Below are 57671 nucleotides of genomic sequence, written 5' to 3' on the forward strand. Positions count from 1 at the left end.
TATCTAAATCAGTTCTATTTGCTCCAACTCGCTATTTATTTGTCAAAGATCCTTTAGCCTTCCGGCAAGAGGAAACGTCTCTATCGACTCCCTCAACCACCGTCAAGCATTTTCTTCTTCTTTTTTCAATTCAACCCGCGAAATTTAATCCGCAAAAGCTGGTGACTTTCGTCTCGTGCGTTGCTGTTCCGCAGCGCAGAAAGAGGCTTCTATGTGGGAGGCACCCGGTTGTCAATCAAAATATGAAATTAATTTTATATTATTTGATTTCAGACAGTTGGAATGATCAGAACTCCAGGTGCCGAGGTGTTCTGGGGAACGGAATGACGTCGCGGATATTGGCGATGCCCGTAACCAGCATCAGCAACCGCTCAAAGCCCATTCCAAACCCGGCGTGCGGCACTGATCCGAACCGACGCAGATCCAGATACCACCAGTACTCTTCCTTGGGCAGCCCGAGTTCCTCGATGCGCCGCTCAAGCACGGACAATCTCTCTTCCCTGGCGCTGCCGCCAATGAGCTCTCCTATGCGCGGAACAAGCACGTCCATGGCTCCGACGGTTTTGCCGTCGTCATTGAGCCGCATATAGAAGGCCTTGATCTCTTTGGGGTAGTCAAAAACGATGACCGGCTGCTTGAAATGATCTTCGGTCAGATACCGCTCATGCTCGGTCTGCAGATCGGTTCCGAAATCCACCGGGAACTCGAAAGTGCGGGGAGCGTTCTTGAGGATTGTCACCGCCTCGGCGTAAGGCAGACGGATGAAGGGCTTCGCGAGAATGTTGTCGAGGGTCGCAAACAATCCCTTGTCCACGAAATTTCCAAAAAGCTCCAGGTCGTCGCGGCAGTTGTCCAACAAATGGGTGATCAGCCATTTGATGCAGTCCTCGCCCAGATCCATGTTGTCTTCGAGGTCGGCAAAGGCCATCTCCGGCTCGATCATCCAGAACTCGGCGGCATGCTTGGGCGTATTGGAGTTCTCGGCCCGAAAGGTCGGCCCGAATGTATAGACCCTCCCCAGGGCACACGCCAGGTTTTCAGCCGCCAACTGGCCCGACACGGTCAGCGAGGCTTCCTTACCGAAGAAGTCCTGCTCGAAATCCGCCTTGCCGTTCTTCTTGGGCACGTTGGCCAGATCAAGAGTAGTGATCTGGAACATTTCACCGGCGCCCTCACAGTCCGAGCCCGTAATGATGGGCGCGTGCACATGAAAGAAACCCTGCTCGCGGAAAAACTGATGCACGCCAAAGGACAGCTCGGCCCGAATCCGGTTCAGGGCGCCGTACTTGTTCGTGCGGGGCCTCAGATGTGCGATGGTGCGCAAATATTCATCCGTGTGCCGCTTCTTCTGTAACGGATAGGTGGCGTCCGCTTCACCCAGGAGCTCAAGCTCCCGGACCTTCAGCTCCCATTTTTGCCCCTGCCCCGGCGATTCCACAAGAGCGCCCTTCAGGCTGACCGCGGCGCCCGTGCCCACGCGGTCCATGAGCTCGAAGCCGGATGCGTCAGCGGCGACGATGGCCTGAAGGTTCTTCAGGCAGGAGCCGTCGTTGATCTCCAAGAATACGAACTCCTTGCTCTCGCGTTTGGTTCGCACCCACCCCTTGACCACAAGGGATTCAACTTCCGCCTCGGACAACAGGATATCGGACACTCTGATATTCTTCATTTTTCCTCTCAGATATTCGTCGGCTAGAGCATGTCCATGGGATCAAGGTCCACGGAAATGCGCACGTTTTTTTCCCCAGACAGCATTTTTCTCATCTCGGCGCAAACACCCCGGATCGCCGGCCAGGAGTCGGCCTTGAGCAAACATTGAAATCTTTTTCGCCCGCGCAGCACGGCCAGCGGTGCCGGGGCGGGCCCCAGGACCCGGACTCCGGCCGCAGGGCACACGGCCCGAATGCGACCGGCAAAGGCGTTCATGAGTTCCGCATCCGGCTGATCAAAGGGAAGCGAGACCCGCACCAGGGCAAGCTTGACAAAGGGCGGATACCCCATGACTTGCCTGAGGGCGATCTCCCGCGTGAAAAAACCCTCGTAATCGTTCTCGCGCACGAACTGCCAACAATAGTGCCCCGGATTACGGGTTTGGATGAGCACCCGGCCGTTTTTTTCTCCGCGGCCTGCACGCCCCGCGACCTGCACCAGCATCTGGAACGATCGTTCCGTAGCCCTGTAATCCGGAAGATTCAAGCCCAGATCACCGTCCACGACCACCACCAGTGTCACGCCCGGAAAATGGTGCCCCTTGCTGAGCATCTGGGTACCGACCAGAATCTGGGCCTCCTGCCGGGCAAATGCCGCCAGGGTATCCTGCATCGAACCGGCGCGGCGCGAAGTGTCCCGGTCCAGACGCAGGATTTTGGTGTCCCGGGGCAGATCGTCGCGCAGAAATTCTTCGAGCCGTTCCGTACCCGAACCCAGCGGCAGAAATTCGTTGCCCTTGCACCCGGGGCAGGACAGCGGGAAAAGCAAGGAATGCCCGCAATAGTGGCACAGCAACAGCTCGCGCCGTTTGTGCAGGGTCATGGACACCTGGCAATGCGGGCATTTGACGGGCTCGGAGCAGGTTTCACAATACAGCACGGGTGCGTAACCACGCCGATTGTGCAGAATGATGACCTGCTCCCCGGCATTGACGGCCGCAATCAGGGCGTCGCGCACCGATGTTGCGAAGGGACCGTGTTCCGGCGGTTCCACGCGCAGATCAACCAGCGTGACCTCCGGCAGCCTGGCCTCTCCCACCCGGTTTGGCAGGCGCTTCAGGGCGATGCCTCCATTTCTGGCCGCATGAAAGACTTTCACGTCCGGCGTAGCCGAGCCCATGAGCAGCAGCCCCGCGCTGCGGGTGATCCGGCCGTATGCAAGTTCACGGGCCTGGTAAATGAGCCCTTCGTCCTGCTTGAAGGACGCGTCGTGTTCTTCGTCCAGAATGACAAGCCCGGGTTCGATCGGCAAAAAAAGACTGGAGCGTGTGCCAACTACAATGCCCGGAGCAGGCTGATCAGCCAATTCCATGAAGGTTCTTTGCCGGTCGCTCGGGCTCAGGTAGCCGTGAAACAGCCGCACATTCGCCTCGGGCAGCGCCTCGCGCACATCCCGGTGGAGCTTGAGGGCGATGCCCACCTCCGGCGACAGGAGCATTACATGCTTGCCAAGACAGAGGCAGCGCCTGGCCAACTCCAGATAGACCGCTGTCTTTCCACTTCCGGTCACCCCGAAAAGCAGCGCCGAACGAGGAGTCCGGTCTGTCAACAATTCCCAGAAACCTTCCACGGCCTGCTGCTGCTCGTCCGTCAGACTGAACGTTGCTGCGGCTGGAGCACAGACCTCGTCAGGCTCAAAGTGGGACTCAACCTCCCGGATAAGTTCCTTCCGAAGAAGGACGCTCAGGGGCTGGGACACATTCTTTCCGAAATGCGCGTTCAGGGACTTGGCAGATGAGACGCCATGCACGTCCAGATAACGCAGCACGTCAAGCTGGGCGGTCGCCTGGGGACGCACCGGCCACGGCGGCTCCGTGGTCAGGGAAAAAAGCCGCTCCGGCCTGCGCGTGCAGACATGAGGCGCGAACCGCCCCGCCATCCAGTCCCGGGCCAGCCCTGCACGCGCATCTCCCTCCGCCAAATCACCAAGCCGTACGGCCAGACCCTCACGGGTCTTGAACAAGGGCAGATCGCGGAGGGCCGCGGGCAGCACGCGCGCCAGAATCTTGCCTGCGGCATCCATCTGACGGATGGAAAGGTCACGAATGAAATCAAGATATCCTGCGCTGAAAAAAGGGACCCTGTCCACGGGCCAGAGCACGTCCTTGCAGACGCAGCCTTCAGGCTCGGCCACTTTGGCATCGGTCAGTATGCCAACCCGGAACGACTTGCCCAAGGGCACGACGACACGGCCTCCGACATGCCACATCTGCCGGGGCAGATCTTCGGGCATGGAGTAGGTCAGCACGCTGTAGGGCGAGGAAAGAAGAAGGACGGAACAGAATTCGCGCATAGGCTCCTGAAAAAAAGGGAACGGGTTGCCCCGTCCCCTTGGTAAAGACAGACAGGACCCTAGCGGGAAGGCGGAATGAGATCACGCAGGCGGGCAATGAGATCGTAGCGCAGATCCTCGTCCTGCAACGCGAAATAGATGTTGGCGGTCAGGTAGTCGACCCAGTCGCCGACATCGAAGCGCTGTCCGCGCAGTTTCACGGCCAAAAGCCGGTTGTCGCGTGCCATGGACTGCAAGGCGTCGGTGAGCTGGATTTCACCGGTGCCGTCCGGCTTCACCCCTTCCAGATGATCGAATATTTCCGGGGTCAGCACATACCGGCCGACCAGCGCCAACCTTGACGGCGCGCTTTCGATGTCGGGCTTTTCCTTGACGCCGCGAATCCTGTAAAGCCCCGGCGCAAACTCCTCTGCGTCGATGATGCCGTATTTGCTGACCTTGTCGCGGGGGACTTCCATCACTCCGACCACGGGCATGCGCTCGTTCTTCCAGACCTCAAGCAGCTGGTTGATGCCGGGATCGCGATTGAACATGAGATCGTCGCCGACCATGACCGCGAAGGGCTCGTCCTTGATGACCTCGCGGGCGCACAGCACCGCATGACCAAGACCCAGCTGCTCCTTCTGGCGCACGACTATGATGTTGGCCATCATGGCGACCTTGCGCACTTCGGCGAGCAGGTCCAGCTGTCCCTTGCGCTCCAGCAGTTGCTCAAGGGCCAGGTTGTAGTCGAAGTGATCCTCGATAATGCGCTTGTTCTGGTTGTTGACGAAAACCACATCCGACAGGCCGGAAGCGATTGCTTCTTCCACTATATATTGAATGGAAGGCTTTCGGAACACCGGAAGAATTTCCTTGGGCACATTTTTGGTCGCCGGAAGTGATCTGGTTCCCCATCCTGCCACCGGAATGACAACTTTACGTACCTGCATGCATCGCTCCTTTTTTTATCCCACAAAGAAGAAGGGCGTCCCTTGCTTCTAAAAAATCTCTTGTCTTCAGGCCAGGCCGGATTCAACGGCCTCGGTCAGGCTCGCGCAGAGTTCGTCCACAAGGGCCTGATCCTGCGCCTCGACCATGATCCGGGCCAGGGTTTCCGTGCCGGAATAACGCAGCAGCACGCGCCCTGTGCGTCCCAGTCTGTCTTCGGCATGTCGGACCGCATCCTTGATGATCGGGACCGTATCAAAGGGGACTTTTTTCTTCACCTTCAGGTTCACGAGCTTTTGCGGATACGGGGTCAACAGTCCGGCGATCTCGGAGATGGGCTTCTGCCTGCCGACCATGATGCTCAAAAGCTGAAGGGCCGCCAAAGTGCCGTCGCCGGTGGTCGAGTGCTTCATGAAAACCAGATGCCCGGATTGTTCTCCGCCCAGAACATAACCGCCCTTGCGCATTTCCTCAACGACGTATCTGTCCCCGACCTTGGTTCTGAGCAGCCGTCCGCCGCGCTCCTGCATGAAAATTTCAAGGGCCATGTTACTCATGACCGTGGATACAAGGGTGTTCCCGGCAAGAGCGCCCTGCGCCATCATTTCGTCCGCGCACACGGCCATGATCTGATCTCCGTCCAGAATGGTGCCGTATTCGTCGACAACGATGAGCCTATCCGCGTCCCCGTCCAGTGCCAGGCCGATGTCCGCCCTGTGTTCCCGGACCTTGGCGGCGAGCACCTCGGGGTGCAGGGAGCCGCAGCCCTTGTTGATATTGAGTCCGTCCGGCTCGATGCCAAGGGTGATGACCCTGGCTCCAAGCTCTTCGAAAATCAGCGGCGCCACGCGGTAGGCCGCGCCATGTGCGCAATCAAGGACAATCGTGAGGCCGTCGAGGGTCATGCCCGCCGGAAAGCTGTGCTTGAGTTCGACGATATAGCGCCCGGGGCTGTCCTGGATTTTTCTGGCTCGCCCGACCTGATCGTGATCCGGGGATTTCCAGACAAAATCCGGATTGGTCACCATGGCGGCTATTTCGTCCTCCACGCTGTCGGCCAGCTTGAAACCGTCCTTGTCGAAAAATTTGATGCCGTTGTCCATGTACGGATTGTGCGAGGCCGAAATGACCACGCCCAGATCGGCGCGCATGTTGCGGGTCAGAAAGCTGATGGCCGGCGTGGGCAGGGGCCCGACCAGGAAAACATCCATTCCGGCCGCGCAGAAGCCCGAGGTCAGCGCCGATTCGAAGACATACCCCGAGAGCCTGGTGTCCTTGCCGATGACGACCCGGTGGCGCTTGTTCCCGTTTCTGAAATACTGTCCGGCGGCAAGCCCGAGACGCAGAACCAGCTCCGGTTGCATGGGATGGCTGTTGACCCGCCCGCGAATTCCATCAGTTCCAAAAAGTCTGCCCATCCATCCTCCAATTACGGAACAAATTCTTCATTGCGCTGCACCACTATCTCGATTTCCTCGGGCTTGGCCTCCAGAATACTCACCCCTTCGGGAAAACGGGACGCAGGAGCGATCACGCTCTGCCCGATGGCCGGGTTCGAGCCGGGGTCGATCATCAGGTGCAGGTTTTCGCGCCAATCCTTGTCCTTCAAAAGCCGCACCGGGATCTCAAGCTTGATGCGCACGAACTTGGGTTCGAAAGTATAGCTGAAAGTTTCATAGCGCACTGGCTCCAGGTTCATCTTGACCCAAAGCTCCTGGGTCGTGAGACCGAACTGCAGTTCGTAGCTCACCGAAGACACCGGGGTGCGCACATCCTTGGGCATGAGCAGGCGTGCCCGGCCCGAGGCGGTAAGACTCTCGTCGGGCGGGACCTGAACCAGAGCCGTCGAGATGCTGTTCACCGACTCGAGCGCGCTCGCAAAGCCCGTGACCGTCACCGAATCGGGAAAAACGGTGGCATTCCTGAACTGTACATCATCCCCGGGGAGCCCCGTCCAGTCGAGCTTCACGGGCACAGTCTTGGAGACCACGACATCGGCCACGAGTTCAAGTCGCGTAGGGCTGATCTCCACGACCTCCACAGCCGAGGTGATGGTCATGCTTTCGGGCACCAGCGGGATGACGTTGGTTCCGACATTGATCTTGCCCAAGTCCAGCTTGTAGGCCAAACGACCGACGTTCAGGGAGCGGACCTGGTTGCTTGTGCCCCGGATTCGCACCTGAAGCTTGCTGACCAAACCGGAGGTGATCTCCATGCGTGGGGGCAGATTCACGAACTCAAGGGGCACCTCAAGCCACGTTTCGACCTTTTCCTGGCCGGAGACCACATACCAGCATGCCAGGGCCAGCAGGATGGCCAGAACTCTGTATTGCCAATTATTCCACATTATTTCCTCAACGCAGCGGCAAGGACTTTTTTCAATCGAACTTCATTCAAGCTGCTGGTGATCCGACCTCCCACAGCCAGGGAAATGCTGCCCCTCTCCTCGGATACGATCAGCGCCACGGCGTCCGTTTCCTCGGTCACGCCGATGGCGGCGCGATGCCGGGTACCCAGGGACGACTCATGCTTGAGACCGACGGCCAAAGGCAGAATGCACGCCGCCGCCTCTATCCGGTTGTCGCGGATGATGACCGCCCCGTCATGCAGCGGCGTATCGGGATGAAAAATCGTCAGCAGCAAATCCTTGCTGAACGCGGCATGCAGCTCGATGCCCCCCGAAACCACGTCCCCAATGGGAATGTTGCGCTCAATGACGATAAGCGCGCCGGTCTTGTTCTTGGCCATGTGCACCAGGGCCAGGATCAGCTCGTCCAGAACGGCGGTCTGCACCGAATCCTTCTTGAAGATGGTGGTCGCGCCCATGACCGCCAGCGCCTTGCGGATATCACGCCTGAAAAGGATGATGACCACAAGGAAGATGGATCCCAGAAAATTTCCCAGCAGCCAGTTCAGGGTGTACAATCCAAACTGGCCGGCGGCAAAATACGTCACGATTATGAGCAGAAGCCCATAGATTACCGAGACTGCCCGGGTGCCCTTGATCAGCAGAATGATCCGGAAAAAAATATAGCCCACGAGCAGGATATCAAGAATATCCCGCCAGTTGATCTGCAGATTGCCAACGGTGAAACTCAGCACCCCTGTTCTCCCGAAGTTCCCTTCCCCAGCATGTGGGCGACGGCCAGACCGTCACGAATTTCGCGCACCTCGTGCACCCGGTGGATGCGCACCCCCTTCTCGTGGAGCGCGACGGTCGCGGCCAGTGTGGCCGCGTTGCGCTCCCGCCCCTGTCGGCCAAGCAGCTCTCCCCACAGGGATTTATTGGAAAGCGCCATGTACACAGGTCGGCCGAATTCAAATAATTTACAGATATTTTTCAATATTTCAAGATTATGTTCAACAGTCTTGCCAAATCCGATACCAGGATCAAGGACAATTCGGGATTCGGGAACCCCCGAACGCACGAGAAGCTCAAGCTTCGCGGCAAAAAAACTCATGATCTCTGCCACCACGTCATCATACCGGGGCGCGATCTGCATGGTGCTGGGACGACCGAGACTGTGCATGAGTACGTAGCCCGGATGAAAATCACGCACGACCTGCAAAAGCTCCGGGTCCGCTTCCATGGCCGAGACATCATTGAGGATCAGGGCCCCGGCTTCCAGGCACGCCCGGGCCACGGAGGCCTTGGTGGTGTCCACGGAAAGGACGGCGTCCGGCCTGGCCGCGAGGATTCCCTGCACGACCGGCAATACTCGGGCCAGCTCCATGTCCCCTGAGACCGGTTCGGAAAAAGGGCGGGTGCTCTCTCCACCTATGTCCAGGATGTCCGCACCCTCATCGAGAAGGGCAAGGCCCTTGGCCACTGCGGCGGCCGGATCGGCGGCCTGGCCGCCATCATAAAAGGAATCGGGCGTCACGTTCAGGATGCCCACAACAAAAAAGGGGGCAGGACCCAAGGTCCTCCCCCTGCACAAATCCCAGGAGACCGTGTCCAATCTCTCCGGGGTCATGATTTATTCTCCCGCCTTGTCGCCGCTGTTCTCCTCATCCAGGGTGAACCCTTCTTCCGGGGCGTCCCCTTCTGCGGCCGGAGCCTCCGGCGCGACCGACGGCTTTACTCCGTTCTGAACCGGCGCCAGGGTCTCTCCATTGATGATCCTGCCAACTTCCTCGCCGGTCAGAGTCTCGCGGTCGATGAGCGCCAGGGACAGGGAGTGCAGCAATTCAACGTTATCCTGCAGGATGGTCTTGGCGCGGCCGTATGCGTCGCCCAGAATCCGCTTGACTTCCAGATCGATAAGCTTGGCCGTCTCATCGCTGTAGTCCTTGATGTGGGCCATGTCGCGACCCAAAAAGACCTCGTCGTCCTTCTTGCCCAGCGCCATGGGACCGAACTCCTCGCTCATGCCCCACTCGCAGACCATGCGTCTGGCCATGGCCGTGGCACGTTCGATATCGTTGCCTGCGCCGGTGGTGATGGAATTGAAGACCAGCTCCTCCGCGGCTCGCCCGCCGAACAGCACGGCCAGGTTGTTCTGCAGGTACGTTTTGGAGTACGTGTGCCGATCGTCCACGGGCAACTGCATGGTGACACCCAGCGCCCGGCCGCGAGGAATGATGGACACCTTGTGAATGGGATCCGTTCCGGGCAGGAACTGTGCAACCAGAGTGTGACCGGCCTCGTGATAGGCAGTGGTCTTCTTCTCTTCGTCGCTCAAAATCATGGAGCGCCGTTCCTTGCCCATCATGACCTTGTCCTTGGCTTCCTCGAAGTCGATCATGGTGACCAGATCCTGACTCAGCTTGGCGGCATGCAGGGCCGCCTCATTGACCAGGTTTTCGAGATCAGCGCCGGAAAAGCCGGGTGTTCCGCGAGCCAACACTTCCAGATCAACTTCCTTGGACAGGGGGGTCTTGCGGGTGTGAACTTCAAGGATGCGCTTGCGGCCCCGCAAATCCGGATTGGGCACCACGACCTGACGGTCGAAACGACCGGGACGCAGCAGGGCCGGATCAAGCACGTCGGGGCGGTTGGTGGCCGCGATCAGAATGACGCCCTCGTTTGATTCGAAACCGTCCATCTCCACGAGCATGGCGTTGAGGGTCTGCTCGCGCTCGTCATGTCCGCCGCCAAGACCTGCGCCGCGCTGACGGCCCACCGCATCTATTTCGTCGATGAAGATGAGGCACGGGGCGTTCTTCTTGCCCTGGATGAACAGATCGCGCACCCGGGCGGCGCCGACACCGACGAACATCTCCACGAAGTCAGAACCCGAGATGGAGAAAAAGGGTACTCCGGCCTCGCCGGCCACGGCCCTGGCCAGCAGGGTCTTGCCCGTTCCGGGACCTCCGACCAGCAGCACACCCTTGGGGATGCGTCCGCCGAGCCGTGTAAATTTCTTGGGATTGCTCAGGAAGTCGACAATCTCCTGCAACTCTTCCTTGGCTTCATCCACGCCGGCCACATCCGCGAAAGTCACCTTGGTCTCTTCCTGGCTGATCATCTTGGCCCGCGATCTGCCAAAGGACATTGCCTTGCCGCCGCCACCCTGCATCTGCCGCATGAAAAAAATCCACACGCCGATCAGAAGCAGCATCGGGAACCAGGAGATGAGCACGGTCATGTACCAGGGGGCCTCTTCCTGTGGTTCGGCCTTGACCTGCACGTTGTTCTTGACCAGCGTGTCGACCAGAGTCGGATCATCAGGGGTGTAGGACGTGAACCGCTGGTCATTGGCCAGGACACCGGAGATGCGGGAGCCCTGAATCTTGACGCTGACTACCTCGCCCTGGCGGACCTTGGCTAGAAATTGCGTGTAATTGAGGTCATTGGGCGATACCGGCGGCTGATTGAACAAATTGAACAGAACAATCATCACCATGCAGATCCCGGCCCAAAGAACCAGATTCTTGGAAAAACTATTCAAGTGAAAAAACCTCCATAAGCCGAGTTGGGAAGCGTTCCTCCCACCGGCCATTTTGCTTCACATAACGAACGAACCCGAAGCTGAACAAGGAATCATTGTTAAGGTCAGTTTGCAGAATGACAAGAAAATTTTCATCAAAAAAAAGCTTTTTTAAAAGGTTCCTGGAAAAACTTGATCATTGCCGAGGGCATTGATAGATACGTTCCTCCTTGAGGGGGAAGCGTATCGTCACCGGTGTGGCGCCCGGTCTTCAAAACCGGTGGAAGGTCGAGAGGTCTTCGGTAGGTTCGACTCCTATACGCTTCCGCCAAGAATCCCATCCCCCCTTGCCTTTCTGTTCCCCGCTTTCATTTTTTTGTGGATCAACTCCAGAATCGTTGCCATCCGTCAGCTCATGTCTTCCGGCAGAACCGCCCAGGCTGCGCGTTTCCCGACTTCCAGACTTCCGAGGTCAGCGTCAATTCCAAGCAACCGGGCCGGATTGCGGGTCGCCAGTGCCAGGAGATCGGACAGAGACACCGACGCAGGCAGAAGCGCCCGCACTGCACGCAGTTCCTGCCACAGGTCAAGATCAGGGACCGACGCCAGGGAATCGGTGCCCAGGCACAAAGGGACTTTCGCTGCATGCAGCGCGGCCACCGGCGCGTCTCCTACCCCTATCCATCTGTTGCTGCGCGGACACAGACAGACGCCGGCCCCGCTTGCAGACAGGATCTGAACATCGCTTTCGTCCAACTGAACGCAATGCACGGCCAAGGTGCGCTCATCCAGCAGGTCCAGGGCGCGTGCAAACCCGACGGAGCTCAGGCCAGGGGCGGCAAAACCCCGGGGCAGGATGCGGCGGGCACGCAGGAAATCGGCAAGCTCGCCGCTGCCGCTTCTGAAAAGTTCGTTCTCGCCAGGCGCTTCGGCCAGATGCAGGCAGAAAGGAAGAGCGCGAGACACGCACCACTGCTTGATGCTCCGGGCCAGCCCCTGGTCCGTGGAATACAGCGAATGCACTCCCGGACTCCAGGCCCCTGGCAGGGCCTTGGGGCTGAACTCCCGATCGCGGCCCGAAAATTCTTTGAACAGAAAGCCGCCGAGGCTCTGCCTGTCCAGAACGCGCCGTACCATATCGAACTCGCGGCCGACCACATCGGCCACATGGCAGGTCCCGCTGGCCCGTGCCTCGTCCACGGCCCTCTTTAAGGCAGACTCCGTCACCCTGCTTTCGCGCATGGCGGCAAAAAGAGCGTCCGCCCAACCCGCAAAGCCCAGACCGGCAGGCACACGCCCTGCCAGATGCGACAATTCCAGATGAGCATGGGCATTGATGAGCCCGGGCACCAGCGTCACAGCCCCCAAATCGCGGGGAACGCCATCCCCTGCCACCTCGCGCCAAGCTCCCACCGCCAGGATGCGCCCTCCCCGGACCAGGATCCCTCCATCCGAAATCTCGGGACAGTCCGGATTCATGGTCAGGATGCGCGCAGCCCGGAAAGCTTCGTTCATGCCCGGTCACCTGCCGGATCAAACGATGCATAAAAAAAGAGGCGGCAAGGCCGCCTCTTTTCAAAACTGCGCAAAGCGGCACTATTCATAAATCTTGTCAGCGGTCTCTTTGACTTCTTTGGGCACGGCCACACCGATCTTCTTCGCGGCCCCGAGATTGAGGTGCAGTATCAGCTCCTGCTGGGTTTCAACGGGAGTTTCCGAAGGAAACGAGCCATCGACCAGAATGCGTTTGGCCATGAGCCCTGTCTGATATCCATGCTGGTAGTAATCGAACGCCAGCGCGGCCACGGTGCCGCGTTTCACCGAATCCACATCGGCGGAAAACAGGGGCAGCTTTTCCTGCTCGCAAACCTTGATCACGGATTCCAGAGAGGAGATGACCGTATTGTCCGTGGGCAGATAGACTGCGTCAACCTTGCCCACGAGTGCCTTGGCCGCCTGGTAGACGTCGCTGGTCTTGGCCACGGTCGCCTCCACCACTTCAAAACCTGCCTTGACCCCTTCGGCCTTGACCATGGCCACGGTGGTTTTGGAATTGGCCTCGCCCGCGTTGTAGATCATGCCCAGCGTCTTGAGGTTCGGATAGAAGCGGCGCAGCATGGCCATATGCTGATTCACGGGCAGCATGTCGGAAACGCCGGTGATGTTCTTGCCGGGTTTTTCCAGATCATCGACCAGCCCCGCGCCCACGGGATCCGTGATGGCCGTGAACAGAAGCGGACTCCCGGCCAGGATCGGCGACTTCTTGGTGGCCAGGGCACAAGCCTGAGCCGACGGCGTGGCAATGGCCAACACCAGGTCGGGCTTTTCACCGGCTATCTGGGCCGCGATCTGGTTGGCCGTGGCCATGTTGGCCTGGGCATTGTGCACGGAGTAGGTCGCGTCCACTCCCTGCGCCTTGAGGCTGTCCTGAAAACCCTTCAGCACCGCATCCAGCGACGGATGCTCGACAAACTGGCTCACGGAAACGTTGTAGGTCTTGGCAAAACCGGGACAGGCCATGGCCAGGATAAGCGCCCCAGTCAAAAAAAACTTCTTCATATGTGCGTCCTCGTTTGATTGAAAGTCTAGTTGATGCGAAACATCTGCACGAGCCCTTTAAGCTGTTCCGAGAGGGCGCGCAACTCCTCCGCATGCTGCCGAACCGTTTCGCCGTTGCGGCTCATGTTTGACGCCGAATTGCTGACTTCCGCGATCTGCACCGTGATCTCCCCGGCAACACCCGAGGTCTGGGTCACGTTGTGATTGACTTCGTCCAGACCTTGCGAGGCCTGGCCGATATTCTGTGCTATGTCGCGAGTGGTCGTGGACTGTTCTTCCACGGCGGCGGCGATGGTGGCAACGATGGAATCGATATCCGTGATTACCCGGGTGATCTCGCCTATGCGTTGGATGGTTTGGTCCGTGGCGCCCTGGATTCCACTGATCTTGTTGCGGATTTCATCCGTGGCTTCGGCCGTCTGGTTGGCAAGCTCCTTGATCTCATTGGCCACGACCGCGAAACCCCGCCCGGCCTCGCCGGCTCTGGCGGCCTCGATGGTGGCATTGAGCGCCAGCAGGTTGGTCTGCGAAGAGATGGCCGTGATGGTCTGCGTCACGGAACTGATTTCACTGGCCACGGCTCCAAGACGATCCACATCGGTGGATGTGGCCTGCGCCGCGCTCACGGCCTGGGCGGTAATTTCCCTGGCCCGCCCCGTACTTCTGGATATCTCTTCGATAGTCGCGCTCATTTCCTCGGAAGCGGCGGCCACGGTCGAGATGTTGACTGTCGCCTGCTCCGTGGCGGCCGCCACAGAACGCATGTTCTGGCTCATCTCCTCGGCCGCGGCGGCCACGCTGTTGGACCGGGACTGATTGTCCCTGGCCACTTCGGCCACGGTTTCCGACACCGAGGTAAGCTGTCCGGAGGCATCGGCCAAGGTGCCGACTCCGGTGATGATCTCCTGCATCATGACGCCCATGTTTTCCGTCATGGTGTTCACGCTCTGCGCCAGCTGACCGATCTGATCCCGGCTGCTGGTCTCCACCCGGACAGTCAGGTCGCCTTTGCTGATCCTCTCCGTGGCCAGCGCCACCGCATGAACTGGCTTGAAAATCGCGAGCCGCATGAAAAACGCCAGACAGCCCATCAGCACGATCATGCCCGTGGCCATTATCGCCCCGGCCTTGATCTGACCGTCCATGAGCGTGTCCATCTGCCTGGAAATATCCTGCCGCATGACCAGCACTCCGAGCACCGGCTGATTTCCGCCATGACAATGATGGCAGGCAGGCTCGTTCGGGATGGTCTTCACCTCCAAGTAGGAGGATACACCGTCGATTTCCGTGATGACCTGACTCATTCCGTCGGTTTCCATACGTTCTTTAAGTATCTCGGGCAGTTCCGAAGCCTTTACGACGTCGGCAATTTCGCCGCGCAGAAACTGGTCCGAAGTGGAGTAGGTGATGTTGCCCTTAAAATTGGTCAGATGAATGTCGATGTCGTCGTAACGCTCGCCCACTTCATCGAATTTTTGCGTCGTCGCGGCATTGTCACCCAGCGCCATTGGCTCGCGGATGGCCAGGGAGAGCATTTCAGCGGTGCGTTCAGCGTTGATCTTGACCTCGTGGAGAGTGCTCGACCGCTGCATGAAAAAAGTCGTCCAGAAAAGGACCCCAAAAAATACCAGCAACACCAAAGCGGTGATCCCAAGCATCTTGGCGGCAAGAGATCTTCGGAAAATGTCCATCACGACCTCCTAGTGCGCCCCGCCGTAGAGCAGCGGCTTGAAGTTGAATGACTTGACCCGTTCCTCGTTGTGGCAGCCAACGCAGTCGTCCATGGTCAGTTTGCCCTTGATCAGCTCCGCATCCCCACCGCTTTCGGCATGGTCACTTCCCGGACCATGGCAGACTTCGCATCCGGCATCAGCCAGGTGCGGCGTCTTTTCGTAGCTGACGAACCCGCCAGGTTTGCCGAACCCCGTGGTATGGCATCCGTAGCAGGTTGCAAGCTCGGCTTCGCTAAGGTCCGAAGCCATGATCTTCACGGATTTGTCCGAATGAGCTTTCTTGGCGTACTTGGTGAAATTTTCATACTGTTCTTCATGACAGTCCTTGCATGCGGCAGTGCCCACATACGAGTTTTCCGCCATCGCGGAAAACGGCCACAGTAGGCACACCAGCAAAAAAGCATGCCATACATTGAGCACGACTCGTCCTTCCATTCCCCCTCCTTGAACGGATACAATCAGAGCGACCACGGTCTTGCATAGCGAATCACCATGCCGATTTTTCTTACATATCTTCACAATGTTACATGAAAAAACAAATAACGTCAACAGCTTGCCTGCGAATTCGCAATCGCGCCTCCGTTTTGTCATAGAACTTCAGCGTCTTTTGCTTCTATGGAAAAAACAGGAATTTTACCAGTAACATACAATTACGCATAATAAATTCCCCAGGCTTCCGCACTTGAACATACGTATGACAGGCCAAAGGAATCACGGATTCAAAAGAACGACTCGCAGGGACCCGTCCGAGTCCATGCCTTTTCATCCGGATTTGCCTCACCTGAAAAATAAATCATGGTTCAAAACTGAATGCGATTCAAAGCCAAAACCCCCCGCCGCAAGCGCAACGAGGGGTTTTGATCATGAAAGCGGCCCAGTCGGAATTACAACGGCCGGACTCTGGCGTGACCGGAGTCACGTCCTGGAGGCCGAATCCAGCCAGGACGACAAGTTGTCGATCTGGTTTCTCACGGACCCAGGACCCGTCCCGCCGGGAACATGCCTTCTGGCCACGGCATTCCCGTAATCAAGGACCGCGAAGACATCTTCATCGATATCCGAGGAAAAGCGCTGCAACTGGGCAATATCCAGATCCTCAAGCCCTATCCCCTGCTCCTCCGCAAAGGCCACGGCCGCGCCCGTGATATGGTGCGCCTGCCGAAAAGGCACGCCCTTGGCCGCCAGATAATCGGCAAGCTCCGTGGCGTTCAGAAATCCGGCCTTCAGGGCCCGCTGCATGCGTTCGCGGTTGAAACCAAGCTCCGAGAGCATCCCGGCCATGATGGCAAGGGACGGCGCGACCGTGTCGTGCGTGTCCAGAAAAGGCTCCTTGTCTTCCTGCATGTCCCGGTTGTAGGCCATGGGCAGGCCCTTCATGAGGGTCAAGAGCGCCATGAGATCACCATAGACCCGGCCAGTCTTGCCGCGCATGAGCTCGGCCACATCAGGATTCTTCTTCTGGGGCATGATGGACGAACCCGTGGAATAGGCGTCCGGCAGGCGCACAAATCCGAACTGGGGGTTGGCCCAGATGATGATCTCCTCGCACAGACGCGAGAGGTGCATCATGATCAGGCTGCCGCAGAACGTGGCTTCGAGCACGAAGTCGCGGTCCGAGACGGCGTCCATACTGTTGGCGAACGTCCCGGCAAGACCCAGGGTCGAGGCGACCTGCCCCGGATCAAGGGGATGGGTCGTTCCGGCCAGGGCCGCGGCGCCCAGAGGAGAAATCCTGGTCCGGGCCAGGGCATCGCGAACCCGGTCGTGATCGCGGCGAAACATCTGGGCGTAGGCCAGAAGATGCTGGGCCAGACTGACGGGCTGGGCGGGCTGGAAATGGGTGCACCCCGGCAGAAGCGCATCCTGATGCTCCCCGGCCCGCTCGGTCAGCACCCCGATCAGATCGCGCAGGTTCGCGGCCCATTCGTCAAGACACGCGGCGACAAAAAGCCGGAAATCAAGAGCCACCTGATCGTTGCGCGAACGCCCCGTGTGCAGCTTCTGGCCCGGAGTACCGACGATCTCTGTCAGGCGCTGCTCGATGTTCATGTGCACATCTTCGAGGTCCTGCCGCCAGACAAAGGTCCCGTCCGCTATCTCGCCCCGGATCTGCTCCAGCCCCTGGTGGATGGCGTCGCATTCGGCCTGGCTGATGATGCCCTGCTGGGCCAGCATGGAAGAATGCGCCTTGGAGCCGTCGATATCCTGGGCATGCAGGCGTGAATCAAAATCCACGGAACAGGTGTAACGCTCGACCAGGGGGGCGGTGTCGCCGGAAAAGCGGCCGCCCCACAATTTCTTTTCCTTCTGCGTCGAAGTCATGGCCTAGCCCTTGATCTTGTTCAGAAAAGGCTGGCGGGCCTGCAGGCGAAGGCCGTGCAGCTTGATGAATCCGGCTGCGTCGGCCTGATTGTATACCTCATCCTTCTCGAAAGTGGCCAGCTCCGGATTGTAAAGAGAATACGGAGACTTGCGCCCAAGCGGATAGACCCCGCCCTTGTAGAGCTTCAGGCGCACGGTCCCGGTCACGGTCTCCTGGGCCTTGTCCATGAAGGCCTGAAGCGCCTCGCGTTCGGGCGCGAACCAGTAGCCGTTGTAGACCATCTCGGCGTAGCGCGGAATGAGCGTGTCCCGCAGATGCAAAAGCTCACGATCCATGCACACCCCTTCAAGATCACGGTGGGCGCGCTGCAGGATGGCTCCGCCAGGAGTCTCGTAAACGCCGCGCGACTTCATGCCCACGAAGCGGTTCTCGACCATGTCCAGACGGCCGATGCCGTGGCGCCCACCCAGCTCGTTCAAGGCCGCGAGCATTTTCGCGGGGGTCAGGGCCTGACCGTCCAAGGCCACGGGATTGCCCTGCTCGAAGTCCAGTGTGATGACTTCCGGCGTATCCGGGGCATCCTCGGGGTTGACGCTCATCTGGTAGGTGCCGGGGCCGGGCTCGGACCACGGATCTTCCAATTCTCCGCCCTCGAAGCTCAGATGCAGCAGGTTGCGGTCGCAGGAGTAGGGTTTTTCCCGGGTCACGGGCACGGAGATGCCGTTCTCCTCGCAGAAGGCGAGCAGGTCGGTGCGCGAGTTGAGGTCCCATTCACGCCAGGGCGCGATGGTTTTGAGCTGCGGGGCCAAGGCCAGGGTCGAAAGTTCAAAGCGGACCTGGTCGTTGCCCTTGCCCGTGGCGCCATGGGCCACGGCCTGGGCGCCTTCGGCCAGGGCGATCTCGACCATGCGCTTGGCGATGAGCGGACGGGCAATGGATGTGCCGAGCAGGTATCCGCCCTCATAGACCGCGTTGGCCCGAAACATGGGGAAAACATAATCGGCCACGAACTCTTCCTGCAGATCCACGACATAGGCCTTGGTCGCGCCGGTGGAAAGTGCCTTGTCCTCCAGGCCGTCCAGCTCCTCGCCCTGACCCAGGTCCGCGGTCATGGTGATGACTTCGCATTCGTAGGTTTTCTTGATCCATTTCAGGATGGCCGAGGTATCGAGGCCGCCCGAGTACGCCAATACGACTTTTTCTATCTTGCTCATGAAAGTGCTCCGTTATGCGAGGCGGCAATGCCGCATTAGCTGTATATCCATTCAAGGATGGCCTTCTGCATGTGCAGACGGTTTTCGGCCTGATCAAAAACGATGGACTGAGGCCCTTCGAAGACCGACTCGCTGATCTCCTCGCCACGGTGGGCGGGCAGGCAGTGCAGCACCTTGGCATCCGGATCCGCCAGGGCGAGCAGTTCTTCGTCGAGCTGGTATCCGGCAAAGGCTTTTTCGCGCTTCTTCTGCTCCGCTTCCTGCCCCATGGAGGCCCACACGTCGGTATTGACGAAATGGGATCCGGCGATGGCCGCCTTCGGATCATCGGTGACGTAGACCTTGGCGCCCATTTTCAGTGCTCGTTCCAGCACCGCCGTGTTCGGGGTGTATCCCTCGGGACAGGCGATATTGAGCTGGAATCCGAAATATACGCTGGCGTTGATCCAGGAATTGGCCATGTTGTTTCCGTCGCCGATCCAGGAGATGACCAGGTCCTTGAGGTTCGTGGTCCGCTCGTAAATAGTGAGCATGTCGCTCATGATCTGACAGGGATGAAACATGTCCGTCAAAGCGTTGACCACGGGGATGCTACCATGGCGGGCCAGCTCCTCGACGTTTTTCTGGGCAAAGGTGCGCACGACCATGCCCTGCACGTAGCGGGAGAGCACGCGGGCCGTGTCGTTCAAGGGTTCGCTGCGGCCCAGCTGGGAATCGGCGGGGGTCATGAAGATCGTATCGCCGCCCAGATGACGGATGCCAACCTCGAAAGATACGCGCGTACGGGTGGAGGCCTTCTCGAAAATCATGGCCAGAGTCTTTCCCGCGAGCAGGTCGGAACGGTAATCCCCGTCCTTCATTTCCTTGGCCCGCAGCACCAGATCCATGGCCTCGGTGGCCATCAGACTATTAATCGATAAAAAATGCTTCATGATATCACCCGATCATCCGGTGGGCCGGTTTATGTGTTACGCCATGTTCGCAAAAAAGATGATTTCTACAGACCTTCTCCCCGGTTTGTAAAGAGCATGGTAACAACCCGGAATAAAGCAAAAAAGCCAGCGCGCGGGCACTGGCTTTCGTAACGGGCGGGAGGATGGGCTTATTCTTGCGCGGCGTGGCGTGCAAACCCCGCGGCCATGCTCCGGGACAAGGTCCGCATGACCGCATAGGTCGGGTCTTCGGGCAAGCGACGCGAGCTTCGGAACAGGGCGAAGTCCTTGTCCGGCGTACTCTCCATGGTGGCGGCCTGGGCCGCGGACCAGATCAGCCCGCCGTCCGGCACCCAGTGAATCTCGACCGTCGCGCCGATGGAGGTCCGTCCAGTGCGCGAGCCCTCGAAAAACTGGGACACGTTGCCGCTGACCAAAATATTGGCGCCCCTGGCTCTGGCCTGCGCCATGGCCTCCTCAATACCCGGCCATGGCCTGGAAGAATCGTATTCCATGACCTCGAAGACCCCGCGAGCAAGCCACGCGAGCCGGAAGATGTCCGCCATCTCCCTGCCCACGTCCTTGCGCACGGCAATGTCCTGACGCAGGGCAAAAGGCAGAATCAGGGCCCGCAGGCCCGTTTCGGGCAGGGACTGGGGCGTCACCGCCTCGACCAGCTCGCTCAACACAACCGGGGCGTCGTCGTGATAGCGGATTTCGCTCAGACTCACATCGACCGGTGAATACGCGCACCCGCAACACAAGAGCACGAACAGCATGCAAAATTTCATGACAGCATCTCCTTGGCAGGCGTTTTCAAGCAAGATAGATACCAAGCGCAACATAAACCGCTGCAGGAGAACACCGTGACCACCCCCCGCGAATCCGCCCCCTTGCGCTATCGCCTGACCCACCAGGAAAGCCTGCTCGGCGTGGCCTACTTCAGCCCCGCTCCCGCCCAATCCCTGACTCTGGAAGAATGCCTGGAGCATGTCCGCCGCGCGCCCAACGACGAGTTCATGCGCGCCCACGTCCGCCAACTCCTGGCCGCCCTCGACGCGCACAGTCTGCGCGCCCTGCACGCGGATGCCGATCCCGTCGTCAAGAGCCTTGTCCTGGAAACCGTCCTTCTGACTCCGACCCACGCGGATCTTTGGACGCAGTTGCGTGCGCAGGCAAAGGCAGCGGCGGAACTGACACCCCAGATATTTCTAAGGAGCGTGTCCCTGCCGGACCATGATCTCCATGCCCGCGCAAGCCGGCTGCTGGCCGCGAACATTTTCGAGCACCAGCCCCTGCCCGGCGACATGGCCACCCTGCCGCTCACGGCGGCTCCGGATTCTGACGCGGCCGACCCGGCCATGCTCAACTCCGCCCTTGATCCCCTGCCCCACTGTCCCAGACGCCCGGCCCGGCAGACATACGCGCTGGCCATGGAACGACTCTACGGACTGGGCATCCTCGACGGGCCGGAGATGCGCCACCACGCATCCCTGGCCCCATGGGGGCTGCTGCGCCGCTGGAAGCTGGACCGCGCGACTTGCAGCGGCCGTTTCAACCACCGCCTGGACGGACTCATGACCAGCTACGGCCGGGGGCTTTGCCTTGAAGACGCGCAGGCCTCCCTGGCCATGGAGATCGTGGAACGCTACAGCTCCTTCGCCGACATCCGGGGGCTGCGCATCTCGGGCAGCGGGGATGAAGGCGAAATTCGCGTGGGCACCTGCCGCGAACTTGGCGACAGGGCGCTTGACCCGAACAGCATGCATCTTGAAGTGCCCTACGCGGGCCAGACCCTGCACTGGATGACCGCCCGGGACAGAAACGGACAAGCCCGGTTCGTTCCGGTCCAATCCGTATATCTGTTCACCAACCTGGACGAGATCCGCCTCTTCAGCGGGCTGGGTTCCACGGGCCTGGCCTCGGGAAACACCCCGGAAGAGGCCAAGGTCAGCGGATTGCTTGAGGTCGTGGAGCGCGATGCCGAGGCGGTCGGCGTGTTCGACCCGGCGCGGTGCTTCCGGGTGCAAAGCGGGGATGAAGGGATAAACCGAGTGCTGGAGCAGTATCGTGCGCAGGGCATCGACCCCGTTTTTCAGGATCTGACCACGGACCTTGGCGTGCCCTGCTATAAATGTTTCGTGCAGATGCGCGAAGGCGGGCTGGTCAAGGCCACGGGAGCATCCCTTTCGGGCATGCGGGCGGCGCTCTCGGCCCTGACCGAGACCCCGTTCCCCTTTCCCGGCAGGGAGGCGTCGGCGCAGGGGCCGGACGGCCTGCCCGTGCGCACGCTCGAAGACCTGCCGGATCATTCGACGGGTTCAGCAGCGGGCGACCTGGCCCTGCTCGAAGCGATCCTGGAAGCCCGGGGCCATTCGCCGCTCTATGCCGATCTGACCAAGCGGGAACTGCGCCTGCCGGTCTTTCGCGCCATCGTGCCGGGCCTTGAAATCGTCTCGGATTTCGACCGCTTCACGCGCATAAGCCCAAGGCTGTGGCGGGATGTGCTCAGACTGAAGGGAAGAGGCGCCTGAAGGACTCTTCGGCATCGAGACGGACCGAGGCCACGGCGAGCTCCGTCAGCGCGTCCATTTCCTGGCCGTGGTCATGGCCCATGAGATGCAGCAGGCCGTGGGCCAAAAGACGCACGGTGTATTCGTGGGTGTCTTGGTTGTAGAACCAGGATTCCCGGGCCAGGGTCTCGGCGGACAGCACCAGATCCCCCAACCAGTCTTCCTCGCCTCCGGGAAAGCTGAGCACATTGGTCGGCCCCAGGCAGCCCATGAACCGCTCGTTCAATTCGGCCATTTCCCGGTCATCGACAATGCGCAGGGAGAGCTGCCACTCATCGAGCCCAAAAGTCGCGGCCAATCCCTCGAAAATCTCCATGAGCTCCGGCCCCGACAGGGGGAAGCGGGGATCAACCGGCACGGCCTGATCCAGATGCAGCATCAGCCCTCCCGCACCGGCGTGACCCGGCGGCCCTTGCCGCGCCCGGCCTGTCCGGACGCATCGCCTTCGCGCGTCTGCGTGGCCTGCATGGTTTGTCGATGCCGGTCATAGGCGCGGACAATGCGGCCCACCAGCGGATGGCGGATGACGTCCGCCTCGGTGAAATGAACCATGGCGATGCCCTGCACATCCTTCAGCACATCCATGGCCTGCACCAGGCCCGACCCGATATGGCCGGGCAGGTCGATCTGGGTGATGTCGCCGGTGACCACGGCCCGCGATCCGTAGCCCAGGCGGGTCAGAAACATCTTCATCTGCTCCGGGGACGTGTTCTGGGCCTCGTCGAGAATGACGAAGGCGTTGTTCAGCGTACGGCCGCGCATGAAGGCCAGGGGCGCGATCTCGATGGCCCCGGTGCCGATCATCTCCTGCACCTTGGCGTAGTCGAGCATGTCGTGCAGCGCGTCATAGAGCGGGCGCAGATACGGGTTTATCTTCTCCGCCAGGTCGCCGGGCAGGAATCCGAGCTTTTCGCCCGCCTCCACGGCCGGTCGGGTCAGGATCAGGCGCTTGACCTTTTTCTGCAGAAACAGGGACACGCCCACGGCCACGGCCAGATAGGTCTTGCCGGTCCCGGCCGGGCCGATGCCCAGGGTCAGATCCAGTTCACGCATGGCGTGCAGGTACTCGCGCTGGGTCACGGTCTTGGGGCTGACCGACTTGCGGGATGAAACCGCGAAAAGCGCTTCCTGGTAATAGCTCTTGAGCGGGGTGGACGGATCGCGCAGCATGATGCGCAGACTCTGCTCTATGTCGCGCTCGAAAAGCTGGTGGCCGCCGCGCACCAGATCATAAATCTGGGCGAAATACCGGCAGACCAGACCGACCATGAGCGGATCTTCGCCAAAGATCGAAAGCGCGTTGCCCCGGCTCTCGACGCGCACGCCCGTCATTGTGGCCACGGTATCCAGATAGGCATTCCCGGGGCCAAAGACTTCGCGGGCAAAGTCCGCGTTTTCAAAGGATATTTCCTGAATTTCCATATGATTCCATGCTCTGGGTGAATTGTTCAAAAATCCGTACCCGCCTGCGGCTCCATTTGCAAATCTCTCCGGAGTCCCGTAGAAGCTGACACTTGAACATCGAGGATTTCCAGCAACACCAAGCATCAGTTCCAGGCCCGTCTGCGGCCGTAAAAATATGAGTACAAAGAATAGAGAAGAAACCAGCCAACTGCCGGCCGTCAGGCAGGAAACGCAACTTGCTTTTCAAGAAGCAAAAAGCATGGTGAGGAAAGCTTTCGTGACCGCAATCAAGACCAATCTCGCATTTTTGGCCTGTTCGGGCATGTATGCCTACCGCTCCGGGCAGCGCTTCTGGGAACAAAAGGGCAGCTCCTGGTGGGCCAAATCCCGGGCCTTTTCCAAGACCGCATACCTGGCCCTGCAGGAAGACGCCTTCGGGTCCGACATCGTCATCGAGACCCTGGATATCGACCGCGTCCTGGAAGAGGGCAAACCCACACTCTCCATACCGTCCACTCCCGAAGCCGTGGACGACCTGGTCCACAGAAAAAAATCCTAGCCGCCCATTGAAAGGCTTCAAACGGCCAGGCTGCCGAAAAAACCGGGAGACGCGCGGAACAAGGAAAATCCAGGACCGAAGCGTACGTGCGCCCGCATGGGCAGCGCTGCATACGTGAGGGCCTGGATTTTCCGTGACGGCGAAGCAGATTGCCGTTTTTTTGTCGCAGCCTGCTAGCCGCCGATGGCCGTCATGGTCCTGTCGCAGACCTGATTGTGCTCGCGCTCCTGCAGCAGGCGGTAGCCCAGAGGCTTTTCCGCGTTGGCCCGGGCAAAGAGGTCGAGCATGTCCTGCATGGTATGCCCCGGATCGCGCAGGATGGACCGCACGTCATATTCCTGGTCTGAAAAAAGGCAGGTGCGCAGCTTGCCGTCGGAAGTGACCCGAAAGCGGTTGCAGCTCTCGCAGAAATGATTGCTGACCGCCGAGATGACCCCGATTCGCCCGGACCCGCCGGAAATACCGTACATCCGCGCAGGGCCGCTGTTGCGGGATGCTACGAGCACCTCCTCAAGCGGCACCAGCTTCTCCACTTCGGCGATGATCTCCTCGGCGGGCCAGTAATTGTCACGGCTCCAGCGCGACTGGTAGCCGATGGGCATGAACTCGATGAAGCGCACGTCCACCCCGTTGTCGCGGGCGAAATCCACGAATCCGGGCAGCTCATCATCGTTGATCCCCTTCAGGGCCACGACATTGACCTTGACCCGCAGGCCACCCTTTAGACAGGCGTCGATGCCCGCCCGGACCTGATCGTAGGCGTCGATCTTGGTGATTTCCTCGAATTTTTTGCGCTGCAGGGTATCAAGAGAAACATTCAGGCAGGAGATACCGGCCTCACGCAATTCGTCCACGCGATCCGCGAGCAGGGTCCCGTTGGTGGTGATGCGCAGATCCAGGTCGGGATACTTGGCATGCAGACGCCCAACGAAAGGAATGAAATCCTTGCGTGCGAAAGGTTCACCACCGGTCAGGCGGACCTTCTCCACCCCGGCCTGCCTGGCCACGTCCACCAGCTCGGCCATCTCCTCGAAAGACAGAATCTGTTCGTGCGGTATGAAAGTCCATTCATCCTGGGGCCTGCAATACAGACAACGCAGATTGCAACGGTCCGTGATGCTCAGCCTCAGGTAACTGACTTTTCTGCCGTGGGAATCGATCAACATGGGTATACCTCGCGCAAATGTTGTGGCCGTAAGTAGTATGTCCGGCAAGGCAGTATGTAAAGTCAGCGTTGCCCTTCGAGGCGAAGGTTTTCTTCCAGGGCGGGATCGATGGCCGGACGCACCGTGCGCAAAACCTTGTCCACCCCGACCATTCCAAGGGCCGCGCCCTTTATGGGCCGCACATCCTTGACCAGGCACAGGAGCACCTCGCCCCGATCGGCCATTTTCAGATGACTGGCCAGGGCCGCCAGGGCCGCCGCTTCCTGGACGGTCCGCTCGGGCACTTCCTGGGCCGGGAAGTCGCGCTTGACGATGACGTGCGCGCCGGGGCCGTCCTGGGCGTGCAGCCAGTAATCAAAAGGACTGGCGGCCTGGGTCAGAAGCTGATGATTGGCCTGGGCGCTGCGGCCGCGCACAATGAGGAACCCGTCGGAGGAGCGGTAAGCCTGGACCTTGATCTTACGGTACTTGGCGGGGAGCACGACAGGCACGGGAGCTTTTGCGCCGCGCCCCGGCTCGGATTCGGCCGGCAGCACACCCTGACGGGCAGCATCCAGTTCCCGCTGGAGGGCCAGCACACGGGCGGCGACAATGCCGAGCCCCCGCTCGCCCTTGGCGGCGCGCATAAAAAAACGTTCCATGTTTTCCCGCACCGTCTGGCCAGGATCGAGACGCACTTCCACCTCCCCGCCCTCTTCATCCTCAAGGCGCAACACGGCCAGGCGGACATTCCTGTCCAGACGGTGCAGCTGAGCCTGCAGCAGCAGTCCTTCGCGACGCTTTTCGACCATGACCTGCAAGCGCTTGTGGTCATCCTGCACCCGCTCAAGGGCGCGCCTGATGCGGCGAATGTTGCGGGCCACGGCGCTGTCGGCACCGGCATGAACCCGCTCCAGCCCGGCCAACGTCTGGCCGTGGGCTATCTGCGCGGCCTCCAGAACGCTGGAACAGGCCCCTCCGTCACGCAGGGGCCAGAGACGGACCTGGGGGCGATCCTGATGATCAAGGCCGTGATAAAAAGTGGACACGGTGCCGGCCTTCAGGTTCATCAGCAAGGTCTCGGCTTCGGCCGACGGAACCGAACGCAGATGATGGCGCAATGGAGGGGTCAAATGAGGAAGCGCCCTCCACAGCCCCTCCTCGCTTTTGATTCGCTCAAGTTCCGGCCAGACCGGCTCGCTTCCGAATCCGGGCGGCAACGCTTCCGTCAACAGCGGATTCGCGGCCAAATCAAGGACGAGCCACTTGCCTTCGCCCGGCGACAACTCAAGGGCCAGCCGCCGAAGCGGCCAGTCCGAAACGAGCCCGAGGACGCGACGTCCTTTGAGCCGTTTGCGCAACCACATGGCGCGGCCTGCCGGGTTATGGGGGTTTTCGGGCTTGTGGCGGCTCAGGTAGAGAAACGGCGTGGGTTTTGCCGTACACAGCACAAGATACCCGGCCCGACCAAGATCCAGGGTCCAGGTTTCGGGAAGAGGCGCAAAAACCTTCTCCACGCGCATGCCGACGATGCGCTCGGCTAATTCCCTGGCCACAAAACAGAAAACACTGGCGTCCATGGATTCACCCTAAAAAAAAGCGCGTCCCGCAAACGGCACGCGCTTCAATGAACATTAAACCGGTCGCAGCCCTAGTCACCGCGCAAACGCTCTTCCTCTTCCCTGCGGCTCTTGCATTCGATGCACAAGGTGGTCATCGGACGGGCTTTCAGGCGGGGAATCCCAATTTCCTCGTCGCAATCCTCGCAAACGCCGAAAGTGCCATCTTCGATACGGTCCAGGGCTTCGTTGATTTTCTTGATCAGCTTGCGGTCCCGGTCACGCAAACGCAGAGTGAACGTCCTGTCGGACTCGGCGGAAGCTCTGTCGGCAGGATCGGAATAGTATTCCACGTTGTCCGACATTTCTTCGATGGTCGCCTCACCCTGCCGCTGGATATCGTCAATCATCTGAGTCAAATATTCTTTGAAGAACTCAAGGTCTTTGGCTTCCATGATAATTCCTCCTGCACGCCTGTTAACTTAGGGAGAGTGTTTCTATTCACTGAAAAGCAAAAAGTAAAGCCCTTGACCGCCGGCAAGCCTCCCCCAAGGCACTTCCGCATGACCCGTTGCTGTTGACTGCTGTTTATCGCATAAAATCGAAAGATTATCGAGACCCGAAATCCGTACTTCCTTGAAAATATTTTTTCGGAGGGTCTTCGGGGCGGATCTGGGAGCGCGACATCGGAAAAAATGCCCTGACTCCAAATCCCAATTATGTCGCGACCGTACATGTACCACATCGCCATCCTGCCGTTTTGATCCTGATTTCCGCCTCTTCACCCCCCGGGCCTGCACACATTCCCAGCCATTTTTACCGGTGTGTCCGGAGCAAAGGAAAAAAAATCTGTTTTTTTAATTGACAGCCAGCACCGCCCTTTATAAACACGTTTCCTCGTTGAGCGGGAGTAACTCAGTGGTAGAGTGCAACCTTGCCAAGGTTGAAGTCGCGAGTTCAAATCTCGTTTCCCGCTCCACAACGAAGGCGGCATAGCCAAGTGGTAAGGCAGAGGTCTGCAAAACCTCCATTCTCCAGTTCAAATCTGGATGCCGCCTCCAAGCACCCGCGGGAGTAACTCAGTGGTAGAGTGCAACCTTGCCAAGGTTGAAGTCGCGAGTTCAAATCTCGTTTCCCGCTCCAGATTTTTCGGCCGGTCCCTGACCGGCCTTTCCTTTCAGCCTGACCGCCACGCAAAAAATGCTTGCCTCATGCCGGTCTTCTGATTAGGACAGCCTCACTTCGAGCGCGGGAGTAACTCAGTGGTAGAGTGCAACCTTGCCAAGGTTGAAGTCGCGAGTTCAAATCTCGTTTCCCGCTCCACAAAAATCAAAAGACCGGTTTATCCGGTCTTTTTTTTTTCGCCACGACAGATCATGCCCCGCAAGCCCTAAACTATGCCGCTCCATCAGCTTCTCCGGGCAAGCGGCGATCCTGACGCCCTCAGCGCTTTCCACCAAAGAGCGAACCCAATACTCCGCGCAGTATCTCACGACCAAGCTGGGTCCCGATGGTCCGCACCGTGCTCTTGACCAGAGCCTCGGCCACGCCCTGCCTGCGACCCGAACCCGATAACCAGCCCCCATCCTTTCCTTCGGCCTTGGCCCGAGTCTTGGCCTGCCGGGCCTCTTCTGCCCGGGCCATGGATTCTCGCGCCCTGGCCTGTAAAAGCTCGAAAGCCGACTCCCGGTCCACGGCCGCATCGTAACGCCCTTTCAGCGGAGAACGGGACAGTATGGTGCTTCGCTCCTGTTCCGTCAGCGGGCCGATGCGCGAATAGGGCGGACGGATCAGAATCCGCTCGACCATGCGCGGCCTGCCCTTTTCATCCAGGGCGGAGACAAGGGCCTCTCCAGTGCCAAGACTGACGATGGTCTCGGCGGTGTCAAAGGCGGGATTGGCCCGAAAGCTCTCGGCCACGGCCCGCACGGCCTTTTGCTCCCTTGGCGTGTAGGCTCGCAGGGCATGCTGGATCTTGAGCCCAAGCTGCCCCAGGATCTGATCCGGGACATCCGTCGGGCTCTGGGTGATGAAATAAATGCCCACGCCCTTGGAGCGGATCAGGCGGACAACCTGTTCGATCTTGTCCACCAGGGCCTTTGGCGCATTGTCGAAAAGCAGATGAGCCTCATCAAAGAAAAAGACCATGACGGGCCTCTCCGGATTGCCCACCTCCGGCAACTGTTCGAAAAGCTCGGCCAGAAGCCAGAGCAGAAACGTGGCGTAGATCTTCGGCGAGCGGGACATGAGGCTTGAGGCGTCCAGAATGGAAATGACGCCGTTGCCCGAAAAATCGACATGCATGAGGTCACCAAGGTTCACTCCCGGCTCGCCGAAAAAGATGTCCCCGCCTTGCTCCTCCAGCACCAGCAACTGCCGCTGCAACGCGCCCACGCTGGCGGCGCTGATGTTGCCGTAAGTGCCGCGCAGCTCCGCCGCGTTTTGGGCCATGAATTCCAGCATGGCCCGCAGGTCCTTTAAATCAAGGAGCAAAAGACCCTGCTCATCGGCAATGCGAAAACAGGCGTACAGAATCCCGCCTTGCGTCTCGTTCACTCCCAGCAGCGAGGAGAGAAGCAGCGGCCCCATCTCGGAAATGGTGCTGCGCAGGGGATGCCCGCTTTGACCAAAGACATCCCAGAAAACAACGGGACAGCCCTGAAAGGAAAAATCTTGCGCGGGCATGACGGCCAGGCGCTCGTCAATCTTGGGATGAGGCGTGCCCGGCGTCGCGATACCCGACAGATCGCCCTTGATGTCGGCCGCAAAGACCGGAACCCCCATCCGCGCATAACTCTCCGCCAGCACCTGCAGCGTGACGGTCTTGCCCGTGCCGGTGGCCCCCGTCACCAGACCGTGACGGTTGCCCATGACTCCAAGCTGATACAAACCCTGCCCGCCCGCACCGCCAAGCAAAAAATCGTCTGCGCTCATGGACCCTCCTTGAAGAGTGCACCGCCGTGTGTTGACTCTCCACACACATATCAAGACAGGTTCAAAAAACAAAGGCCATTGACTTGCTCCAAAAGCCTCGTCACAACAACCCTCGAAACGTTGTTCATCCCGCGCAGGCAACGCTTCGCGCGCGATGACCCTTGAAACCAACCCCAACCCGTCGCAATTCGGACCAATATGATCAAGATACATCCCTGCCCCAAGGGCTACGTCACGGACCTGGACAAGACCTGCACACCCGAAGAAACCGTCACTCGGGCACGGGCAGCCCTGGCGAACTCCGGTAAACGCATCCTGGCCCAGACCCGGCGCATCGACACCGGCCGTCTCGGCATCCCGGTCTACATGTCCATCTGCGGCGAGGACGCCCGGGGCATCATGCCCACCCGCAAACAGATGGGCAAAGGCGCTTCCGCCCCCCAGGCCGAAGCCTCGGCGCTGATGGAGCTGGTGGAGAGGTTCAGCTATTTTTCCTACTGGGACAATCCCGAAAACTTTCAGTCCATGACCTGGTCGCAGGCACGAGAAACTTTTGGCGACAGGCTCCTGCCCATCTCCTACATGCTCCAGTCCGTGACGGACGGAGTCTGCGAAGACGATGCGGCGCGCATCCTGGACCTTTTGCCCTGGCGTTTCGCGCCGGTCACGGACATCGGCGGAGGACAGGAGTTCATGGCCCCGCTGGACTGGTTCAAGAAACTCAACGAATTCAATGGCTCCTCCGCAGGCAACACCCTGGAGGAGTCCATGCTGCAGGGCGGATGCGAACTGGTCGAGCGCCATGTCTGCGCCGTCGTCGACCGCACCCGGCAGGAAACGCCAAGCATCGATCCTGCCTCCTTCACCGACCCGGTCCTGATCGAATTGCACGAAAAATTCATCGCCAACGGCCTGAAAGTCTTTCTCAAGGATTTCAGCCTGGGCCTGCCCGTGCCCACGGTGGCGGCCCTGGTCATGGACCCCGCCACCTTCCCGCACAAAAGCGAGATCGTCTTCACGGCAGGCACGGCCTCATCTCCCGAAAAGGCGGCCATCCGCGCCCTGACGGAAATCGCCCAGCTCGGCGGGGATTTCGAGACCTGCAGCAATTACGAAGCCTCGGGCCTGCCCAAGTTCATTCATCCGGATCAGTGCGCGTGGCTGACTTCCGGCGCGGTGGTCTCCATCCACTCCCTGCCTTCAAACACCAACGCCGATATCGCAACGGAGCTCGAAATCTTCTGTGCGCGGCTCAAGGACCAGGACTTCACCTTTTTCTCCGTGGACACCACGGTCAAAGAGCTTGGCATCCCCGCCAACTACAACTTCGTGCCCGGATTTCTGTTCCGGGAGCGCACGCCCATGGCCTCCCTGGGCCTTTTCGTGGGCCGCGTGCTGGCCGAGGACATGGACCCCGAGCAGGCCGAAGCCGGGCTTGACGTGCTGGAAGAAATCCACCCCGAGGCCCATTACCTACCGTTTTTCAGGGGCCTCGTGGCCCTGCGCCAGGGCGATATCGACCAGGCCGCGTCCTGGTTCGCCCGGGCCGAGCACCTCCAGCCTGAAGCCGACGACCGGGGCCTGGCCGCGTTCTATCAGGCCTACGCGCTTTCCCAGCAGGGACAGTGGTCCGGCACGATCCCCCATCTGGACCGTGCCGTGGAGTACTGCCCCGAGGTCAAGGAGTACTTCAACCTGCGCGGGGTGGCCTATTTCAAGCAGCAGGAATTCGCCGGAGCGGCGGCCAACTTCGAGCTAGCCCTCGCTCTTGACAGCGGATCAGCCATGGACCTGGCCAATCTGGGTCTGTGTCATAAATTCATGAACAACGCGGACAAGGCCCGGGAACTCCTGACCGAAGCGCTGGCTCTCGATCCAGGTCTGGAATTCGCCCGCACCCATTTGAACGAACTGTAGCGCCCGAAGGAGAAAAACATGGATATCAGCAAGAAAATCGCCGAACTCAAGACCGAACCCGGATTCGGGGAAAACGTGGGCATGATCCTGGTGCACAACGGCGTGGTCCGCGCCTGGTCGCGCAAGGACAAATCCAAGGTCGGCCGGGTCAAGATCGAAGTCGATCAGGACAAGGTCGAGGCCATCCGCGCCGAATTCGAAGCCCGTCCCGGCATCTTCAGGGTCGTGGCCGAAGCCAGGAGCGGTGAATACGTGCCCGGCGACGATCTGCTTTTTCTGATCGTGGCCGGCGACATCCGCGAAAACGTCAAACCGGCCCTGAGCGATCTTCTGGACCGCATCAAGTCCGAAGCCGTGAGCAAGCAGGAACTTGCCCAGTAAAATGGAGAATCCCCAAACCATGAAGCGTCAATCTCTTTTCGCGTTGATCATTCCGATCATTCTTGGCGCCTTCCTTGTCGCGTCCACGGCCGCCACGGCGGCCACGGACGCGCCAATTCCCACCGGCGGCACAACCTTCGACTACGCTTGGCTCAAAGGCCGCGCCCGGGCCCTGGCCGCCACGCCCCATGTCAGCCACGAAGGGGAGCTGCCCAAGGTTCTGCAGAACCTGACCTGGGACGACTACATGCAGCTCTCCTTTGATTCGGAGCATGCGCTGTGGCAAGGCGAGAGCTCTCTTTTTCGCGCCGAGCTCTTCCACCGCGGCCTGTACTTCAAGACCCCCATCACCATCTATGAGTTGCAGGACGGCAAGGTCAAAGAGATCGACTACACCCCGGACCTCTTCAAGTACGGAAAATCCGGAATCAAGGGCAAGGACCTGCCAAAAGACCTCGGCTTCGCCGGTTTCCGCTTCCGCTTTCACACCGACTGGGCCCGCGATCTGGTGGCCTTCCTGGGTGCGAGCTACTTTCGCGCCGTGGGCGGCGAGATGCAGTACGGCCTGTCCGCCCGTGGCCTGGCCGTGGACACTGCCTTGCCCAGAAACGAGGAGTTTCCGCTCTTCACGCATTTCTGGCTGGAAAAACCCCGCCCTGGAAGCGACACCGCCACCGTCTACGCCCTGCTCGATTCACCCAGCGTCACCGGCGCCTACCGTTTCGACATCCGCCCCGGGCAGACCCTCGGCATGAAAGTGGACGCCGCCCTCTACCCGCGCAAGCCCATCGAGCGTCTGGGCGTGGCACCCCTGACCAGCATGTTCCTGACCGGAGAGAACGATCGCCGCATGGGCTACGACTGGCGGCAGGAGATCCACGACTCCGACGGATTGGCCATCCACACCGGCAACGGCGAATGGATCTGGCGCCCCCTCGAAAACCCGCCATTTCTGCGCTTCAACGCCTTCATGGATCGGAACCCGCGCGGCTTTGGCCTGTTCCAGCGTGATCAGAATTTCGATCACTACCAGGACGACGGCGTGTTCTACGACAAGCGCCCAAGCGTCTGGGTGGAGCCGGTGGGAGACTGGGGCGAGGGCTCGGTGCAGCTGGTCGAGATCTCCCATGTGGACGAAACATTCGACAACATCGTGGCCTTCTGGAACCCCGCCGCTCCGGTGGAGGCAGGACAGGAGCTGCTCTTCAGCTACAACCTCTACTGGGGCACGCAGCCGCCCATGCCGGGCCAGCTGGCCCATGTCGTGGACACCTTCACGGGTCTTGGCGGAGTGGTCGGCCAGAAACGCGTCTATTACAGCAAACGCTTCGCCGTGGACTTCACCGGCGGCGATCTGGCCATGATCGCCAAGGACAAGAAGATAACGCCGGTCCTTGAGACTTCGGCCGGCCGCATCGAACTGACCTCGGTCCGTCCGCAGCACGCCATAAACGGCTTTCGCTGCATGTTCGACGTGGTCCCGCCCGACGAGAGCCAAAGCCCCATCAACCTGCGCCTGCACCTCGAAGCCGACGGCCGGCGCATCAGCGAAACCTGGGTCTACCAGATGACGCCCCCGCCCATGCAGGAGCGTACGCTCTATAATCCCTGACCTGCGGGCCTGTACCGAAAAACGAGCCTGAAAAAAGGGCTTTGGCACACGCCGAAGCCCTTTTTCGCGGTCAGGCCGTCAGTCTGGTCAAAGGCCGCGCAAAACCTCTGCGGTCAACTCCCGCACCCGCACCGCTTCCTCATCCTTGCCGTGCTTGATGCAGCCTTGGGCATAAAGCCGCACCCTCTCCCGCAGCGCCGCCCCGACCATGACCCGCTGCTCGCCGCCAAGCGCCATGCTCCGCAACAGATCGACCATGGCGTAGATGCGGTACAGGTCAAGGCCGATGATGCGCCGCGAGAGCTGGTCCGCGTGCCCCCCGGTCTTGACCGTCAGCGCCTCGGGAACCAGCCCCACCGGATGGCGCGTCCCGACGCGCAGCCACAGGCTGTAGTCCTCGCAGGCGGGCAGGCGTTCGTCGAAGGGTCCGAGCTCCCTCCACAATTCGCGGGTGAACATGACGCAGGACGGACTGATCAGGCACAATTCCAGGGAGCGTTCAAGAAACCAACCGGCGGGCTTGGCATGCTTGAAACGGGGATTGACCCTCTGCCCGTTCCTGATCCAGATTTCGTCCGTCTGGCAAATCGCAAACCCGCTCTCGGCCATGAAGCGGACCTGCTTTTCGAGCTTGTCCGGCATCCAGTAGTCGTCGGAATCCAAAAGCGCGACATATCTGCCACCGCTGGCCGCGATGCCCAGGTTGCGGGCCGCGCTGACCCCTTTATTTTCCTGATGCATTCCCGTAAGCCGGGGATCGTCGAATTCGGCCAACACCGAAGCCGTCGCGTCGGAGGAGCCGTCATCGACGACAAAAAGCTCAAGATCGGTCCAGGTCTGCCCCAGCACGGAGGCAACGGCCCGGCCCAGAACATCCGCCCGGTCATGGGTGGGAATAATCACGGAAACACATGTCATGAGAAGCATCCAGGTCGTCAATGTACGGTGGTTCAACGCCACAGCCTGGTACGGAATGTACTTGAGCCGCCTCCTGCGCGAAAGCGGCCATGAGGTACTGGTCCTGGGGCTGCCGGGCACCCTGTCCGCCCGCAAGGGAGAGGAATGGGGGCTGCCCATGCGGCTTCTGGACCTGAACACGGCCACGCCCTGGGGCATAGCCTCGCTGCATGGCAAACTCAAGCGACTGGTGCGCGAATTCAGACCCGACGTGGTCAACTGCCACCGGGGAGAGAGCTACCTGCTGTGGGGTCTCATCAAGAAAGAGCTGGGGGGATTCCGACTGATCCGCACGCGCGGAGACCAGCGCCTGCCCAAGGCGAACCTGGTCAACCGCTGGCTGCACAATGACGTCAGCGACGCGGTCATCACCACCAACTCGCCCATGACCCGCCATTTCAGGGATGTCTTTAAGGTGCCAAAAAACAAGCTGCACCAGATCCTCGGCGGTGTGGACACGGACACGTTTCACCCCGACCCTGCCGCCCGCACCCGCATCAGGGCCGAGCTGGGATACGGCGACGGCAATTTCGTGGTCGGTCTCCTGGGCCGCTTCGACCGGGTCAAGGGTCAGCACGAGCTGATCCGGGCCGTGGCGCGGCTGCACGCGCAGGGGATGAAGAACATCCGCCTCCTTTTGCTCGGCTTTGACTCGGCCACGCCGGAATCCACGGTGCGCGGCTGGATCACGGAGCACGGCATCGACTCCATCACCGCCATCACGGGCAAGCGCCCCGATATCGCCGCCTGCCTGAACGCTCTCGATCTTGGCGTGGTCGCATCGCTCTGGTCCGAGACCATCGCCCGGGCGGCCCTTGAGATCATGGCCACGGGCGTGCCGCTGATCAGCACCGATGTCGGCGTCATGCCCGATCTGCTGGAACCGAAAGCTCTTTTTGCCGCCGGGGACGTGGACGCCCTTCAGCAAGGCATCCGCGCTGTGGCCACGGAGCCGGGCATGGCCGAATCCCTACGCGAAGTGCAGGGCAGGCGCATGGCCGATCTTTCAGGGCGCGACTTTCTGGCCCAGACCCTGGCGGTCTACGAGGATGCACCATGAAACGCGTCGCGCTCATGCTCCCGAAACTGAGCCGTTACGGCGGAGCCGAGCAGTTCGGATTCCGCCTGGCCGAATATCTGGCCACCCAGTGCGCTGCAGAATTCGAGGTGACCTTCATCTGCGCCAAGCAGGACGGCCCTGCGCCAAGCGGCGTGCGGGTGATCCGGGTCGGCCGTCCGATACCGGGCAAGCTTGGCAAGGTCCTCTGGTTCGCACTGGCTGCCGAGGTCGCACGCCGCAGGGGAAAATTCGACGTGAGCGTGGGGCTCGGGAACACCGTCTTCCAGGACATCGCGCGCCTTTCCGGCGGGCCGACCAGACTTTTCTGGGACTACTCCATCCGCGCCTATGCCCCGGGCCGGGAGCGCATCCTGAAGACCCTCGCCAGGCAGCTCTCGCCGGGCAAGCAGCTCGGCCGGCTCATCGAAGGTTTGTGCGCGCGGCACACCCCCGTGCTGGTGGCCAACTCCGAATTCGTGCGCGACCTGACCGTGCAGGCCTATGGCGGCCTACGCCCCGAAAACATCCGCCTCATCTACAACAAACCGGATCTTGGCTGCTTCTTGCCCGGTGACCCGGCCCTCAGGCCGGAGCTGCGCCGACGTTTCGGCCTGCCGGAACAGGCGGACCTGATCGTCACCGCGGGCACCAATTTCCGTTTGAAAGGCATCCATGTCCTGGTCAGGGCCCTGGCCCAACTGCCGGCATCGTTCCACCTGGCCGTGGCCGGCGGACGCGGCAGCCGCGACCTGACCGCCCTGGCCGAGACGCTCGGGGTACGGGCGCGCGTCCATTTTCTGGGCCGGGTGGACGACATGCCCGCCCTTTATCAGTCCGGGGACATTTTCGTGCTGGACACCTTCTATGACGCCTGCGCCAACGCCGTGCTCGAAGCCCTGGCCTGCGGCCTGCCGACCATATCCACGGCCTGCAACGGCAGCTCCGTTTTTTTGCGCCCCGAAGCGGTCCTTGGCGACCCCGCCGACGCCTCGGGACTGGCCCAGCGCATCAAGGCCCTGATCCACAAGGGGTCCACCGCGCGCACCGACTATGCGCCGCGAAGCGGCCTTGAGCCCTACGCCGACCTTATCCGGGAATTTTCATGAACAATCTTGCCACCTTCGAGCCCAGACGCATCCTTGTCTGCCAACTGCGCCAGATCGGCGACGTGCTGCTGACCACCCCGTCCATCAGACTTCTGAAGGAACGATATCCAGACGCAACCATCGACGTCTTCACCGAAAAAAAGTGCACGCCGGTGCTCGAAAACAATCCGCACCTGCACAAAGTATGGGCGCTGAACAAAAAGGAGCTGCCAAACTTCCTGGCCGAACTCAAATTCTATGCCCGCATAGCCCGCGAGAATTACGATCTGGTCGTGGACTTCCAGCAATTGCCGCGCTGCCGCTTCGTGACCCTCATGAGCCGCGCCAAGGTCCGGCTGTCCTACCCGCCGCCCTGGTACAACCGGTTGCTCTACACCCACTGGGCCAAACCCGTGCCCGCCTATTCCGGCATCTACCGGGCCAGCATCCTCGCTCCGCTCGGCATCACCTGGAGCGGACAGGCCCCGGAAATCTTCCTGACCGAAGCGGAGACCGCCTGGGCCAGGGAATATCTGGCCGCCCACGGACTCACGCCCGGGGCGTACATCACCCTGGACCCGACCCATCGCCGCACAACCCGCCTCTGGCCGTCCCGTCATTACGGAGCCATGATCGGCCAGGTTCATACCGCGCGGCCCGACATTCGATTTCTCATCCTCTACGGCCCGGGCGAGGCGGACATGGCCCGCGAGGTGCTGGACAACTGCCCCGCGCCCGAAGCCTGCGTCTTTCCTGACACGGTCATCGGCCTGCGTCAGATGGCGGCTGTGCAATCCCTGGCGCGCCTGCACGTCGGCAACTGTTCCGGGCCACGCCATTTCGCAGTGGCCGTAAGCACCCCGACGCTGACCATCCTCGGCGCGACCAGCGGCGGCTGGCGCTTCCCGTCCGATCAGCACGAGGACATCTTCGAGGACCTGCCCTGCCGCCCCTGCAACGAGAACACCTGTGCCCTAAAAGACTACGCCTGCCTGGAAAACCTACCCCCGGAGCGAGTCGCACGGCGCATCCTTGGCATCCTCGCTTCCTGATAATCTTCGCCTTTAAAACGGGCACACTCTCCATTGTTGCCATGTCCTGCGGTTTGCCCTTACAATCAGATTTCGAAGAACCATGGATCAACCGCGCCGTCCTCCACGGCGCGTCAACAAGGAGCTCTCCCATGAAAAAACTGATTTTTGCGATTCTACTCGGCCTTCTGTGTGCCGGAACGGCCATGGCCAGCGGGCTGGACATCTTCCTGGAAGAACTCGACGCCGAGGCCACGCGCTCGCGCAGCTCGTTCGTAAGCAACCTCAGTGCCCGTTACGGGGTTCCGACACGCGAAGTGGAGGATCTGGCACGCATGACCAAAAGGCCCGCCGACATCTTCATGATCTTCGAACTGGCGCGCATGACAGGCCTCACCAGGGAACGGGTGAGAAACACCTATGAGAAGAACGAGGGAAAAGGATGGGGAGTCATGGCCCAGGAAATGGGCATCAAGCCCGGCTCGAAGGAATTTCATGCCCTGAAAAACGGCGAGCTCGATTATTGGGGCTCACGATCCAAAAAGGGCAAGGGGTACGATGACGACTCGATGAATTCGGGTAAGGGAAAGGGCAAAGGTAGTAGTAAAGGCAAAGGATACGATGACGACCTTTTGCCCGAAGATGATCGCGGTTCAAAGGGCCAAGGAAAAGGAAAGAAGAAGTAGATCATCCCTGCCTGCAACGATTTCAAGGGCGACTTCGGTCGCCCTTTTTTTGCGTCCCCGATTTATCCCGGCACATCAGATGCTCATCCGGATACCAGGGCGAGTCTCTAAGAGAAAAATCAAGATTCAAGATCTGGTCCCCCGCCCCGTGCGGTCTTCGTCGCCACGGGCGTCAGGCTCAGGGAACTGCCCCTGAGCCGCGAGGCGCTGAAGACGGGCTTCGCATAACTTTGGGGGGCCATCCGGCAGCGGATGCCCCCCCTTTTCTACGACACCTTGAACTGTCCGACCTGGGCCATGAGTTGCTCCGCGAGACGCGTCAGTTCGAGGGCTGTCCCGCGCACGTTCTCGCCGCCGGCCCTGATTTCCGAGGTGATGCCGTCCACGCCGGAGATGTCGGCGGACAGGCTCTTGGAGACCGAGGCCATTTCCGCCGCCCGGACCGTGGCGTCCTGCACGCCGGCCGAGGCCTGGGTGATGTTCGCGGCCACTTCCGTGGTCACCCCCGACTGTTCCTCGATGGCGCCCGCGATGGAGCTGACGTTGTCCGTGACCTCGCGGATGACCCGCACGATCCCGCCGATATCCTTGACCGCTCCGCCCGTGGCGTCCTGGATGGAGGCGATTCTCTTCTTGATGTCTTCCGTGGCTCCGGCCGTCTGCTGGGCGAGTTCCTTGATCTCGTTGGCCACCACGGCGAACCCCCTGCCCGCATCCCCTGCCCGGGCCGCCTCGATGGTGGCGTTCAGGGCCAGCAGGTTGGTCTGGGAAGATATGCCCGAGATGGCCTCCGTGACCTTGCCGATCTCGTTTGCGGCCACGCCCATCTCGCGCAGCAGCTGCGCAAAGGCGTCGATCTGCGTAGCGGCGTCGCCGGTCGTGGAGCGGGCACGCTCGGTGTTACCGGCGATCTCGCCAATGGTCGCGCTCATTTCCTCCGTGGCCGTGGCGACGGAGGAGAGGTTCGTGGACGTCTGCTCCATGCCGGCGGCCACGTTCACGATGCTGGCGCTGAGCTGCTCCCCTGCCGCGGCCATTATGGTCGTCTTGGAGGACAGTTCGGCCACGCTGTGCGCGGCGTGCCTGCTGACCTCCGACATCTGCGCTGCCGACGAGGCCAGGGTCCGCGCGCTCTCGGCCATGTTGCCGATCAGGTTGCGCACGTTGCCGACCATGGTGTGGTAGGCCCGGGCCAGGTCCCCGATCTCGTCGCCGCGGCGTCTGGCCTCCTCCGGCGGGGTCCCGGAAAAATCGCCCTGCGCCAAAAGCCCCGTGAACACGACGCAATCCCGCAACGGCAGGGCGATGCTCCTGGAAATGACAAACCCTAGGAGGACCGCTACGATCAGTCCCGAGATGGCCACGACGCCGATGAAGGTCTTGAGGGTCGCGGCGCGGACGAGGGATGATTCGACCTCCCGCGCCGAGAGCTCGGCGTTGGTGGCGACGATGGCGTCCAGGCTCGAAAGCGCCCGGTTCTGGCAGGCCCGCATCTCACCCGTGGTCAGTTCGACGATGCGCTCCTGCAGGGCGGCTGCCCGGCGGACTTCGACGATCATGAGCTCGAATGTCCGAAAGAACTCTTCCGCCGCGGGCTGCAGCGAAGTCCGGAACATGTTCATGGCCGCCTGCTTGTCGGCGCCGGCAAAAGCCGTAATGGTGGCGGCGGCCTGGTGCAGGCGCACGTGGGCCGAGGAAATCTCCGTGATGGCGTCCTGCAGCGCCAGGTTCTCCGTGACGAACTCGCCCAGCCATTGGCCGAAAGCGCACCCGACATGGTCTTCCCCGCCGTCGAACTGTGCGTCCGCGATAAGCATCTTGGAGACCTGCATCACCAGGAACAGGTGGTCGCCGCGGAATGTCTGGATGCGCTCCATGAGGCTGTCGGGGTTGAGGATGCCGATCTGCTCGAATTCCCGATGCAAGGCCAGGACCGAGTCGTCGACCTCGGTCCAGCGCGCCAGCTCCTTCGTGAACCCTTCCCACGCCCGGGCCTCCTCAGCGGCCCTGGGCAGAGCCTCGTATACGTCCCGCGCCTGCCGGAACCTCTCCTGCGCCTCGCCGATGGACTGGATGAGCTGAGCCCGCTCCTCCAAGGAATTGAAGGGCGTAAGCAGCGTGTTCATGGCCTCGGCGATCTTTCCGACCTCCTTCTGCATCTGCCCCGCGATCTGCACGGACTTGAGACGCACTGCGCCGAGTTCCCCGATGGCCAGTTCGTTTTCCTTGAGCCCGTAATACCCCACGGCACCGACAAGCAGCACGAGCAACGCCACAACGAGCATCCCCGCCGTCAATTTGAATCCGATTTTCAGGTTCGTGATTTTCATGCCCTCTCCGTCATGATTGATTGCGACCAGTCACCCCCCTCCCCACGAGTCGAGGCTGCCTCGTAACGGTGAGTGCAGAAAATTATCAGATTTGTCTAGACTTATGAGCCCAATCTTTACCACCAGGGAATATTATGTGCACAGGATGACCGCTCTACCACGCCTGACGTTGTGGTGCGTTTATAGAACCGTCGACGGGAATGGTTTGAAAATTACCGGGTACACGGCGGACACTCGCAAGGCAAAAAAAAGACATTACATAAAACGGCTGGTCTAGACTTGACTTCGCGGATCGACAGGTGGCCCGTTTCAACGAAAAGACGTGATCACTTATCGCTGAAACGGGTTTTTGCATCGCCGCGCATGCGGAACGCGGCTCCCAAAAATCAGGAGCGGGTCACAGCGCGGTCGGCAGTGAAATTGCCGTTACTGTGGCCGATCACGGTTTGCAGCGCCCCGCCTCCGGCACATCGCCAGACTTTAAAGACGCAAGCAGCGGTGCCTGATGGTGCCCCTCACGCCTCGCTTTGGCACAGCCAGAACCGAACGGCTCATTCACCCTGACGGCCCGACTACCGACAACCCCTCCAATGTGCTCGAATGGGCATGCCTACCACCTTGCTGACAAGATGCAAGCCTGTATTTCGAGTTCTTGGATACAGGAACTCAATTCTTGAAAGAAAAAACCCATCTTCAGACCGAAATAAGGTTATCTTGAAAAAAATATATCATTTCAATATATTAGTTGCTAAGAAAACCCTGTGGAGCACCTTCAGTACACTCCCGCTCTCTGTTACCCAGCCAAGTACCTGCAACATGCATACAAGCTAAAATAGAGCCGCCTTGCCGCATCGTGTCATTGCTGTTATGGTAAGTGCGTTCAAAAGCAAATTTTCAAAAAAATCGCCAAATTCTCCGTACATGGCGAGGGAAGTGCCGAGTGCCTGCCCCCATGTTCTATCTGAATTTCAACCGACACATCCTTCAAAACTTCCATTTGGTTCGAATTCATGGTGTGTCACAAGGAGATATTCCAGGATGAAAGACATGAAACACGAGAAAAACCAAGGACATGGCGATATGCATGGGCAGCCTGAAAACGGCCATGCCTCTCACCATGAACACATGCTCCGGGATTTTCAGCGCAGGTTCCTTGTCTCCCTTGTGTTGACGCTGCCCATCATATGGTTGTCGCCCATGCTGCGCGGACTGTTCGGGCTGGGTGAACCGGACGTCCCCGGACGGATGCTGATTCTTTTCGTTTTTTCCACAGGAATCTTTTTCTATGGCGGCTGGCCTTTCCTGAAGGGCCTGGTCGAAGAACTTTCCGAAAAACGACCGGGAATGATGACGTTGATCGCCTTGGCGATCAGCGTGGCTTACGTGTACTCCAGCCTCGTAGCCTTCGGATTGCCCGGCAAGGTCTTCTTTTGGGAGCTTGCCAGCCTTATCGACATCATGCTGCTCGGGCACTGGATTGAAATGCGCTCCATCACGAACGCATCCGGAGCGATGGAGGAGCTTGCCAAGCTCATCCCCGGCGAAGCCCACAAAATCAACGAAGACGGCTCGATTGAAGACATAAAGGCCGATCAGCTCCAGCCCGGCGACAAAATCCGCGTCAAACCCGGAGAAAAAATCCCGGCTGACGGCAAGATCGAGGAAGGCTCCTCAAGCGTCAACGAAGCCATGCTCACCGGAGAATCCAATCCCGTCGAAAAAGGCCCTGGAGACGAGGTCATCGGTGGCGCTGTCAATGGTGACGGCTCGTTGACCGTTCAGGTGGGCAAGACCGGTGAGAACTCGTTCGTCAGCCAGGTCATGGCCCTGGTGAAAGAGGCGCAGGAAAGCAAATCCAAGGCCCAGGGGGTGGCGGACAAAGCCGCGGCATGGCTTACCTACATTGCCCTCGGCGCGGGTCTTCTGACCATGCTGTTCTGGCTGTTTGTCTACGGTCGGGAGTTTGTCTTCTCATTGGAGAGGACGGTGACGGTCATGATCATAACCTGTCCCCACGCACTGGGTCTGGCCATACCGCTGGTCGTGGCCACAACCACGGCAATAGCCGCCAGAAATGGCTTTTTCATCCGGAACAGGACTCCTTTCGAACAGGCGAGAAAACTGCAGGCGGTTCTTTTCGACAAGACGGGCACGCTGACGAAAGGCGAATTCGCCGTGAGCGACATCGTCCTTTTTTCTCAAGATGTTGACAGGGACAGTCTCCTGAACAAGGCCGCAGCCGTGGAGGCCCATTCAGAGCACCCCATTGCGCGCGCTGTTTCCGGGGCGGCGGAAAACCCGGAACAAGCCGATGACTTCAGGAACATCCCGGGCAAAGGCGCGCAGGCGACAATCGACGGTGTGAACATAAAGGTCGTCAGTCGCAAGTACGTTGAAGAAAATGGGCTTGAATACGATTCTTCAGCCGTCGAGAGCATTTCCAGCCAGGGAAAGACTCTGGTTTTCGTTCTTGCGGACGACAGACCCATGGGATGCATCGCATTGGACGATGTCGTTCGCGAGGAATCCAAGGAAGCCATCTCCCAACTCCGAAGCATGGGACTGCGGGTCATGATGATCACCGGCGACAACCAGACCGTGGCGGACAGGGTCGCCAAAGAGCTTGGGATCACCGAGTACTTTGCGGAGGTGCTCCCCGACAAAAAAGCGGACAAAGTGCGGGAGGTGCAGCAAAGAGGAATGATGTGCGCCATGACAGGCGATGGAGTGAACGATGCCCCCGCGCTGGCGCAGGCGGATGTCGGCATAGCCATCGGCGCCGGGGCGGATGTCGCCCAGGAGACTGCGGATATCGTGCTGGTCAAGTCCAACCCCATGGATGTCGTCAAGGTCATAGCCCTCTCCAGAGCCATGCACAGGAAAACCATCCAGAACCTTTTCTGGGCGACAGGCTACAACGCATTCGCCATCCCGCTGGCTGCGGGCGTCCTCTACAAGTGGGGTTTCTTGCTCAGCCCGGCCGCAGGGGCGATACTCATGTCGCTGTCCACCGTAATCGTCGCCATCAATGCCAAATTGATGAAATTGCCTGATGGCGCCTGATGATCATGCAGCAGGAATGCTGTTTTGATATGCGTTATCGACCGATCGTCACTTCGAGAACCGGAGAACGATCGTTTTGCTACGGTCTGATTGAGAAAATCGATGAAAATCATCATTTTTCCGCGCGCGACCGAGACGGCAATCAATCGGACGCATCGAAGGAATATCTGGAAACACAACTGCGATGAGATGCATCCTCCGGTTGAAATCCGCCGCAACGGCGCCGGAGGCGGCTCCTCTCGTGAAAGGAGATTGACCATGAAAGCAACAGAAGAACTCATCCAGGAACACCAGAACATCGAGCTCATGCTGGAAATCCTGAAAACCGTGTCAACGCGACTGCGCGACGGAGATGCGGTCCCGCCCGAACATCTTGAAGGCATCCTGGAATTTTTGACGGTTTTCGTCGACAAGTGCCATCACGGCAAGGAAGAAAAATACCTGTTTCGGGCCTTGGAAGCCGCCGGAGTGGACCACATTACCGGGCACATCGGAGTCTTGATCTATGAACACGAACAGGGCCGCATCAATGTCGCCCGGATCAAGAAAGCACTGGCGGGGACCTTGGGTGTTCCGGACATGGTAGAAGTGCAGGCTGCCGCAGCGGATTATGTGGAGCTAATGGTCCAGCATATCACCACGGAAAACACGGATGTATTTCCGATGGCCGAAAAAATTCTAGATTCAGACGCGTCCGCCAAGCTTTGCGAGAACTTCGAGAAGCTCGAGCGTGAGAGGATTGGAGCAGGAAAACACGAAGAATTTCATGCTCTGCTGGAAACACTGCAAGACGTGTATCTGAAGTGATGCCTGCTTGATTTCCACCGGTCCCGACAAAAGAAGATAAGGGATTTCAGTTTAACCTGAAATCCCTATTTCTACTTGTGCTGTCTGATTTCAGATTCGTTTGTCGCACCAAGACAAAGAAAGGCTGAAACAAGACCAAATTGGGACCGCTCAGGGTTTTACAATTTTGTAGCAATGATAGATCTCATGAATCCGCTTGCGCATATCCTTGATCGATTGGGATTGCTCATCGGTAGAAAAAACAGGCTCATGAATTGTGTATATCGCGTTACTGAGTTCATCCACAACATGTTCAATCGCCTCACACCACTCCAATGTACAGATATCGCTCATTTTCATGCTTCTGTGATATCCTTTTACATATCGACAAGCGCCTGCTTCAGTCCCTTCACATAATCGCTCCAACCGTGATCGTAGCTCGACATTGCTTTTGAATTACAACTCATATCAATACATCATGGTGTTGAGATGAATGGAAAGTTCCGCAATGAAATGATAAATAACAATGATCCTTCACTACAAACTTTTTTCAACCAGTGCGCAAGATTGCCCCATTCCAACACAAGGGCTTGTGTTCACATCCTTTGAGCACGCTTCTGCGGCGTGGATTTGATCTGGGGAGTACTGTCGAAGTTTATTCCCTGCGGTCGTCCACTTCCTTTGCAACACCTTTGAAGGGCTCCCCGTCCTCTTTCACATCCACGAATTTGCCTGTTTCCGTATCACGCTTGACCCACTGGCCGGTCTTGGGATTTTGAACCTGGGAACGGTCATTGACGCTGCCTTTGCGGTATCCTTCACCTGTGTTCTTCGCCATTATGATCTCCGGATGTTTTCAAAAAGACTTATGAGTGTGTGCCGTACTGCTTTATGAAAAAGTCGAGGGCCAGATCTTATACTCTTGGTCTCAAAGCCCCCGTCCATTGCCCAACATCGTTATTCTTCCAGCCTTTCCCGTCAGATTGCATACTTGGCGGCCTCTCGTACGGCTGTGATATCTTCGGAAATCTTCAGAGCCTTCTCGGCGCGAATCACTGCGAGACGGGCGTGGCGCAACGCGTTGTCACGCATTGTTGCGTCCCCGGCTACGGCGAGGGATCCGAGGGCCTTGAGCAGCCAGACTACCACTTCGACATTGCCCGCTCCGTCTCGTGCGATCCCGGTAAAAGCGTCGTCGAACATGTCTGCCAGTGACAATTCCGGTACCGCAACACGGTCGAACTGCACCGCGTAAACGTCATCCGCCTTGCCGCGCTCGTTCCACATTGCAAACAGGCGAACAAGTGTGCCCGTGACGCCGATGGCGGTGCCCGGATCATTGACCGCAGGCGAAAGCGCGCGACTGGCGATCTCCGAAAGGACCACCAGCCCGAATCGCGGATCCTGATCAAAGATCCTTGAATCGCCAATCACGAACGTGTCAGCGACTGCTTTGGCGTCCTCGTCGGACACACTGTCCGTTGCCTCTCGGATGACCCACGCGACAGGGCGACCTGGGGTGCAAAAGGTGCCGGGCAACGCCGCCACGACAATTCTCAGTCCCGACTGCACCGCCCGCGCTTGCAACGCAGCGATGTCAACATGCTGCACGTAACCGATGGCTCCAAAGACCGCCCGGCCCGCATCCGGGAAACCGAACGCCGCGACGCCGCCAAGACGTGGCGCCGACTGACGCTTTTGAATCGCTTCCGCGGCCGCCGCCTCCACCTTGGTGATCGTGTGTCCCAGCCGGCCGAGCCGGGCGATGTTATCGACCCACCGGATGAAGGTGACAATGACGATTGCGAGCACAACTATTGTCAGGGAGAACAGGATAAAGTGACTGCCCCTTCCAACATAAAGCCCGTTCATCATCGCAACAAGCGCAACCACACTGAAGATGAACGCGCCGATGAATACCGAGAGCGCATTCTGCGAAACGTCATCGGCGATTATGAGCGGAAAAGAGCGGGGCGTCGCGGACCTGCTTGCCGACGAATAAGCGGCCACCATCGAGGCCACGGCAAACGTGGCCATCATCAACATGCTCGACGCCATGATCCTGAGCAAAGTTTCGGTCGACTCCTCAGTGATTTCCGGCAAAAAACGGCCGAGTTCCGTCATGTCCATGAGATTGGCAAGAAAAACTGCGGCAATGGACAGCACGCATACGATGAGCGGCTTGATCCATAATCGCTCCCGAAAATGCTTGATGATGAAACTCAGGTGATTCCACATTCAAAATTCTCCTGACGTAATAGCCCCGGCCTCGCTGCAAGCGGCCTTCATCCAGCCCCAAACGATTTTAACACCCTCTTTGCTCGACTCCCACACGCCTTCAACCGCTATCCCCGGATTACGATGGAGTTAAGAGATTCTCCCCAGGGGTCCACGATTTACTCGCCTGCTCCTTGATTTCCCTGGCTTCGCTTTGCAGGCTGGCTTCCGCCTTGGTCGCGACTGTTTCGGGCTCGGCGGCCAGCTTCTTCAGAACTGGTTCGGCTGATTCCGCAGCCCCCTGGCTTTCCATGATGCGTACAGGCACCCCGTTTGGGAAGGTGACTTCACGCGCCTCGTCCGGAAGCGAGATTCCCGCTTCCTGGAAGGCCCTTTTGACGAGGCGAATGACGGACGATTTCACTTTCAACCAGCTGAGCCGACCGCCATCGAGCCAGAAATATACGCGCAGATTTACCGTGGACGGGCCGAGGTTTTCCACGAGCACCAAGGGTTCGGGATCATCCAAAACGGCCGGATGGTCAGCAAGCACCTTCAGGGCGACTTCCTGGGCAAAAGGGATGGAATCGTCGTAGCCGATACCTACGATAAAATCCTCGCGACGATTGGGATTGCTCGTGAAGTTGCGGATCGTGCTTTTGAAAACGGTTGAATTGGGCACCTGTGTCTGATTGCCGTCCAGTGTCATCAGAACAGTTGTGCGAGAAGTCAGCCGCTGAACGTACCCTGTCACGCCCGCGACTTCCACCAGATCGCCCTCACGAAACGGTTGCTGCAAGCTCAGAAAGAGACTGGCGAGAAAATTCTCGGTGATGTCGCGAAAAGCGATGCCGAGCACCAAACCAATGAGGCCAGTTCCGCCCACCAGCGTAAGCGCAAGTTGCGTGAGCCCGGAGATTCGCAGCACAAGGTATAGACCGGCAAGCATGACAAGCATTCCTCCAGCCCGGGCCAGTACTTCACGCAAAAGGTGGCTGAGGGCTCGACCCAGAAGCCCGCACCGAAGTACTTTCACCGTTAACCAGGCGAAGATCCATGAAAGAACGATTACGACCAGCGCCACCACGATCAGGGGCAGCAATCGAAGGAATCCGCGTGCAAGTTCTTTCAGTACTTGAAATGTTGGCTCAAAATTCCAAACAGTGGTCGGGGCCACTTCGATCTGATTGACGACTGCAACAACGCCCTCCGTATTTTTCGCCAAATCTCCGGCCCATTGCCTGGACTCATCGATTTCCGTCGTTCCTTTCAGAAAAACGATTCCTTTCTGGACAGTGACCCCAGGCTCGCCGAACCAGCCTGTCGTTTCAAGAATATCCGCGATTCGTTGCCTGATCTGGTCATCCCTGGCGACGGGCTTGACTTCAACTTTGCCTGGTTGCTCGAGTTTGCCGTCAGTTGCTTTCACCGGCAGCGGCGTATCATCGATACCGTCTGACTGTTGGGCAGCAACCGAGGTAAACGTCAAGATGGCGCAGCACAGGGTGATAGCTAAGATGAGTCGGGAAGAGGCAAGGGTCAGATCTTGAATCTTGAATTTCCAGAGCTGCATGCGCCCATAAATTTGAGACAGGCCTCCCCACCCTGCGGCCAGCATGAATCCTGCAAACCTTGCAAGAAAATGTTGAGCGGCCAGCCGCGGATGAAGTTGTGGCATCTCCGAACCTCCTTTGCAGTGTATTTTCCGCGCAATCTCCCACTCGTCTTTCGCACTCTCAAGGTCACTGTTCGCTGGTCAGGCAATGACATTGCCATTGCAGTCGAATTGTGAATCATGACTCGGAAAAACCCAGATTCTTTCCAACTGAAGTCCGGATTCCGTTGGTCATTATCTCAAGAACCCCTGTATAATCCGGTTAACCGCCGCATCATAATCAAGCCCGAGGCTCATAAGCTTCATCAGCTGGTCGTTGGCGATTTTACCGATAGACGCTTCATGCGTCATTTCAGCATCCGGGTGCAGTGCGCGCAGGGCCGGGATCGTTTGATTGCTGCCATTGTCCATGATGATGGCATCGCATTCTATATGACCATAGCATTTGGCAAATGCCGTCAGGTTGACATAAAAATCCTGGCTGGAATTGCCTTTTATAACGGAACGGGAAACGATATTCGTCTTGCTGTCAGTTCCGACCAGTTCAACTTCATTTCTGGATTCGGCCACCTGGTCGCCGTCGGTCATTACCCGTTCGGTGATGAGCAGCACGCTTCCCGCCCCGATTTTGGCTTCATTGAAGCGCTTGGCTTCATCCACCCCGCCCAGCTGCGTCAGCTCCATTTCCACTTGGGCGTTTTCCGCCATATAAACTTTTGTGGTAGGATTTAAAATTCGTCGACCCGTACCCTCACCAAGGGCGATATGCTTTTCCACATATTTTACTTTTGCACCCGCCTTGATCTGAAATTCATGGATACCGGAATGGCCTTCGGATTCCTTGCCCCCGCAATGAATGCCGCACCCGGCAATAATGGTCACATCCGCTCCTTCCCCGACAATAAATGTATTGTAGACCGTATCATGAAGTCCTGCCTGGGATAATATAACAGGAATATGAACGGACTCATTCACCGTTCCAGGCTTTATATCAATGATAATACCATCACCTTTTTCGTTTGTTTCGATATTGATATTGGCGGAGACCTCGCGGCCCAGAAGCTTACCGTTTTTTCGAATATTATAAGCGCCTTTGGGAATTCCTTCGAGTTCAGCAACTTCCTTTAATACCCTTCTATCGATAGCATTGAGCATTATCTTCTCCTTGACACAATTCATTGAACTTACAGACACTCGAATCCTCAAGTATCGATACCGCACCAGCAAGATCACCGGAATAACCGATTTTTCCGTCTTTGATCAACAAAAGCGTATCGGCGGCTTCAAGAAATGCTTTGTTGTGGCTCACCACAATAGTGGTTGTTTTGTTTTCTTTCTGTTCGCGTTTGAGCAACTCCACCATTGGACCGATGGTCCAGAGATCAATGCCGGTGTCTGGCTCATCATAGATTGCCACTTTTGGATTTTTAGCGATTACCGTGGCCAGTTCGATTTTTTTGATTTCCCCGCCAGACAGCTTGCTATCCACACGCTTGTCCAGAAACTCCAGAGAGCAGACGCCCACCCGGGAAATGATCTCAATGAGTTTATCTTCGTCATCAGAGCCTGCGGCAATCGATAGCAGATCCCGAAAAGTCGTTCCCTTGAATCGGGCCGGATGCTGAAATCCATAAACGATGCCTGCTTTGGACCGTTCATGAATGGGAAGCTTGGTGATATCGGACCCGTTGAAAATTATCTTTCCGGACGTGAGTTCATTGATCCCCATGATCAGCTTGGCCAGGGTGGTTTTGCCCGACCCGTTGGGTCCGGTTATGGCGTAGAATCCGCCAGCTTCAAACGTAAAACTCAAATCATGGATAATGGTCCGACCAGACGGACTTTGGGCGTCGACATCTGATTCCGGGACTCTGTACGTAATGTTTTTTAATTCCAACATGGCTGCACGCTTTCACTTAAATTTTTGGTTTCTGATTTCAATTCATAATCACATCCACTCATATAATTTGCGTCGACCACATCGCTCGCCAACGATGATTTGCGCTGGTTTCGAATGACTTGCGAATTCAGCCTGCGCCGCAAACTTGAAAGACAGGCAGCTTCACGCTCGGAAATTCCTGACGGCAAGCGCCTGTCCGCCACATCATCTGGATCAACGCACAACCGTTTCAACGGTCAGCAGCCGAGATTTTCCGCCGCAAAATCCCAATTGATCAACGTGTCCAGAACAGCCTTGACGTAGTCCGCGCGTCGGTTCTGGTAATCCAGATAGTAGGCGTGCTCCCACACGTCGATGGTCAGCAGCGGCTTCATGCTCATGGTCATGGGCACCTCCGCGTTTGCGGTCTTCACAACCTTGAGCATGTCGCTGTCCAGCACAAGCCATACCCACCCACTGCCGAACTGCGCCCCGGCCGCGGTCACCAGTTCTTTCTTGCAGGCATCGAGAGAGCCGAAGGATACCTCGATCTTCTTCTGCAACACACTGGCAGGCTCACCACCGCCCTTTGGCCTCAGGCTTTGCCAGTAGAAGGCGTGGTTCCATGCTTGCGCCGCGTTATTGAAGATGGCGGTTTTGTCACTCTTGCCTTCTGTCTCGCTTATGATCTTCTCCAGGGTCATGTCCGCATACTGCGTTTCGGCCACCAGCTTTTTCAGGTTGTCGACGTAGCCCTTGTGATGCTTGCCGTAATGAAAACCGATCGTCTTCGCGGAAATCACGGGCTCCAACGCGTTTTCCGCATAGGGCAGAAAAGGCAAAACCTGCGGGGATTCACGATTCAAGATGTCATTGCTCATAATTATTTCTCCCTTGCTGCTGTCGATGGCCGTCGGGTTTCATGCATGCCGAAGACCACGTGTTGGTTCATCAACCCGCCTCGTCTCATGCATAAGCCCGAACGGATTTTCTCCTGTCCCACTGCCGAGCCTGTGCGACGGCGAGAAAAATCTCAAGATCGTTGGCGTTTAAGTATCCAGCATCTTTCCCTTCATACCCGCCAAAACAATTATCACTCGCCATCGCATTGCCCTCTATTGCTTCAACCCATGAAAATCCCATGCGATAACTCAATGTATTTTTTCAGAGTATGCACTGTTATCATGAACACGATGCAAAGTTGAGCTTTTTCTTTACCAGAAGATCATATCGCAAAGTGCGTGCCGAATAGACAATATGAGAGTCTCTGTCTGCAACAGACCGAATCCATGGCGAAAATGCGGAAGAAAAAATGACGGCGCGTGGGATTAACCGTCAACGAAATCCTCGATATGTAATGGCTACGCGGAATATCACGGATTTTTCATGGCATGAGCCTATGTGGTGCCGGGGACCAAGAGAGGGACACCAGGCTCATATTCAAGAGAGGAGGACGAGGGTCAGGAAATGTTGAGGGACACTTTTCTGGAGAAACTCCAGAACCTTGAATTCCATGCGCAGAGGTCTGGGCATGGAATCAGGACGACAGGATTATTCAAGATTCAAGATCGGACCCCGCTCCCCTGGGATCAGTGGTGCAGGATCTGGCTGAGGAACTGTCTGGTGCGGTCGTAGCGGGGATTGGAGAAAAATTCCTCCGGGGAATTCTGTTCCACGATCTCGCCGCCGTCCATGAATATGATACGGTCGGCCACGGTCCGGGCGAAGCCCATTTCATGGGTCACGCACACCATGGTCATGTTTTCCTCGGCCAGGGAGACCATGACGTCGAGAACCTCCTTGATCATTTCCGGGTCCAGGGCTGATGTGGGCTCGTCGAAAAGCAGGATGTTCGGGTTCATGCACAGTGCCCGGGCAATGGCCACGCGCTGCTGCTGGCCGCCCGAGAGCTGGCCTGGATACTTGGCCGCCTGCTCGGCGATGCGCACCCGCTCCAGGAAATGCATGGCCGTGGCTTCGGCCTCTCTTCTGGGCATCTTCCGTACCCAGATGGGAGCCAGGGTGAGGTTCTCCAATACTGTCATGTGCGGGAACAGATTGAAATTCTGGAACACCATGCCCACCTCTCGGCGGATTTTCTCCAGCCCTTTGACGTTGCCGGTCAGCTCGGTGCCGTCAACGATGATGGTCCCTTCCTGATGGCGTTCCAGCCGGTTCATGCACCGGATAAGGGTGGATTTGCCGGACCCGGACGGGCCGCAGATGACGATTCGCTCGCCCCTGCGCACTTCGAGGTCGATATTCTTGAGGACGTGGAAGTCGCCGTACCACTTGTTCAGGCCCTTCACGTCGATGATGGTTTCGCTGGAAGTCATAAAGAACCTTACCTTTTGGTTTGGGGGCCGCGCTTTTCAAGGCTGCGGCCGTATCGGCTCATGCCGAAGCAGATGCACCAGTAGATCACGGCGCAGAAGACATAGCCCTCGACCTCATGGCCAAGCCAGTTCTGATCCTGGGAGGCGGCCTTGACCATGCCGAGAAAGTCCAGAAGCCCCACGATGATGACCAGGGATGTGTCCTTGAACAGGGCTATGCAACGCCCTATCAGGGACGGAAGCACGTAGCGCAGGGCCTGGGGAAGGACCACGAAGAGGGTGATCATCCAGCGGGACAAACCGAGGGCCTTGGCCGCGTCGAGTTGGCCGCTCGGCACCGCTTGCAGACCGCCGCGGACCACCTCGGCGATATAGGCCGACGAAAAGAGGATGATGCCCACCTGGACTCGCAGCAGATTGTTGATCTGGAGATTCACGGGCAGAAACAGCGGCATCATCACCGAGGCCATGAACAGGATGGTGATGAGCGGCACGCCCCGGATGAGTTCGATGAAACCAATGCAGATGGAGCTGATGCCGACCATCCGGGACTGCCGCCCCAGGGCCAGGAGGATGCCGAAAGGCACCGAGAACAGGATGCCCACCGCGGCCAGGCCCAGTGAGAGCATGAGCCCGCCCCACATGGACTGGTCCACCTCGGCCAGACCGGCGCCGCCACCCACAAGCCACACGGCGGCCACGAAGAGCACGGGCCAGGCTCCGGCCAGTACGCGCTTGCCGAACCGTCCGCTGACCGTGGCCGCGATCACGCCGGCGAACAGGATGGCCGCCGCCAGGGGGCGCCAGATCAACTCCGGCGGGTAGGTGCCGATCAGCATGACCCGCGCCTTGTCCGCGATGAAAGCCCAGCACGCGCCCGAGCCGTCGCATGCTTCGGGTCCGCCGGACCACACGGCGTTGGTGAAAGCCCAGGAAATCAGAGGCGGGATGGTCTTGGCCAGGACCAGCACGGCCAGCACCGTGAGCACGGAGTTGATCCAGCCCGAAAAGAGATTGGTCCGCAACCACAGGAGCACGCCCGAGGCGGCAACGGGCGGCGGAGCGTCGGGCGAAGGGATGAAGGTCTTGAGTTCGTTCATCGTTCCACCAGCTGCACCTTGGCGTTGAACCAGTTCATGACCAGGGAGACTATCAGGTTGATGGTCAGGTAGACCGCCATCCACATGCCGATGATCTCGATGGCCTGGTCGTTCTGGCCGATGATGGTCCCGCCGACGGAGACCATGTCCGGATACCCGATGGCCACTGCCAGGGAGCTGTTCTTGATCAGACTGGTGTAATCGTTGGTGGTGGCGGGGATGCAGACACGCAGGGTCTGGGGCAGGATTACCTTGCGCATGATCGGTCCAGGGCTGAGCCCCAGAGCCTTGGCCGCATCCAGCTGTCCCGCGTCCACGGACTGGATGCCGCTGCGCACATTCTCGCCGATGAAGGCGGCGGTATACAGGACCAGACCGATGAGCAGGGCGGAAAATTCGGGCCGCAGCACCATGCCGCCCTTGAAATTGAACCCGCTGAGCACGGGCGCGTCGAATTCGAGCGGTTGCCCTGTGAGGAAATACGCGGCAGCGGGAAGCCCGAGGATCAGCCCGAGGGACATCCACCCCGAATGCAGGCCACGACCGGTTTCATCGCGCATCCGCCTGGACACCCGCACCAGGACCACCGAGGCCGCAATGGCCGCAACCAGGGCCAGGATCACCCAGCCCATGCCATCCTGGAAAAGCGGACGGGGAACATACACGCCCCGGTTGTTGATGAATATGTCGCCGAAGGGAACCAGGCTCATGCGCGGGGACGGCAGGAAGGCCAGCAGCGTGGAGTAGCAGAAGAACAGGGTCAGCAGCAGCGGGACGTTTCTGAGCACCTCCACGTACACGGCGGCCAGATGAGCCACCAGCCAGTTGCCCGATACGCGGGCCACGCCCACGATGATCCCGAGGAACGTGGCCAGCACGATGGACAGGGCGGACACGAACAGGGTGTTCAGGATGCCCATGGCGAAGGCCCGGCCGTAGGAGGCTGCGGGGGTGTAGGGCAGCAGGCTGTCGTTGATGGGCAGGCCGCCCTCCACGGACAGGAAGCCGAAGCCCGAGGCGATGTTGCGCGCCTCCAGGTTGGCCTGGGTGTTGTGAAACAGTTGCAGGGCCACGTAGATGATTGCTCCGACCACCAGGACCTGGGTCAGCAGAGCGGGCAACTGTTCTTTCAGTTTGGACATGTTCAAGACGGCTAGCTTCCTTTTGGGGGAGTAAACAAAGGACCGCACCGGCCGATTGTCCCGGCCGGTGCGGCGTGCGGATTTCTTTCGGTTCGGCCCGCTAGCGGATGGGCATGGCGTAGATCAACCCGCCCTTGTTCCACAGGTTGTTGTAGCCGCGTGGGATGTTCAGGGCGCTCTTGGGGCCGAAGTTGCGGTCGTACATCTCGCCGTAGTTGCCCACGGCCTGGATGGCCCGGACGAGCCAGTCGTTGTCCAGATCGAGGAAGGAGCCGGTGTCGCCGGTGGCGCCGAGCATGCGCTGGATCAGCGGGTCGGTGGAGGAAGCCTTCATCTCCAGGACGTTGGCCTGGGTGATGCCTTTTTCCTCGGCTTCGATGAGGCCGAAGAGAATCCAGGTGACCAGATCCTTCCACTGCTGGTCGCCATGACGGACGAAGGGAGCAAGAGGTTCCTTGGAAAAGACCTCGGGCAGGATGATGTGCTGATCGGCATTGGCGGCACCAGCCCGCAGGGATGCCAGCTGGCTGACGTCGGTGGTGAAGGCGTCGGTACGGCCGGCCACATAGGCGTTGAAGGCCTCCTTCTTGGACTCGAAGACGACGGTTTCCAGCTTGATGCCGTTGGCGCGGGCAAAGTCGGCCACGTTCAGCTCGGAGGTAGTGCCGGAAACCACGGCCACGGAGCCGCCGTCAAGGTCAAGGGCCTTTTCCACGCCCAGGCTCTTCTTCACCATGAACCCCTGGCCATCATAAAACAGGACAGCAGTGAAATCCACGCCCTGCTTGCAGTCGCGCTTCATGGTCCAGGTGGTGCCACGGGACAGGTCCACCTGTCCGGAGGATACGGCCACGATCTTCTGCTTGGAAGCCAGAGGAACGAACTTGATGGCTTCGGGGTCCTTCAGCACGGCAGCGGCCACGGCGCGGCCCATGTCCACGTCGAAACCGGCCCAGCGGCCGTTGGAATCCGGCGCGGAGAAACCGGCCACGCCTTCGCTGACACCCAGAATGAGCTGGCCGTCCTTCTGCACCTTTTCCAGAGTGCCTGCCATGGCTCCAGTGCACACGAAGACAAGCATGACCACTGCCAGAAACAGTTTGCCTATAGTTTTCATCCTCTCTCCTTGGATAATGCGACCGATTTGGAGTTGGCCACAATGTTACGGGAATGTTACAGAGGTCTTGCAAAACATGTGACTGGGTGTCAATGAAGTGCGCGATAAAATTACGAGAAGTCCAAGCGTCCCCCACGAGTGTCATTCCCGCCTTCAAGGGGATGACGTGTTTTCAGAGGATGGGAATTTTTCGAAAGGAAAGACGACTTTTGCAAGAAGCGAAGAGGCAAGAGACCAGGGACCTGGCCACTTGGAAATGAAAACCCGAGATGGATCAAGATTCAAGATCCGACGCAAGACACAAGAAGGAAATCACACAAAGCGGAACGGGTCAGCTTCGATTCCGATCAGGACAAACGCCCCTTCTGCTTTCAGGATCGGCGTTGATATCAGGGCGTATTTTTGTCCTGCACGCCCCGGAGCGGACGCTCAGTCCACCCCGAGCCGGGCATTATAGACAAACGACTGGCTGGTGGCGAATTCCCGGTAGGCTTCCAGGGCTTCCGTCCGCAGGACATCCTCCACCACTTCTATTCCGCGCCGTGACAGCTCGGCACGCCAGTCGGGGTGCACCGGACCTTCGTCAAAACCGGTGATCTCCTCAAGTTCGGGGCCCTCGCCCGCAATCACCAGCGAGCGGACGCCCGACCACAGCACCGCTCCAAAACACATGGCGCAGGGCCGCCAGTTTACCACCAACTGATGAGCAGGCAGCTCGGGGGCGCCCAGGTCGTAGACTCCCAGCAGCTTCTGCGCCAGGGAAATAGCCATGACCTCCGCATGCGCCGAGGAACACAGAAAGGGCATCACCCGGTTGACTCCGATCACCACGAGTCTGCCCGAGTCCCGTTCAAAGATGCCTGCCGCAAAGGGCCCTCCGGTGCTGTTCTGAAAATTCCGGCGCGAAAATTCTATAACCGCCGCCATCCGCTCCTCCACGCTCACGAGGTGTTTCGGCAGGGCATTGAGTTCCTCGATGGCCCATTCAGGCAGATCCAGGGTAAAACTGGTATTGGCGCGGCTGTATGCGTTCTTCGTATTCGACATGTCTCACTCCTTCTCACTCTTCATTGATGCGGGCCAAGGCGAAATTTCAGCGAACGCCCTGTGCGGCGGGTTTCATCGAATGAACTCCACTCTCAAGGCGGCCTGAATCTTGTCCCGCTGCGCCGGATTCACCTGCGCCTCGTCAGCATAGTCCAGCCAGCGGGCAACGACGCCCTGTACTTCGGCAACGATCGTTTCCGCTCGTCCGCGCTTCATCGAGGCGCTCTGTGCGCACGCCTTGAAATCGTCCAGAGTGAAGCCATCCCGTTTGCCATTCAGGGTCATTTGGTGGCGCGCTGTCCATTGCCCGTTTGGCTGATAGCTGTAGGTCATGTCAAACGCCGGTGAGAGCGACCATTTCCCCGTCCGGTCCATCAGAAAAGCAATGTTCTTGACGTGGTCATCCTGGTTGCGGGCAACGACATTGAACACCATCCGCCGGAACTGCTCCTCGATGGCCGCCATCGGCAGTCCCAGTCGGCGGATGACCTGCAAGGCCTGCTCATAGCCGTATGCGCCGGCCTGGTTGAAATCATAATGGGCCATGCCGCACAAGGATTGCATGTGCAG

48 protein-coding genes and 5 tRNA genes (1 of these 53 running past the window's edge) are annotated in these 57671 nt (G+C 59.0%); 16 read left to right on the forward strand and 37 right to left on the reverse strand.

The window, feature by feature from the left end:
- Window positions 1-286: 286 nt before the first annotated feature.
- The 8 genes from asnS to ftsH form a co-directional block, all read right to left on the reverse strand.
- Window positions 287-1669: an asparagine--tRNA ligase gene (asnS, locus tag BMZ24_RS14380; RefSeq protein ID WP_092193448.1), complete on the reverse strand. Its 1383-nt coding sequence runs from the start codon at window positions 1667-1669 to the stop codon at window positions 287-289.
- Between the two features lie 23 nt (window positions 1670-1692).
- A complete protein-coding gene (priA, locus tag BMZ24_RS14385) occupies window positions 1693-4002 on the reverse strand; it encodes a replication restart helicase PriA (RefSeq protein ID WP_092193450.1) in 2310 nt (769 codons plus the stop codon).
- Between the two features lie 59 nt (window positions 4003-4061).
- Window positions 4062-4934: a UTP--glucose-1-phosphate uridylyltransferase GalU gene (galU, locus tag BMZ24_RS14390; RefSeq protein WP_092193452.1), complete on the reverse strand. Its 873-nt coding sequence runs from the start codon at window positions 4932-4934 to the stop codon at window positions 4062-4064.
- A gap of 66 nt (window positions 4935-5000) precedes the next feature.
- Window positions 5001-6350, reverse strand: coding sequence for a phosphoglucosamine mutase (gene glmM, locus BMZ24_RS14395; protein WP_092193454.1), 1350 nt, complete (start codon window positions 6348-6350; stop codon window positions 5001-5003).
- Between the two features lie 11 nt (window positions 6351-6361).
- On the reverse strand, window positions 6362-7279 hold the full coding sequence (locus BMZ24_RS14400) for a CdaR family protein (protein WP_092193456.1): 918 nt from the start codon (window positions 7277-7279) through the stop codon (window positions 6362-6364).
- Complete coding sequence (cdaA, locus tag BMZ24_RS14405; protein ID WP_092193458.1) at window positions 7279-8034, reverse strand: diadenylate cyclase CdaA; 756 nt, start codon at window positions 8032-8034, stop codon at window positions 7279-7281. Before cdaA ends, BMZ24_RS14400 begins: the two co-directional genes overlap by 1 nt.
- Window positions 8028-8909, reverse strand: coding sequence for a dihydropteroate synthase (folP, locus tag BMZ24_RS14410; RefSeq protein WP_092193460.1), 882 nt, complete (start codon window positions 8907-8909; stop codon window positions 8028-8030). Before folP ends, cdaA begins: the two co-directional genes overlap by 7 nt.
- Window positions 8910-8912: 3 nt before the next feature.
- Complete coding sequence (gene ftsH, locus BMZ24_RS14415; protein WP_092193462.1) at window positions 8913-10826, reverse strand: ATP-dependent zinc metalloprotease FtsH; 1914 nt, start codon at window positions 10824-10826, stop codon at window positions 8913-8915.
- A gap of 216 nt (window positions 10827-11042) precedes the next feature.
- Here ftsH and BMZ24_RS14420 point away from each other — a divergent pair.
- Window positions 11043-11136 (forward strand) — tRNA-Sec (locus BMZ24_RS14420).
- 77 nt (window positions 11137-11213) lie between these two features.
- Here the strand turns inward: BMZ24_RS14420 and BMZ24_RS14425 are convergent.
- From BMZ24_RS14425 to BMZ24_RS14460, 8 genes are all read right to left on the reverse strand, one after another.
- Window positions 11214-12320: an amidohydrolase family protein gene (locus tag BMZ24_RS14425; RefSeq protein ID WP_092193464.1), complete on the reverse strand. Its 1107-nt coding sequence runs from the start codon at window positions 12318-12320 to the stop codon at window positions 11214-11216.
- Between the two features lie 81 nt (window positions 12321-12401).
- The gene (locus tag BMZ24_RS14430; RefSeq protein ID WP_092193465.1) at window positions 12402-13364 is read right to left on the reverse strand and encodes an ABC transporter substrate-binding protein; all 963 of its coding nucleotides are present in this window, start codon (window positions 13362-13364) and stop codon (window positions 12402-12404) included.
- 26 nt (window positions 13365-13390) lie between these two features.
- Complete coding sequence (locus BMZ24_RS14435) at window positions 13391-15055, reverse strand: methyl-accepting chemotaxis protein (RefSeq protein ID WP_092193467.1); 1665 nt, start codon at window positions 15053-15055, stop codon at window positions 13391-13393.
- Between the two features lie 9 nt (window positions 15056-15064).
- On the reverse strand, window positions 15065-15532 hold the full coding sequence (locus BMZ24_RS14440; RefSeq protein ID WP_092193469.1) for a cytochrome c family protein: 468 nt from the start codon (window positions 15530-15532) through the stop codon (window positions 15065-15067).
- Between the two features lie 480 nt (window positions 15533-16012).
- A complete protein-coding gene (gene argH, locus BMZ24_RS14445) occupies window positions 16013-17419 on the reverse strand; it encodes an argininosuccinate lyase (protein ID WP_092193471.1) in 1407 nt (468 codons plus the stop codon).
- A 3-nt stretch (window positions 17420-17422) separates the two neighbouring features.
- On the reverse strand, window positions 17423-18634 hold the full coding sequence (locus BMZ24_RS14450; protein ID WP_092193472.1) for an argininosuccinate synthase: 1212 nt from the start codon (window positions 18632-18634) through the stop codon (window positions 17423-17425).
- A 35-nt stretch (window positions 18635-18669) separates the two neighbouring features.
- Entirely contained in the window at window positions 18670-19569 is a 900-nt protein-coding gene (argF, locus tag BMZ24_RS14455; protein ID WP_425266282.1) for an ornithine carbamoyltransferase, read from the reverse strand.
- Between the two features lie 167 nt (window positions 19570-19736).
- A complete protein-coding gene (locus BMZ24_RS14460) occupies window positions 19737-20357 on the reverse strand; it encodes a hypothetical protein (RefSeq protein WP_092193476.1) in 621 nt (206 codons plus the stop codon).
- A 75-nt stretch (window positions 20358-20432) separates the two neighbouring features.
- Between BMZ24_RS14460 and BMZ24_RS14465 the strand changes: the two genes are divergently transcribed.
- Window positions 20433-22100: a YcaO-like family protein gene (locus BMZ24_RS14465; RefSeq protein WP_092193478.1), complete on the forward strand. Its 1668-nt coding sequence runs from the start codon at window positions 20433-20435 to the stop codon at window positions 22098-22100.
- Here BMZ24_RS14465 and ybeY read toward each other — a convergent pair.
- Window positions 22075-22518, reverse strand: a complete 444-nt coding sequence (ybeY, locus tag BMZ24_RS14470; protein ID WP_092193480.1) for an rRNA maturation RNase YbeY — start codon at window positions 22516-22518, stop codon at window positions 22075-22077. The two genes, BMZ24_RS14465 and ybeY, sit on opposite strands and share 26 nt — an antisense overlap.
- Window positions 22518-23561: a PhoH family protein gene (locus BMZ24_RS14475; RefSeq protein WP_092193482.1), complete on the reverse strand. Its 1044-nt coding sequence runs from the start codon at window positions 23559-23561 to the stop codon at window positions 22518-22520. Before BMZ24_RS14475 ends, ybeY begins: the two co-directional genes overlap by 1 nt.
- Window positions 23562-23820: 259 nt before the next feature.
- On the opposite strand from BMZ24_RS14475, the gene BMZ24_RS14480 reads away from it, so the two are divergent.
- Window positions 23821-24102, forward strand: coding sequence for a hypothetical protein (locus BMZ24_RS14480; RefSeq protein WP_143075684.1), 282 nt, complete (start codon window positions 23821-23823; stop codon window positions 24100-24102).
- A gap of 173 nt (window positions 24103-24275) precedes the next feature.
- On the opposite strand, the gene moaA is transcribed toward BMZ24_RS14480, so the two are convergent.
- From moaA to dksA, 3 genes are all read right to left on the reverse strand, one after another.
- The gene (moaA, locus tag BMZ24_RS14485; RefSeq protein ID WP_092193486.1) at window positions 24276-25268 is read right to left on the reverse strand and encodes a GTP 3',8-cyclase MoaA; all 993 of its coding nucleotides are present in this window, start codon (window positions 25266-25268) and stop codon (window positions 24276-24278) included.
- Between the two features lie 62 nt (window positions 25269-25330).
- A complete protein-coding gene (locus BMZ24_RS14490; protein ID WP_092193487.1) occupies window positions 25331-26827 on the reverse strand; it encodes an NFACT RNA binding domain-containing protein in 1497 nt (498 codons plus the stop codon).
- Between the two features lie 71 nt (window positions 26828-26898).
- The gene (gene dksA, locus BMZ24_RS14495) at window positions 26899-27261 is read right to left on the reverse strand and encodes an RNA polymerase-binding protein DksA (RefSeq protein WP_092193488.1); all 363 of its coding nucleotides are present in this window, start codon (window positions 27259-27261) and stop codon (window positions 26899-26901) included.
- A gap of 449 nt (window positions 27262-27710) precedes the next feature.
- On the opposite strand from dksA, the gene BMZ24_RS14500 reads away from it, so the two are divergent.
- The 4 genes from BMZ24_RS14500 to BMZ24_RS14515 all read left to right on the forward strand — a co-directional run bounded on the left by BMZ24_RS14500 (window position 27711) and on the right by BMZ24_RS14515 (window position 28129).
- Window positions 27711-27785, forward strand: a tRNA-Gly gene (locus BMZ24_RS14500).
- A gap of 7 nt (window positions 27786-27792) precedes the next feature.
- A tRNA-Cys gene (locus tag BMZ24_RS14505) sits at window positions 27793-27867 on the forward strand.
- Between the two features lie 7 nt (window positions 27868-27874).
- Window positions 27875-27949 (forward strand) — tRNA-Gly (locus BMZ24_RS14510).
- A gap of 105 nt (window positions 27950-28054) precedes the next feature.
- Window positions 28055-28129 (forward strand) — tRNA-Gly (locus BMZ24_RS14515).
- Window positions 28130-28249: 120 nt separating this feature from the next.
- Here BMZ24_RS14515 and BMZ24_RS14520 read toward each other — a convergent pair.
- The gene (locus BMZ24_RS14520; protein ID WP_092193489.1) at window positions 28250-29740 is read right to left on the reverse strand and encodes a helicase HerA-like domain-containing protein; all 1491 of its coding nucleotides are present in this window, start codon (window positions 29738-29740) and stop codon (window positions 28250-28252) included.
- A 198-nt stretch (window positions 29741-29938) separates the two neighbouring features.
- Between BMZ24_RS14520 and BMZ24_RS14525 the strand changes: the two genes are divergently transcribed.
- The 3 genes from BMZ24_RS14525 to BMZ24_RS14535 are packed head-to-tail and all read left to right on the forward strand — an operon-like array spanning window position 29939 to window position 33650.
- Window positions 29939-31657, forward strand: coding sequence for a YcaO-like family protein (locus tag BMZ24_RS14525; protein ID WP_092193490.1), 1719 nt, complete (start codon window positions 29939-29941; stop codon window positions 31655-31657).
- A gap of 18 nt (window positions 31658-31675) precedes the next feature.
- Window positions 31676-32038, forward strand: a complete 363-nt coding sequence (locus BMZ24_RS14530; protein WP_092193491.1) for a molybdenum cofactor biosynthesis protein MoaE — start codon at window positions 31676-31678, stop codon at window positions 32036-32038.
- Window positions 32039-32057: 19 nt separating this feature from the next.
- Window positions 32058-33650, forward strand: a complete 1593-nt coding sequence (locus BMZ24_RS14535) for a glucan biosynthesis protein D (protein ID WP_092193588.1) — start codon at window positions 32058-32060, stop codon at window positions 33648-33650.
- Between the two features lie 87 nt (window positions 33651-33737).
- Here BMZ24_RS14535 and BMZ24_RS14540 read toward each other — a convergent pair whose 3' ends face one another.
- The gene (locus tag BMZ24_RS14540; protein ID WP_092193492.1) at window positions 33738-34568 is read right to left on the reverse strand and encodes a glycosyltransferase family 2 protein; all 831 of its coding nucleotides are present in this window, start codon (window positions 34566-34568) and stop codon (window positions 33738-33740) included.
- Here BMZ24_RS14540 and BMZ24_RS14545 point away from each other — a divergent pair.
- From BMZ24_RS14545 to BMZ24_RS14560, 4 genes are all read left to right on the forward strand, one after another.
- Window positions 34567-35667 carry a glycosyltransferase gene (locus tag BMZ24_RS14545; protein WP_092193493.1) on the forward strand — a complete coding sequence of 367 codons (1101 nt, stop codon included), beginning with the start codon at window positions 34567-34569 and terminating at the stop codon, window positions 35665-35667. The two genes, BMZ24_RS14540 and BMZ24_RS14545, sit on opposite strands and share 2 nt — an antisense overlap.
- Complete coding sequence (locus tag BMZ24_RS14550) at window positions 35664-36773, forward strand: glycosyltransferase family 4 protein (protein WP_092193494.1); 1110 nt, start codon at window positions 35664-35666, stop codon at window positions 36771-36773. Before BMZ24_RS14545 ends, BMZ24_RS14550 begins: the two co-directional genes overlap by 4 nt.
- Window positions 36770-37804 (forward strand): glycosyltransferase family 9 protein, encoded by a 1035-nt coding sequence (locus tag BMZ24_RS14555; RefSeq protein WP_092193495.1) that lies wholly within the window; start codon window positions 36770-36772, stop codon window positions 37802-37804. Before BMZ24_RS14550 ends, BMZ24_RS14555 begins: the two co-directional genes overlap by 4 nt.
- 131 nt (window positions 37805-37935) lie before the next feature.
- Entirely contained in the window at window positions 37936-38469 is a 534-nt protein-coding gene (locus BMZ24_RS14560; protein WP_092193496.1) for a hypothetical protein, read from the forward strand.
- 266 nt (window positions 38470-38735) lie between these two features.
- Here BMZ24_RS14560 and BMZ24_RS14565 read toward each other — a convergent pair whose 3' ends face one another.
- Window positions 38736-40799: a methyl-accepting chemotaxis protein gene (locus tag BMZ24_RS14565; protein WP_092193497.1), complete on the reverse strand. Its 2064-nt coding sequence runs from the start codon at window positions 40797-40799 to the stop codon at window positions 38736-38738.
- A gap of 1047 nt (window positions 40800-41846) precedes the next feature.
- Here BMZ24_RS14565 and BMZ24_RS14570 point away from each other — a divergent pair.
- A complete protein-coding gene (locus BMZ24_RS14570; protein ID WP_244150376.1) occupies window positions 41847-43862 on the forward strand; it encodes a copper-translocating P-type ATPase in 2016 nt (671 codons plus the stop codon).
- A 102-nt stretch (window positions 43863-43964) separates the two neighbouring features.
- A complete protein-coding gene (locus tag BMZ24_RS14575; protein WP_244150377.1) occupies window positions 43965-44669 on the forward strand; it encodes a hemerythrin domain-containing protein in 705 nt (234 codons plus the stop codon).
- A 634-nt stretch (window positions 44670-45303) separates the two neighbouring features.
- On the opposite strand, the gene BMZ24_RS14585 is transcribed toward BMZ24_RS14575, so the two are convergent.
- The 13 genes from BMZ24_RS14585 to BMZ24_RS14640 all read right to left on the reverse strand — a co-directional run.
- Window positions 45304-45486 carry a hypothetical protein gene (locus BMZ24_RS14585; protein WP_092193498.1) on the reverse strand — a complete coding sequence of 61 codons (183 nt, stop codon included), beginning with the start codon at window positions 45484-45486 and terminating at the stop codon, window positions 45304-45306.
- A 140-nt stretch (window positions 45487-45626) separates the two neighbouring features.
- Entirely contained in the window at window positions 45627-46886 is a 1260-nt protein-coding gene (locus tag BMZ24_RS14590; protein WP_092193499.1) for a DUF2254 domain-containing protein, read from the reverse strand.
- A gap of 118 nt (window positions 46887-47004) precedes the next feature.
- Complete coding sequence (locus BMZ24_RS14595) at window positions 47005-48543, reverse strand: mechanosensitive ion channel family protein (RefSeq protein WP_244150378.1); 1539 nt, start codon at window positions 48541-48543, stop codon at window positions 47005-47007.
- Between the two features lie 171 nt (window positions 48544-48714).
- Entirely contained in the window at window positions 48715-49635 is a 921-nt protein-coding gene (locus BMZ24_RS14600; RefSeq protein ID WP_092193500.1) for a SufB/SufD family protein, read from the reverse strand.
- Complete coding sequence (locus tag BMZ24_RS14605; protein ID WP_092193501.1) at window positions 49616-50380, reverse strand: ABC transporter ATP-binding protein; 765 nt, start codon at window positions 50378-50380, stop codon at window positions 49616-49618. The genes BMZ24_RS14600 and BMZ24_RS14605 overlap by 20 nt, the downstream gene beginning before the upstream one ends.
- Window positions 50381-50616: 236 nt before the next feature.
- Window positions 50617-51240 carry a superoxide dismutase gene (locus BMZ24_RS14610; protein ID WP_092193502.1) on the reverse strand — a complete coding sequence of 208 codons (624 nt, stop codon included), beginning with the start codon at window positions 51238-51240 and terminating at the stop codon, window positions 50617-50619.
- Window positions 51241-51325: 85 nt separating this feature from the next.
- Window positions 51326-51502, reverse strand: a complete 177-nt coding sequence (locus tag BMZ24_RS19715) for a hypothetical protein (RefSeq protein ID WP_153304615.1) — start codon at window positions 51500-51502, stop codon at window positions 51326-51328.
- A gap of 446 nt (window positions 51503-51948) precedes the next feature.
- Window positions 51949-52695: an amino acid ABC transporter ATP-binding protein gene (locus tag BMZ24_RS14615; protein ID WP_092193503.1), complete on the reverse strand. Its 747-nt coding sequence runs from the start codon at window positions 52693-52695 to the stop codon at window positions 51949-51951.
- An 8-nt stretch (window positions 52696-52703) separates the two neighbouring features.
- Window positions 52704-53795, reverse strand: a complete 1092-nt coding sequence (locus tag BMZ24_RS14620) for an amino acid ABC transporter permease (protein ID WP_092193504.1) — start codon at window positions 53793-53795, stop codon at window positions 52704-52706.
- Window positions 53792-54937: an amino acid ABC transporter permease gene (locus BMZ24_RS14625; protein ID WP_167364148.1), complete on the reverse strand. Its 1146-nt coding sequence runs from the start codon at window positions 54935-54937 to the stop codon at window positions 53792-53794. Before BMZ24_RS14625 ends, BMZ24_RS14620 begins: the two co-directional genes overlap by 4 nt.
- Before the next feature lie 100 nt (window positions 54938-55037).
- Window positions 55038-56054, reverse strand: coding sequence for an amino acid ABC transporter substrate-binding protein (locus BMZ24_RS14630; RefSeq protein ID WP_092193506.1), 1017 nt, complete (start codon window positions 56052-56054; stop codon window positions 55038-55040).
- A 429-nt stretch (window positions 56055-56483) separates the two neighbouring features.
- Window positions 56484-57101 (reverse strand): nucleoside deaminase, encoded by a 618-nt coding sequence (locus BMZ24_RS14635; RefSeq protein ID WP_208599861.1) that lies wholly within the window; start codon window positions 57099-57101, stop codon window positions 56484-56486.
- A 72-nt stretch (window positions 57102-57173) separates the two neighbouring features.
- On the reverse strand, window positions 57174-57671 hold the final stretch of the coding sequence (locus tag BMZ24_RS14640) for a type II toxin-antitoxin system HipA family toxin (RefSeq protein WP_092193507.1). It continues 810 nt past the right edge of the window; the window shows 498 of its 1308 coding nt (coding positions 811-1308); the start codon falls outside the window, past its right edge — the gene reads right to left on this strand; its stop codon occupies window positions 57174-57176.

This window comes from Desulfomicrobium norvegicum (genome assembly GCF_900114595.1).
Lineage (GTDB): Bacteria > Desulfobacterota > Desulfovibrionia > Desulfovibrionales > Desulfomicrobiaceae > Desulfomicrobium > Desulfomicrobium macestii.

Coding starts and splice junctions, on each gene's coding strand:
- asnS (WP_092193448.1), bottom strand. CDS start 1,669: ATGAAGAATATCAGAGTGTCCGATATCCTGTTGTCCGAGGCGGAAGTT.
- priA (WP_092193450.1), bottom strand. CDS start 4,002: ATGCGCGAATTCTGTTCCGTCCTTCTTCTTTCCTCGCCCTACAGCGTG.
- galU (WP_092193452.1), bottom strand. CDS start 4,934: ATGCAGGTACGTAAAGTTGTCATTCCGGTGGCAGGATGGGGAACCAGA.
- glmM (WP_092193454.1), bottom strand. CDS start 6,350: ATGGGCAGACTTTTTGGAACTGATGGAATTCGCGGGCGGGTCAACAGC.
- BMZ24_RS14400 (WP_092193456.1), bottom strand. CDS start 7,279: ATGTGGAATAATTGGCAATACAGAGTTCTGGCCATCCTGCTGGCCCTG.
- folP (WP_092193460.1), bottom strand. CDS start 8,909: ATGACCCCGGAGAGATTGGACACGGTCTCCTGGGATTTGTGCAGGGGG.
- BMZ24_RS14425 (WP_092193464.1), bottom strand. CDS start 12,320: ATGAACGAAGCTTTCCGGGCTGCGCGCATCCTGACCATGAATCCGGAC.
- BMZ24_RS14430 (WP_092193465.1), bottom strand. CDS start 13,364: ATGAAGAAGTTTTTTTTGACTGGGGCGCTTATCCTGGCCATGGCCTGT.
- BMZ24_RS14435 (WP_092193467.1), bottom strand. CDS start 15,055: ATGGACATTTTCCGAAGATCTCTTGCCGCCAAGATGCTTGGGATCACC.
- BMZ24_RS14440 (WP_092193469.1), bottom strand. CDS start 15,532: ATGGAAGGACGAGTCGTGCTCAATGTATGGCATGCTTTTTTGCTGGTG.
- argH (WP_092193471.1), bottom strand. CDS start 17,419: ATGACTTCGACGCAGAAGGAAAAGAAATTGTGGGGCGGCCGCTTTTCC.
- BMZ24_RS14450 (WP_092193472.1), bottom strand. CDS start 18,634: ATGAGCAAGATAGAAAAAGTCGTATTGGCGTACTCGGGCGGCCTCGAT.
- BMZ24_RS14460 (WP_092193476.1), bottom strand. CDS start 20,357: ATGAAATTTTGCATGCTGTTCGTGCTCTTGTGTTGCGGGTGCGCGTAT.
- ybeY (WP_092193480.1), bottom strand. CDS start 22,518: ATGCTGCATCTGGATCAGGCCGTGCCGGTTGATCCCCGCTTCCCCCTG.
- BMZ24_RS14475 (WP_092193482.1), bottom strand. CDS start 23,561: ATGGAAATTCAGGAAATATCCTTTGAAAACGCGGACTTTGCCCGCGAA.
- moaA (WP_092193486.1), bottom strand. CDS start 25,268: ATGTTGATCGATTCCCACGGCAGAAAAGTCAGTTACCTGAGGCTGAGC.
- BMZ24_RS14490 (WP_092193487.1), bottom strand. CDS start 26,827: ATGGACGCCAGTGTTTTCTGTTTTGTGGCCAGGGAATTAGCCGAGCGC.
- dksA (WP_092193488.1), bottom strand. CDS start 27,261: ATGGAAGCCAAAGACCTTGAGTTCTTCAAAGAATATTTGACTCAGATG.
- BMZ24_RS14520 (WP_092193489.1), bottom strand. CDS start 29,740: ATGAGCGCAGACGATTTTTTGCTTGGCGGTGCGGGCGGGCAGGGTTTG.
- BMZ24_RS14525 (WP_092193490.1), top strand. CDS start 29,939: ATGATCAAGATACATCCCTGCCCCAAGGGCTACGTCACGGACCTGGAC.
- BMZ24_RS14530 (WP_092193491.1), top strand. CDS start 31,676: ATGGATATCAGCAAGAAAATCGCCGAACTCAAGACCGAACCCGGATTC.
- BMZ24_RS14535 (WP_092193588.1), top strand. CDS start 32,058: ATGAAGCGTCAATCTCTTTTCGCGTTGATCATTCCGATCATTCTTGGC.
- BMZ24_RS14545 (WP_092193493.1), top strand. CDS start 34,567: ATGAGAAGCATCCAGGTCGTCAATGTACGGTGGTTCAACGCCACAGCC.
- BMZ24_RS14540 (WP_092193492.1), bottom strand. CDS start 34,568: ATGACATGTGTTTCCGTGATTATTCCCACCCATGACCGGGCGGATGTT.
- BMZ24_RS14550 (WP_092193494.1), top strand. CDS start 35,664: ATGAAACGCGTCGCGCTCATGCTCCCGAAACTGAGCCGTTACGGCGGA.
- BMZ24_RS14555 (WP_092193495.1), top strand. CDS start 36,770: ATGAACAATCTTGCCACCTTCGAGCCCAGACGCATCCTTGTCTGCCAA.
- BMZ24_RS14560 (WP_092193496.1), top strand. CDS start 37,936: ATGAAAAAACTGATTTTTGCGATTCTACTCGGCCTTCTGTGTGCCGGA.
- BMZ24_RS14565 (WP_092193497.1), bottom strand. CDS start 40,799: ATGAAAATCACGAACCTGAAAATCGGATTCAAATTGACGGCGGGGATG.
- BMZ24_RS14570 (WP_244150376.1), top strand. CDS start 41,847: ATGAAACACGAGAAAAACCAAGGACATGGCGATATGCATGGGCAGCCT.
- BMZ24_RS14575 (WP_244150377.1), top strand. CDS start 43,965: ATGAAAATCATCATTTTTCCGCGCGCGACCGAGACGGCAATCAATCGG.
- BMZ24_RS14585 (WP_092193498.1), bottom strand. CDS start 45,486: ATGGCGAAGAACACAGGTGAAGGATACCGCAAAGGCAGCGTCAATGAC.
- BMZ24_RS14590 (WP_092193499.1), bottom strand. CDS start 46,886: ATGTGGAATCACCTGAGTTTCATCATCAAGCATTTTCGGGAGCGATTA.
- BMZ24_RS14595 (WP_244150378.1), bottom strand. CDS start 48,543: ATGCCACAACTTCATCCGCGGCTGGCCGCTCAACATTTTCTTGCAAGG.
- BMZ24_RS14600 (WP_092193500.1), bottom strand. CDS start 49,635: ATGCTCAATGCTATCGATAGAAGGGTATTAAAGGAAGTTGCTGAACTC.
- BMZ24_RS14605 (WP_092193501.1), bottom strand. CDS start 50,380: ATGTTGGAATTAAAAAACATTACGTACAGAGTCCCGGAATCAGATGTC.
- BMZ24_RS14610 (WP_092193502.1), bottom strand. CDS start 51,240: ATGAGCAATGACATCTTGAATCGTGAATCCCCGCAGGTTTTGCCTTTT.
- BMZ24_RS19715 (WP_153304615.1), bottom strand. CDS start 51,502: ATGGGATTTTCATGGGTTGAAGCAATAGAGGGCAATGCGATGGCGAGT.
- BMZ24_RS14615 (WP_092193503.1), bottom strand. CDS start 52,695: ATGACTTCCAGCGAAACCATCATCGACGTGAAGGGCCTGAACAAGTGG.
- BMZ24_RS14620 (WP_092193504.1), bottom strand. CDS start 53,795: ATGAACGAACTCAAGACCTTCATCCCTTCGCCCGACGCTCCGCCGCCC.
- BMZ24_RS14625 (WP_167364148.1), bottom strand. CDS start 54,937: ATGTCCAAACTGAAAGAACAGTTGCCCGCTCTGCTGACCCAGGTCCTG.
- BMZ24_RS14630 (WP_092193506.1), bottom strand. CDS start 56,054: ATGAAAACTATAGGCAAACTGTTTCTGGCAGTGGTCATGCTTGTCTTC.
- BMZ24_RS14635 (WP_208599861.1), bottom strand. CDS start 57,101: ATGTCGAATACGAAGAACGCATACAGCCGCGCCAATACCAGTTTTACC.